Here is a 57671-nt window from a genome sequence, read left to right on the forward strand (position 1 = left end):
AGCGCCGCAGTGCGGAGAACCGCCATGCGTCATGATCCCGCCAGCGCCGCCATCGTCATCATGCTCCGCAGCCTGAAGCTGCACGGCATGGCGTCGTGCCGAAGGCACGCCTCCGGCGTGACCCGTCAGCGACCTCATCGAACAGGGTGCTCCGGCCTTCGACAGTGCCGTTCCGATGCTCTCCCAGCTCCTGAAGGCCGAGGTCGCCGAGCGCGAGGTGCGCTCCATCGCCTATCACATGAAGGCGGCCCGCTTCCCGGCCTGCAAGGACCTCTCCGGCTTCGACTTCGCCGCCAGCGAGGTCAACGAGGCCCTGGTTCGCCAGCTCCACCGCTGCGAGTTCCTCGACGGCGCCCACAACGTCGTCCTGATCGGCGGTCCGGGCACCGGCAAGACCCACATCGCCACCGCTCTCGGCATCCAGGCCGTCGCATCATCGCAAGCGGGTCCGCTTCTTCTCCACCGTGGAACTCGTCAACGCCCTCGAGCAGGAGAAGGCCAGGGGCAAGACCGGCCAGATCGCTGACGGCCTCATGCGCATGGACCTCGTGATCCTCGACGAACTCGGCTATCTGCCCTTCAGCGCCTCAGGCGGTGCGATGCTCTTCCATCTCCTGAGCAAGCTCTATGAGCACACCAGCGTCGCCATCACCACCAACCTCAGCTTCAGCGAGTGGGCCACCGTCTTCGGCGACGCCAAGATGACCACCGCGCTGCTCGACCGGCTCACCCATCGCTGCCACATCCTGGAGACTGGAAACGACAGCTTCCGCTTCAAGGCCAGCTCAGCTGCCGCGGGCCGCAAACGGAAGGAGCAAGCACATGCCTTGACCCCATCCTGATCCGCAGAACATAACCACCAGGCGGGTCAACTCTCGATGGAAAAACCGGGTCACTTCTCACTGGAAATCAACACGCTGACCATTCTCGCGGGCCAGACGGTCGCGACCATCTCGGTCGCCAACTTCTCCGACAACACCGACGACGACGACCGCAACTTCACGCTGGAACTGTCGGACCCGGTGAGCGGCGTCCTGGCGGGGGGCGAACCCGTGCTGACCGCCACCGGCGTGTTGCTGGACAACGACGGCGCCACCGAGGACCGGGCGCTGTTCGTGTCCGACCCGGTGATCCTGGAGGGCGACGGAACGAAGTTCGCGGTGTTCGAACTGCGCCTGTCCGAACCGGCGACCGGTGACCTTACCTTCGCCTACGCAACGGCGGACGGCACGGCCACGGCTGACGAGGATTATGTCGCCACCAGCGGCTCGGTCACCTTCGCGGCCGGTCAGACCGTCGCTTCCGTGACCGTCGAGATCATCGGGGATACCGTCTCGGAGGTGGCCGAGACATTCTCCCTGGTGGTGAACCCCACCGTTTCAATCGCCAACGGCGTTGCCGACTCCACCGGGTTGGCGACCCTTGTCGACGACGACACCACGACCGGCCTGCCGGTGATCTCCCTCGTCGCGGCGGAAGGGGACGAAGGGGAGGGCGTGGAGTTCCGGGTCGTGCTGTCCCAGCCTTCCCTGGCCGACGTCACGGTGTCCTGGCGCACGGTGCAGGACGGGTCGGGCCTCAGCGACGGGGACTATGACGGCGCCTTCGGCACGCTGACCATTCTCGCGGGCCAGACGGTCGCGACCATCTCGGTCGCCAACTTCTCCGACAACACCGACGACGACGACCGCAACTTCACGCTGGAGCTGTCGGACCCGGTGAACGGCGTCCTGGCGGGGGGCGAACTCGTGCTGACCGCCACCGGCGTGTTGCTGGACAACGACGGCGCCACAGAGGACCGGGCGCTGTTCGTGTCCGACCCGGTGATCCTGGAGGGCGACGGAACGAAGTTCGCGGTGTTCGAACTGCGCCTGTCCGAACCCTCCGCCACCGCGCTCACCATCGACTATGCCACCGCCGACGGCACTGCCACGGCAGGGGGGGACTATGTTTCCACCTCCGGATCGGTCGTCTTCGCGGCCGGACAGACGGTGGCGTCCGTGAGCGTCGAGATCGTGGGCGACACGATCTCCGAGGTGGCGGAGACCTTTTCGCTGATCGCCGCCCCGACGACCGGCATCGCGAATGGAGTCGCGGATGCAGGCGGCGTGGCAACCCTGATCGACGACGACACGGCCACAGGCCTGCCGGTGATTTCGCTCGTCGCGGCGGAAGGGGACGAGGGCGAAACCGTGGACTTCCTCGTCGTGCTCTCCGAGCCTTCGCTTGCCGACGTCTTCGTCGACTGGCGCACCGTCGCCGACGGTTCGGCCCTTCCGGGGACCGACTTCTCCTCGAACTCCGGAGTGCTCCAGATTCCCGCAGGCCAGACCGTGGCCACCATCTCGATCGCGAACTCCTCGGACAACACGGACAAGGACGACCGGAACTTCACGCTGGAGCTGTCCGACCCGGTCAACGCGGTTCTCGCCGGAGGCGAGAGCACGCTCACGGCCACCGGGGTCCTGCTCGACGACGATGGAGCGACCGAGGACCGGGGGCTCTTCGTCTCCGACCCCGTGATCTTCGAGCCCGATATCGGGTCGAAACTCGCGGTGTTCGAGGTGCGCCTCTCCGAACCCTCGGCGACGCCGATCACGCTGAATTATGCCACGGCGGACGGCACGGCGATCGCGGGAGAGGACTACGTCGCGGCCAGCGGTTCGATCACCTTCGCGCCGGCGCAGACCGTGGCCTCGGTCTCGGTCACGATCCTCGGCGACCAGTTCATCGAACCAGACGAGACCTTCACCCTCACCGTGACCCCGGCGATCGGGATCGCCAACGGCACCGCCGACAACACCGGCACCGCCGTACTGCTGAACGAGGACGACGGCACGATCCGCGGCACCGGCGGGCCCGACTCGCTGGAAGGTTCCGCGGGCGACGACACCATGTTCGGCTTCGGCGGCAACGACACGCTGGCGGGCAACGACGGGTCCGACCTGATCAACGGCGGCAACGGCGACGACCTGCTGCAGGCGGGTGACGGGGACGACACGATCAACGGCGACGGTGGCAACGACGCCATCTTCGGTGGCAGCGGGGCGAACCTGCTTGGCGGCGGTGCCGGCAACGACACCGCCTTCGGCTACGCGGGGAATGACACGCTGAACGGCAGCGACGGGTTCGACAGCCTGAATGGCGGCGGAGGCGCGGACGAACTGCGCGGCGGCGACCAGGCCGACACGCTGGACGGCAGCTTCGGCAATGATCTGGTGCTTGGTCAGAATGGCAACGATGTCCTGTTCGGCGGCGTCGGCAACGACACGTTGAACGGGGGCCTCGATGCCGACAGCATCGACGGCGGCACGGGCAACGACCTTCTCGAAGGCTTCAATGGCTCCGACACCCTCGTCGGCGGCGATGGTCGCGACACGCTGCTCGGCCAGCAGGGCAACGATTTCCTCTTCGGCGGGATCGGCAACGACTCTCTCGTCGGCGGCGGCAACAACGACAGCCTCAACGGCGGCAACGACGCCGACACGCTGGACGGCGGCAGCGGCTCCGACAGTCTCGACGGCGGCGACGGCGCGGACCTGGTGCTCGGGGCAGGGGGCAACGACACCCTGCTGGGCGGCGGCGGTGACGACCGCCTCGCCGGCTCGTTCGGATTCGATTTCCTGGACGGGGGCGGCGGCAACGACACCCTGGAAGGCGACGAACAGGCCGACACTCTGCTCGGCAACGTCGGCAACGACGTCCTGTCCGGCGGGGTCGGCAACGACAGCCTGGATGGCGGCGGCAACGACGACACGCTGTTCGGTGGCGACAACAACGACACCCTGCGCGGCGACTTCGGCAACGATGTCCTGAACGGCGGTGCGCAGCGCGATCTGCTCGACGGCGGCGGCAACAACGACAACCTCGTCGGCGGGGCCGGAAATGACACGCTGCTGGGGCGCAACGGCGACGACACGCTGCTTGGCGGGGGCGGAGACGACACGCTCACGGGCGGGTTCCAGACCGACACCTTCGTCTACGCGCGCAACTACGAACGCGACACCGTGACGGACTTCAGCGATGCCGACGACATCCTCAGTCTCAACGACAACCTCTGGGGCGGCGGTCTCACCGCGCAGCAGGTGGTCGACACCTATGCCAGCGTCTTGTTCGGCAACACGGTGTTCGACTTCGGTGGCGGCGACATCCTGACCGTCAACGGCGTGATCAACGAACAGATCCTGGTCGACAACATCGCGATCTTCTGATCCCGTCCCAGTCAGGATCGGCGCACCGCCCCGCAGAGCGATCTGCGGGGCGGTTTCGGGCGACCTGCCGGGTACCCGGGACCCGTCGCGCAGCAGTCCGCCGACGCCCCGGGCTGGAATGCGTTCCGATAGCCCTGCAGTTTCGCCGTGCTCTTTGCTGTCCGGCAGGTGCGGCTGACGGCGCCGGACGCGCGGGGACTGGTCTCCCCGAAAACGCGAACCCCGGCAGGTGCTGGACCGGCCGGGGCGGAGCTTGTCAGGGCGTTGGCCGCCGAGGGCGTCAGGCGACCGTGCGTTCGGCGCTCCGGTCATGGCCGAGGGCGGCGTCGCGCTTCTTCGCGGCGGCGGCGGCCGCGCGGGCAAGGAGGTGCACGTCGTTGGGGCCGACGACGAGGCGGTAGCCTGCATCGCGCAGGCCCGCCGAATCCCGGGCGCCCTCGATGGTGCCAAGGAGGAAGCCTGCGGCGCGGGCATCGGACTCGACCTTCTCGATCGCCTTCAGCACCTCGGGGGCCTCGAGCGCTTCGAGGTGGCCCATGGAGGCGGCAAGGTCGTTCGGGCCGACGAAGCCCATGTCGATTCCCTCGATCCCGGCGAAGGCGGCGACGTGGGGCAGGGCGTCGCGGTGCTCGATCTGGATTGCGATCATCACCTCCTCGTTCGCCTCCCTGGCGTAGGTGGTCCATTCGCCGAAGCCCGAGGCGCGCACGATGGGCGCCGCATAGCCGCGGCGGCCCATGGGGGCATAGCGGCAGGCCTGCGCCACGGCGCGGGCCTGTTCGACCGAGTTGATCATCGGCACGACGAGCGAGCGGGCGCCGCGGTCGAGCGCGCGCTTCAGCGTCGCCTCCTGCGCGTCGGGCACCCGCAGGATCGCGTCGCCGCCCGCGGCCTCGACGGCGCGGATCAGGTCGAGACCCTTCTCCAGCCCGGCGACCCCGTGCTCGCAATCGATCAGGACCACGTCCCAGCCCGAGCGCACGAGGATCTCGGCCACGTCGGGCGAGCCGAGTTCAAGCCAGGCCGCCGTCACCGTCTCGCCGGCGAGGATCCGTCTTTTCACGTTGTTCTTCATGGATTTGCATTCCTTGCAGTATCGTCGGTGCGGAACGCCCGCACCAGTTCGCGGCCGGAGCGCCACAGGAGGGCGGCCCAGACGATCAGCGTGATGGTCCCGAGCACCGCGGCAGGCGTGCGGCTGAAGAAGCCGGTCAGGTCGCCCTGGGCCTTCATCATCGAGACCATGAAATTGTCCTCCACCACTTCGCCCAGCACGACGCCAAGCACGGCGGGGGCGATCGGGATGTCGGCGCGGACCATGGCGAAGCCGAGCACGCCGAGGACCAGCGTGATCCAGAGCGAGGTGACGGAGCCGTCGATGGCGAAGGCGCCGACCATGGAGAGGAGCAGGACGCTCGGCATCAGGATCGCGCGGGGCACCCGCAGGATCCAGGAGGCGACCGCGACGGCCAGGCCGCCGGTGAAGAGCATGACGATATTGGCCAGCAGGAAGGCGCCGAACAGCGTCTGGATCAGCAGCCCGTCGGATTCGAAGATGTTCGGCCCCGGCGTCAGCCCCTTCATCAGCATGACGCCGATGGCGATGGCGGTGACGCTGTCGCCGGGGATGCCGAAGACCAGGGCCGGCGTCCAGGCGCCGGCCACGCCTGCGTTGTTCGCGGCGCCCGCGTTCACGATGCCCTCGTAATGGCCGGTGCCGAACTTCTCGGGCGTTTTCGAGACGCGGCGGGCGACGGCGTAGGCGATCCATGCGGCGATGTCCGCGCCCGCGCCGGGCAAGGCGCCGATCAGGGTGCCGCCGACGCTGGAGCGGCCGATGCCGCGCCAGTTGGCGCGCATGCGACGCGTGGCGTTGCGGATCGCGGTGCCGAGGGGTTCGATGACGAGCTTGCCGAGGGAGAGGTCGGGGCGCGTCCCCGCCTCGCGCAAGAGTTCGGAGATGGCGAAGAGGCCGATCATGGCGGGGATGAAGCTGATCCCGCCGTAGAGGTCCTGGAGCCCGAAGGTGAAGCGGGGATGGCCGACGGCGACGTCGATGCCCACGGTGGCGATGGCGAGGCCGATGAACAGGCTCGCGAAGTTCCGCGGCACCGAGGGCCCGCCGACGAGCACGGCGCAGCTGAGGCCGAGGGTAGCGAGCCAGAACGCCTCGTCCGAGGAGAAGTTGGAGGCGATGGCGGCCAGCAGCGGTGTCGCCGTGGCAAGGATCAGCACGCCCACCACCCCGCCGATGCAGGCGCTGAACAGAGAGACGAACAGGGTCGTGCGCGCCTCGCCGCCGCGGGCAAGGGCATAGCTGTCCTCGACATAGGCGGCGGAGGCGGGCGTGCCGGGCATCCTCAGCAGCGCGCCCGAGATGTCGCCCGCGAAGATGGCGGTGGTGGTGGTCGCCACGATGGCGGCCACGGCCTGCACCGGATCCATGAAATAGGTGAAGGGCACCAGCAGCGCGACGGCCATGGTCGCGGTCAGGCCGGGCATGGCGCCGACGAAGGAGCCGTAGAGCGTGGCGATCAGGATGGTCAGCAGGATCTGCGGGTCGAAGACCGCGGCAAGAAGGGCGGCTATGTCCATGGTGTCACCACGCGATCGGAAGGAGCAGGCCCCAGGGCAGCGGGACGCGCAGGACGTTGTAGAACAGCATGTGGACCAGCACCGTCGCGATCGGCGCGAAGACGATCGCGGTCAGCCAGGAGCCGCGGAAGATCAGGATGGCCCCGATCAGCACCAGGGTGCCCGCGATGTGGAAGCCGAGCCAGGGCAGGGCCAGGATGAAGGCCACGATCAGGGCGGCCAGCAGCAGGATCGGCAGGACCTCCAGCCGCTCCTTCAATGCCGCGCCGCGGCCTACGATCCCCTCCGTCGCGATCCCCGCGCCGGAGAGGAAGAGGCCCACGGCCACGATCTTGGGAAACAGACCGGGTCCGTAGGCCATGGCCGGGATGACGGGAAAGCCGAGGGCGGTGACGAACATCGCCACCCCCCCGACCATCAGGACGCCGCCGGTCAGAAGCTCTCTTCCGCCATCCATGACAGGCGCGCCTTACTGCGCGGCGAGGCCGACGGCCTTGATCACGGCGCCCAGGTCCTCGTCCGTCTTGGCGACGAAGGGCTCGATCTCGTCGCGCGGCATCTGGACCACGTCCGCACCGCGGTTCTTCTTGAACTCGGCCCATTCGTCGGAGGCGAAGATCTCTTCCATCGCCTTGGAGTAGGAACAGGCGATGTTTTCGTCCATGCCTGCCGGTCCGCCCGCGGTGATGAAGGCGGCGAGGGTCCAGCCGGAGTCGAGCGTTTCCGAGGTCAGCGGAACATCGGGAAGGGCCGAGTTGGCCGAGTCGTGCATGTAGGCGAGCGCGCGGACGTCGCCCGATTCGATCAGGCCCTTGCCTTCGGACAGCGCCGGAGTGGCGACGTCGACGCCGCCGGCGATCAGCTCCTGCAGGGCCGGGGCCGCGCCCTGGGACGGGATCCAGCGGATCGCGTCGGGGGGCAGGCCCTCGGCGTTCAGCATGCCGGCCAGCGCGAGGTGCCAGATGCCGCCGAGCGAGGTGCCGGAAGCGGTCAGGTCGCCCGGGTTCTCGCGCGCATGGTCGAGCAGGGACTGGAGATCCTGGAATTCGCTGTCGGCCTTCACGAGAACGCTGGCCGGGACGATGTCGACCATGCCGAGGAAGGTGACGTCCTTGTAGGTGATGTCGGTCAGTCCGATCCAGTGCATCGTGTCGATCTCGACCGTCACGGCGCCGATGGTGTAGCCGTCGGGATCGGCGTTGACGATGGCGCTGTGGCCGGTCACGCCGTTGCCGCCGGTGCGGTTCACGACGTTGAAGGGCGTGCCCCATTTCGCCTCGAGCATGGAGGCCAGCATGCGGGAGTTCGCATCGGTGCCGCCGCCCGCGCCCCAGGGCACGATGTAGGTCACGGCACGCTCGGGCTTCCAGTCGCAGGCGGCGTCCTGTGCCAGCGCGGCACCGGCCGACAGGGTGACGAGCGCGGTCGTGGCCGCGAGTTTGAGTGCAGATCGCATGAGGTTCCTCCCAGAACGAAGTTGTCTTCGGATTCGGGGATAAAGGGTCGAATGCTGTATGTCAATCGATTGACTAAACGCCTTCACCCGCTACACTTCCGCATCAGCCAATGGGTAGGGACATGAGCAGGCGGGCCAATCTGCGCGATATCGCCGACGCAGTGGGCGTCTCGGTCTCGGCCGTTTCGCTGGCGTTGCGGGGCGAGGCGCGGGTGTCGGAAGAGACGGCGGAGCGGATCCGCGCGGCGGCAAAGCGGCTTGGCTATGTGCCCAACCGTGCCGCCTCGGCCCTGCGCACGCAGCGCAGCGACATCGTCGCGGTGTGCCTGAACGACCTTTCGAACCCGATCTTCAACGAGTTCCTGACCCATATCGAGGACGAGTTGCAGCAGTCGGGACGGATGCCCTATCTCGGCGTCTCGCGCGAGGATCCCGAGCGGCAGGCCCGCTTCCTGGAGGCCGCGATCTCCCAGGGGGCCGGGGGGCTGCTGATCTGTCCCGCGCGCGGCACCACGCCCGAGGATCTGCGCGTGGTGCTTCCCACGACGGGCCGCGCGCCTTTTCCGACGGTCCTGTTTTCGCGCAGCCTCGAGGATGTGGCCTGCCCGCAGTTCGGCAACGACGATTTCGCGGCGGGGCAACTCATGGCCGAGCGGCTTCTGGCCGGGGCCCATGAAACGTATCACTGGCTTGGCGGAGGACACGACAGCAGCACGGCGCGGGCGCGGGAGGCGGGATTCCGCAACGTCATGGAGAGGGCCGGGCACGTCCCCGGCATCCATCACGGCCCGACCTCGCGGGCCTTCGGCCATGCCACGGCGGCGCGACTTCTGCGCGAGTCGTCCGGGCCGGTCGGCTTTGCCTGCTTCAGCGACCTGATCGCCTTCGGCGTGCTTGCCGCGGCAGCCCAGGCCGGCCTGCGGGCGGGCCGGGACCTGTCGGTCATCGGTTGCGACGACATGGAAGAGGCACGGTTCTCGGTCCCGCCTCTCACCTCGATCTGGATCGACAAGAGCGCGATCGGGCGGCTGGCCGCGCGCTCCGTCCTCGATCCGGAGGCGGAGGCGGTCACCCGGCGGATCGCCCCGCGTCTTGCGGACCGCGCGACGGTGCGCAGTCCGTCCGCGACACCATCCGCCGGATGAGGGGCGGTATCGGGCGACCTTCTCCCTCGGCGCGCGCGGGCTTCGTCAGGACCGCAGGGCGGGCGCAGGCGAGGACTTGAGACGGCGGCCGGCCCAGATCCCGGCAAGCATCGCGGGAATGAAGACCAGCGTGCCGGGCGCGGCGAGGGGCAGGGCGGTCCACGCCGGTCCGGGGCAGAAGCCGCCGAGGCCCCAGCCGATGCCGAACAGCGCCGCGCCCGCCAGAAGCGGCGTGTCGATGGCGCCGCGCCTGGGGATGTCGAAGTCGGGCAGCAGCACCGGCGCGGGGCGGCGCCAGGCCAGCCGGTAGCCGAGGAAGGTGGTGACCACGGCGCCGCCCATGACGAAGGCGAGGCTGGGATCCCAGGCGCCGAAGATGTCGAGGAAGTTCAGGACCTTCGCCGGGTTCGACATGCCCGACAGGATCAGGCCGAGGCCGAAGACGAGGCCCGCGAGGAAGCCGAGGATCGGGCGCATCAGGCGGCCCCCCCTGCAACGTGGCGCAGCACGAAGACGGTGAGCGCGGCGCAGGCCATGAAGGTCGCCACCGCCGCCAGCGAGCGGGGCGAGAGCCGCGCCAGCCCGCAGACCCCGTGGCCCGAGGTGCAGCCCGACCCGAGGGCGGTGCCGGTGCCGACGAGCAGCCCGGCGAGCGCCATCATCGGCAGGTTGCCGCTGACGGTCTGTGCCGGAAAGCTGCCGCTGGCCAGAAGCCACAGCAGCGGCGCGCCGATCAGCCCGGCGATGAACGCGATCCGCCAGTCGCGGTCGGCGGCGGTGACGGCGCCCTGGGTGATGCCGACGATGCCGGCGATGCGCCCGAAAAGGGCCATCACCATCACGGCGGACAGCCCGATCAGGATGCCGCCGCCGAGCGAGGCCCAGGGGGTGAAGTCGGTTGGGGTGACGGGAAGCATGGCTCTTGCCTTTCCTTCAGGATCAGACGGCGGCGGGGACGGGACGGGGCGGGCGGGCCGAGGAGGGCGCCAGCGCGGCGACCGCCTCGTGCTGCGACAGGAACACCTGCCCGGTGAGGGCGTCGAGGAAATGCGCCCGCTTCAGGCGGTCCATCACCGGGCCCTTCACCTCGGACAGGTGCAGCCGGGTGCCGCTTTCGGCCAGGCGGGTGTTGATCGCCTCGAGGGATTCGAGCGCGCTCATGTCGATCTCGTTCACCGCCGAGCATTGCAGGATGACGTGGCGCACGTCGGGATCGCCGGCGACGCGGTCCAGCACGTAGGTCTCGAGATACCGGGCGTTGGCGAAATACAGGCTTTCGTCGACCCGGAGGCTGACGATGCCCGGGTCGGTCTCGACGCTGTGGCGGTGGATGTTGCGGAAATGCTCGCTGCCCGGGATGCGGCCGACCTCGGCGATGTGGGGGCGCGAGGTGCGCAGGAGGTAGAGCAGGATCGACACGGCGACGCCGCTGGACACCCCCCGTTCGACCCCGAAGCCGAGGGTGACGAGGATCGTCGCGGCGACCGCGAGGAAATCGGCCTTCGAATAGGTCCAGGCGCGGCGCAGGATCGACAGGTCGACGAGGCTCAGCACCGCGACGATGATCGTCGCCGCGAGAGTCGCCTTGGGCAGGAAGTGGATCGCCGGGGTCAGCGCCAGCGCCGCGATGGCGAGGCCGAGCGCGGTGAAGGCCCCGGCCGCCGGGGTGCGCGCCCCGGCGTCGAAGTTCACGACCGACCGCGAGAAGCCGCCGGTGACGGGAAAGCCGCCGGTGAAGGCCGCGCCGAGGTTCGCTGCGCCGAGGCCGATCAGCTCCTGGTCCGGGCTGACCCTCTCGCGCTTCTTCGCGGCGAGGGTCTGGGCGACCGAGATCGATTCGACGAAGCCGATGACCGAGATCAGCAGCGCGGGGAGGAAGAGCTGCCCTAGAAGCGCGGGGGAGAGATCGGGGAAGGTCAGGGGCGGCAGGCTCTGCGGCACGTCGCCGACCACCGCGACGCCCCGCGCGTCGAGCCCGAGCACCCGGACCGCGAGCGTGGAGACCAGCACCGCCGCCACCGGCCCCGCCTTGGCCGCGATGTCGGCCGCGCGCGGGCCGAGGCCGAGGCGGCGCAGCAGCGGCTTCAGCCCGCGCCGCGTCCAGAACAGGAAGCCGGTGACCGAGACGCCGATGACCAGCGTGATCGGGTTGGTCTCGGGCAGGTGGGTGGCAAGGCCGTGCAGCATTTCGAACAGCGTGTCGCCGCCGCCGCGGATCCCGAGGATGTGGGGCAGCTGGCTGACCGCGATCAACAGGCCCGAGGCGGCGATGAACCCCGCGATCACCGGGTGCGACAGGAAGTTGGCGAGAAAGCCGAGCCTGAGCAGCCCGAGCGCCACGAGGATCGCGCCCGAGAGCGCGGCAAGGGTCAGCGCCGCCGCGGCATAGCCCGCGGTGCCTTGCTGCGCCACCTGCCCGAGCGCGGCGGCGGTCATCAGCGACACCACCGCAACGGGCCCGACCGCCAGCGCCCGGCTGGTGCCGAAGACGGCGTAGAGGATGATCGGCACGATCGAGGCATAGAGTCCCGCCTCGGGCGGCATCCCGGCGAGCAGGGCATAGGCCAGCGACTGCGGGATCAGCATGATCGTCACGATCACGGCGGCGATCGCGTCGTCGGAAAAAGCGGCCCGGTCATAGCTGCGGGCCCACTGGAGGATCGGGAGGTAGGTCTGGAGGCGGCGCATCTTCGGGGTGCTTCGTCAGGGGCGCGCAGGCCGGCCGGCTGCGCGCGGTGGGTCTTGGTGTGGATCCGTCCGCTTCGGGGTGGACCCCTCATGCGGGGCCGCTGGTCGTCAGAGGCCGTTCAGCGGCACCTTCAGCATCGGCCTGCCGTCCTTGTCGGTCGGCACCTCGCCCGCGCGCATGTTCACCTGCAGGGAGGGGATGATGAGCTTCGGCATGGACAGCGTCGCGTCGCGCTCGGTGCGGAACTTCACGAACTCCTCCCGCGTCCTGCCGCCGCCGACATGGATGTTGTGCGCCTTCTCCTCGCCCACCGTGGTCTCCCACCTGATGTCCCGGCCGTTTGGGCCGTAGTCGTGGCACATGAACAGGCGCATCTCGTCGGGCAGGGCCAGGATCTTCTGGATCGAGTCGTAAAGCGTGCCCGCGTCGCCGCCGGGGAAATCGGCCCGGGCCGAGCCGCCGTCGGGCATGAACAGCGTGTCGCCGACGAAGGCCGCGTCGCCGATGACGTGGACCATGCAGGCGGGCGTGTGGCCCGGGGTGAAGATCGCGAAGGCCTGCATCCCGCCGATCATGTAGGTGTCGCCGTCCTTGAACAACGCGTCGAACTGGCTGCCGTCGCGCTGGAACTCGGTGCCTTCGTTGAAGATCTTGCCGAAGGTCTCCTGCACCACCAGGATCTTGTCGCCGACACCGATCTTGCCGCCCAGCTTCTGCTGGATGTAGGGCGCGGCCGAGAGGTGATCGGCGTGGACGTGGGTCTCGATGATCCAGTCGAGCGTCAGGCCGCGCGACTCGACCTCGGCGATCAGCCGGTCGGCGTGGTCGTAGGTGATGCGGCCGGCGGCATAGTCGATGTCCATCACGCTGTCGATGATCGCGCAGTGGTTCGAGCCGGGATCCTTCACGATGTAGCTGATCGTGTTCGTCGCCTCGTCGAAGTGGCCCGAGACGTCGGGATGTACGCTCATGTCGATGGGATAGCTCATGGATGCTCCTCGTTCCTGCGGCGCTCCGCACGCCCTTTGCCTCCCCGCCGCACTGATCCCCGCGCCGCCCGGAGGCGGGACAGGGAACCGGCGGGACGACTCGTCCGGTTTACACATTCAATAATATGCATAAGTCGTCGCGATTTCCAGAGGCGTCTTCGATCCTGCGAGAAATCCTGCGCAACTCCGTGTAGTGTGGGCTTCCGCACTGCCCGGCGGCGCTGTCACAAAAGCATCGTGCGCCCGTCATCGCGGGGTGACATGGCCGTTACCTTGGCGGGGCAGGGTCCGCGGCGCAACCGCAGCCCGTTCCGGAGGATTTCCGATGCCACGCCTGACCTTCACCCGCCGCCAGACCCTTCTGGGCACCGCCGCCCTCGGCGCCTCCCTCGCCATGCCGTCCCTGTCGCGCGCGGCCGCGCGTCCCGTCATGGCCCACGGGGTGATGTCCGGCGACATGACCCGCGACGGCGCCGTGATCTGGGCCCGCGCCGACCGCGAGGCGAAGATGCTGGTCGAGTGGGCGACCACCGAAAGCATGGCCGACGCCCGCGCCGTCCCCGCGCTCGCCGTCGGCACGCCCACCGATTTCGCGGGCAAGCTGGCGCTGGAGGGGCTGCCTGCCGATCAGGACATCTTCTACCGCGTGACCATGGCGGATCTCGCCGACGGCACCCTGTCCGAGCCGCTGACCGGCCGCTTCCGCACCGCGCCGATGGCGCGCCGCGACGTCAGCTTCGTCTGGTCCGGCGACACCGCCGGGCAGGGCTGGGGCATCGACGAAAGCCGTGGCGGGATGACCACCTATGCGACGATGCTGAAGCACGCGCCCGACTTCTTCCTGCACTCGGGCGATACCGTCTATGCCGACGGGCCGATGAAGGAGGAGGTCGAGCTGGCCGATGGCACGATCTGGAAGAACGTCGTGACGCCCGCGAAGAGGAAGGTGGCCGAGACGCTGGACGAGTTCCGGGGCCAGCACCTTTACAACTGGTCCGACCGGAACGTGCAGGCGTTCAACGCCGCGGTGCCGATGATCGCCCAGTGGGACGACCACGAGGTGACGAACAACTGGTACCCGAACGAGGTGCTGGCCGCCGACGACCGCTATACCGTCAAGTCGATGCAGACCCTTTCCGCCCGCGCCGCGCGGGCGTTCCACGAGATGATGCCGACCCGCCAGACCCTGGCCGAGCCGATGCGGGTCTACCGCAAGGTCTCCTACGGCCCGCTGCTCGACATCTTCGTGATCGACCTTCGCACCTATCGCGGCGACAACACGGCCAACACCGAGGCCGAGGGGACGCCGTTCCTGGGACCCGAACAGCTGGCCTGGCTGAAGCGCGAGATGGTGAATTCGACCGCGCTGTGGAAGGTCATCGCCTCGGACATGCCGATCGGGATGATGGTCAAGGACGGCGACACGGCGATGGAGAACGGCTCGAACGGTGACGGGCCGGTGCTGGGGCGGGAGAGGGATATTGCGGCGGTGCTGTCGTTCGTCAGGGCGGCGGGGATCGCGAATACCGTTTGGCTGACGGCGGATGTGCATTATACCGCGGCGCATCACTATTCGCCCGAGCGGGCGCAGTTCCAGGATTTCGAGCCGTTCTGGGAGTTCGTTTCGGGGCCGCTGCACGCGGGGACCTTCGGGCCTTCGGAGTACGACAACACCTTCGGGCCGGAGGTGCGGTTCGCGAAGCATCCGGGCGAGGGGCAGGCGAACCTGCCGCCCTCGGACGGGATGCAGTTCTTCGGCAAGGTGGACATTTCCGGGGCGACCGGCGTGATGACCGTGCGACTGATGGACAGCGCCGACAGCGAGCTCTGGTCGGTGGAGCTGGAGCCGAAGGCGGCCTGACAAGGGTCTGAAAAGGCGGAAAAAAGCCGTGAGGCCCGCTCAGCGGCGGGCCTTTTCCGCGATGCCCGAGGTGCCTTCGCGGCGGGCGAGTTCGGCCTCGACATCGGCAAGGGTGACGCCGCGGGCGGCGAGCATGACGAGGAGGTGATAGAGGACGTCCGCGGCTTCGGAGGTGAGGCGGTCGCGGTCGCCCTTCACCGCTTCGATGATCGCCTCGACGGCCTCTTCCCCGAACTTCTCGGCGCATTTCTCGGGGCCTTTCGCGAAGAGTTTCGCGGTCCACGAGGTGTCGGGGTCGGCGTCCCTGCGGGACTCGATGGTGGCGGCGAGGCGGGCGAGGGCGGTCATAGGGCAAGGCCTCCGGAGCACGGGAAATCGGCGTATGATCGACGTATGACTCGCGTATGACTCCCGTCTGCACGGGGCGCAGACCGTTGAAGGGGTCCCGGACGGGTCACGAGAGCCTCATCGGGATGCCCGCGGCGGCCATGTGGGCCTTGGCTTCGCCGATGGTGAAGTCGCCGAAGTGGAAGATCGAGGCGGCGAGGACGGCGCTGGCGCCGCCTTCCGTAACCCCCGCGACGAGGTGGTCCAGCGTGCCGACGCCGCCCGAGGCGATGACCGGGATCGTCACGGCGTCGGAGATGGCGCGGGTCAGCGGGATGTTGAACCCGGCGCGGGTGCCGTCGCGGTCCATGGAGGTGAGCAGGATTTCCCCGGCCCCTTTCGCGGCGACGGTGCGGGCGAACGCCACCGCGTCGATGCCGGTAGGGCGGCGGCCGCCGTAGGTGAAGATCTCCCACCTGCCGTCGGCCACGGTCTTGGCGTCGATGGCGACGACGATGCATTGCGAGCCGAACCGTTCGGCCGCGCGGGCCACCACGTCGGGATCGGCGACGGCGGCGGAGTTGAACGACACCTTGTCGGCGCCGGCCAGCAGCAGCTTCCTGACATCCTCGGGGGTGCGCACGCCGCCGCCGACGGTCAGCGGCATGAAGCAGTGTTCGGCGGTGCGGGTGACGAGGTCGAACATGGTGTCGCGGTTGTCCTCGGTCGCCATGATGTCGAGGAAGCAGAGCTCGTCCGCCCCGGCCGCGTCGTAGGCGATGGCGGCCTCCACCGGGTCGCCCGCGTCGATCAGGTCGACGAAGTTCACGCCCTTGACGACGCGGCCCTCGGCGACGTCGAGGCAGGGGATGATGCGGGTTTTCAGCATGGCTTTCGCGTCCGTTCCGGTGCGCTGCCGTTCTAGGGGCAAAGCGGCGGCGAGGCCAGTGGGGAACATGCGGCGGGAAGGGACGTTGGGCCGGAACCGCAAACGGAGGATCCGATGACCCTGAAGACCCTGACCGCCGCCGCGCTTTCCCTTGCCCTTGCCGGACCGGCGCTGGCCGACATCAACCAACGGATGGCGAACGGCAGCGTGGCCGACGCGATGGCGCGCCTGAAGGACGCGGTGGAGGAGGCGGGGGCGACCGTCTTTGCCACCGTGGATCACGGCAAGGGCGCGACCGACGCCGGGATGGAGCTGGGAGAGAGCCAGCTGCTGATTTTCGGCAATCCCAAGCTCGGCACGCCGGTGATGCAGATGGACCCGCAGGCGGGGCTGTTCCTGCCGCTGAAGATCCTCGTCTACGCCGACCCCGACGGTCAGACCTGGGTGGCCTACGAGGACGTGAACGACACCTTCGACGGCCTCGGCGTGAGCCAGGACGCGGGCGCCATCGACACGATGGAAAACGTGCTGGAGAAGTTCAGCACCGCCGTGGCGGGCGGCACCTGAGCGCCTAGCCGAGGGCCTTCAGCGCCGTGGCGAGGTCGATGGCCCCGTCATAGAGCGCGCGGCCCGAGATGGCGCCGGCGATCACGCCGGTGTCGCGGAGCGCCGTGAGGTCGGCCATGGAGGAGACGCCGCCTGAGGCGATGACGGGGATCGTGACGGCGCGGGCCAGCGCCTCGGTCGCCTCGATGTTCGGCCCGGCCATGGCGCCGTCGCGGTCGATGTCGGTGTAGATGATCGCGGCGACGCCCGCGTCCTCGAAGCTTTTGGCCAGATCCGTCACCATCACGTCGGTCTCCGTCGCCCAGCCCTTGGTGGCGACGCGGCCCTTCCTTGCGTCGATCCCCACTGCGACCTTGCCCTGGAAGGCGCGGGCGGCTTCGCGGACGAGGTCGGGGTTTTCCACGGCGACGGTGCCGAGGATGACGCGGGCGAGGCCCTTGTCGAGCCAGGCCTCGATGGTGGCCATGTCGCGGATGCCGCCGCCGAGCTGGGCGGGGACGTTCACCGCCCCAAGGATCGCCTCGACCGCCGCGCCGTTCACGGGCGCCCCCGCGAAGGCGCCGTTGAGGTCGACGAGGTGCAGCCACTGGCAGCCCGCCTCCTGGAAGGCCAGCGCCTGGGCCGCCGGGTCGTCGCCGAAGACGGTGGCCTTGTCCATCTCGCCCTTCAGCAGGCGCACGCACTGGCCGTCCTTCAGGTCGATGGCGGGGTAGAGGATCATGGGGCTGCCTTTCCGTTTGTCGGGGGCCTTCTGCACCGGGGCGCGGCCAAGCTCAAGACGGCTGCGACGCCGCGTCATGGGCCGGGGCGACCCCACGTCAGGCTTTGCGCGGCGGCGGCGTGGCGCTTGGATGCGGGCAAGTTTCAAGGGAGGAGACCACATGAAACCGCTTCTTATCGCCGCCGCCTTCGCCGCCGTCGCGGGCATCGCCTCTGCTGATCCGGTCGAGGGCACATGGCAGACCCAGCCCGACGACGGCGCCGTGGCGCTGGTGAAGATCGTGCCTTGCGGGGCGAATTTCTGCGGCACGATCCAGCGCACCTTCAAGGACGGGAAGGAGTACAAGTCGCCGAATCTCGGCAAGCAGATCGTGCGGTCGATGACGCCGAAGGGGAACGGCAAGTACGAGGGGCAGGTCTGGCGGCCCTCCAACAACAAGGTCTATCTCGGGAAGATCTCGCTGTCGGGCAACACCATGGCACTGAAGGGCTGCGTGGCGGGCGGGCTGATCTGCAAGTCGCAGACCTGGACCCGGGTTCAGTAGGGTCGCAGGAACAAGTGTCTGCGGCATCGGGTTTGTCTCCTGGATAAATCAGGAGATAGAGATGCCGAGGATCACAAGCAGTGACGGAACCGGCCTACACGTCAAGGACTGGGGCAGCGGGCGGCCCGTGGTGCTGATCCACGGCTGGCCGCTGAACGCCGACAGCTGGGAGCACCAGGCGCTGAGCCTGGCCGAGGCCGGATTCCGCGTCGTGTCCTACGACCGGCGGGGGTTCGGGCGCTCGGACCAGCCGTTCAAGGGCTACGACTACGACACCATGGCCGACGACCTGGCCGCGGTGATCGGCGGGCTGGACCTGCGCGACGTGACACTCGCGGGCTTCTCCATGGGTGGCGGCGAGGTGGCGCGGTACATGTCGCGCCACGGCAGCAACCGCATCGCGAAGGCGGTGCTGGTGTCCTCCATCGCCCCCTTCATGGGGCAGAAGGACAACCCGGACGGCGTTCCCGACGAGGTGTTCGAGGGGATGAAGAAGGGGGTCAGGACGGACCGCGCGGGTTTCCTGAAGGAGTTCTTCAACGATTTCGTGGGGCAGGGCACGAAGGACGGCGGCACCAGCGAGGCGGCGCGGCACTGGATGTGGTCGATGGCGATGATGGCCAGCCCGAAGGCGACGCTGGACTGCATCGACGCCTTCGCGAAGACCGACCTGAGGGGCGACATGGCGGCCTTCGACGTGCCGACGCTGGTCGTCCACGGCACGGGCGACAAGATCGTGCCGTTCGAGATTTCCGGCAAGCGCGCGTCGGAGATGGTGAAGGGCGCCACGCTCAAGACCTACGAGGGCGGGCCCCACGCGGTCACGGCCACCCATGCCGGGCAGTTGAGCCACGATCTGGTCGCCTTCGCCAAGGGCTAGGGGGTCGGCTCAGGGACGCCAGCGCAGGAAGTTGGCGATCAGGCGCAGCCCCGCGGCCTGGCTCTTTTCCGGGTGGAACTGGGTGCCGACACGGTTCCCGCGGGCGACGACCGCGGTGACCTCGGTGCCGTAGTTGCAATGGGCGATCCGCTGGGCCGGGTCGCCCATTTCCATGTGGAAGGAGTGGACGAAATAGGCGTGCTCCCCCGTCGCGATGCCGTCGAGCACCGGGTGGGGGCGGTCGATGACGAGGTCGTTCCAGCCCATGTGCGGCACCTTCAGGCCGTGACCCGGGTCGATCGGCACCACCTCGCCGTCGATCCAGCCGAGGCCGGGCGTCTCGGCGTATTCGTATCCCTTCAGCGCCATCAGCTGCATCCCGACGCAGATGCCGAGGAACGGGCGGCCCCTGACCTCGACCGCCTCGATCAGCGCGGCGTGGAGCGCGGCGTGGTCCTGCATCAGCGCGGCCGAGCAGGCGGGGAAGGCGCCGTCGCCCGGCAGCACCACGCGGTCGGCGCGAGCCACGTCCTCGGGGCGGGACGAGACGATGACCTCGCCCGCGTCCACCTCGCGCGCCATTCGCTGGAACGCCTTCTCGGCCGAGTGGAGGTTGCCCGAGTCGTAGTCGATCAGGACCGTCAGCATGGTCAGAGCGCGCCCTTTGTCGAGGGCAGCTCGCCCGCCATCCGCGGATCGGGCTCCACCGCCTGCCGCAGCGCGCGGGCGCAGGCCTTGAAGGCGGCCTCGGCGATGTGGTGGCTGTTGAAGCCGTGGACGCGGTCCATGTGCAGGGTGATTCCGCCGTGGGTGGAAAGCGCCTGGAAGAACTCGCGCATAAGTTCGGTATCGAAGGTGCCGATCTTCGCCGTCGGAAAGTCGACGTTCCACACCAGGAAGGGCCGTCCCGAGAGATCCAGCGCGCAGGCCACCTGCGCGTCGTCCATGGCGAGCGCGAAGCTGCCATAGCGGCGGATACCCCGCTTGTCGCCAAGCGCCCTGGCCAGCGCCTGGCCGAGGGCGATGCCGCAATCCTCCACCGTGTGGTGGTCGTCGATGTGCAGATCGCCCTTTGCGTTCAGGGAGATGTCGATCAGCGAATGGCGGGCCAGCTGGTCGATCATGTGGTCGAAGAAGCCGACCCCGGTCGAGGACGAACAGGTGCCGGTGCCGTCGAGCCTCACCTCGGCGGTGATCTCGGTCTCCTTCGTGGTGCGGGTAATGCGGGCGTCGCGCATGGGGCCTCCGGTCGGAACGGTCGTCCGGTCTATAGGCGGAGGGACGTGCCAAGGAAAGGGCCGTCCCGATCCGCCCTTGCCAGTCGCGGCTGACCTGTGTTCCATAGCCCTGTGAAACTGCTGCACTTCTTGGCCGCAAGGCTGCTGCGGCGCGGCGTGGACGGAGGTGGGGGAGCGCCTACATGGACGCATAGCGGCAATGCCGATTGCGCAGAGGACAGCGCGGCCTGCTTCCCCTAAGGAAGCCGCGCGGGCAAGAACAAGTCGAAACGACGGGAGGAGACAATCATGGGACGTGTTGCACTGGTCACCGGAGGCAGCCGCGGCATCGGCGCCGCCATCTCTGTCGCGTTGAAGGACGCGGGATATTCCGTGGCCGCGAATTATGCCGGCAACGACGAGGCGGCGAAGAAGTTTTCCGACGAGACGGGGATCAAGACCTACAAGTGGTCGGTCGCCGATTACGAGGCCTGCAAGGCCGGCATCGCTGAGGTCGAGGCCGATCTCGGCCCGGTCGAGGTGCTGGTGAACAACGCCGGGATCACCCGCGACGCGATGTTCCACCGCATGACGCCCGAGCAGTGGCGCGAGGTGATCGACACCAACCTCTCGGGCGTCTTCAACATGACCCATCCGATCTGGCCCGGCATGCGCGAGCGCAAGTTCGGCCGGGTCATCACCATCAGCTCGATCAACGGCCAGAAGGGGCAGGCGGGACAGGCGAACTATTCCGCCGCCAAGGCCGGCGATCTGGGCTTCACCAAGGCGCTGGCCCAGGAAGGGGCGCGGGCGGGGATCACCGTCAACGCGATCTGCCCGGGCTACATCGCCACCGAGATGGTCAAGGCCATCGACGAGAAGGTGCTGAACGAGAAGATCATCCCGCTGATCCCCGTGGGACGCCTGGGCGAGCCGGAAGAGATCGCGCGCTGCGTGGTCTTCCTGGCCTCCGACGACGCGGGCTTCATCTCGGGCAGCACGATCAGCGCCAACGGGGCGCAGTTCGTCGTCTGACGGCGGGCGCTTGGGTTTTTCCTGCTGAAAGCTCTGCCGCCGGAGGCGCCCCGCAGGTGCCTCCGGCGCGACCCCGACATGGCGCGCCATTCCACAAGAGGAAGATGACACATGAAAGACGGCACTCCTGATATCGACCCGATCGAATCCCAGGAATGGCAGGAGGCGATCGAGGACGTGATCGCCCGCGACGGCGCCGACCGGGCGCATTTCCTTCTGGACAAGGCGGTGCAGCAGGCGCGGGCCGCCGGGGCGACCCTGCCGTTCTCGGCCACCACGCCCTACCAGAACACGATCCCCGCCGACGATCTGCTGGAGATCCCGGGCGACATGGAGATGGAACGGCGGATCCGCCGGATCAACCGCTGGAACGCCATGGCGACGGTGGTGCGGCGCAACAAGGAAAGCTCGGAATACGGCGGGCACATCGCGTCCTTCGCGTCCTCCGCCTGCATGTACGACATCGGCCTGAACCACTTCTGGCGGGCGAAGTCGGCGATGCACGGCGGCGACCTCGTGTTCTTCCAGGGCCACGTGGTGCCGGGCATCTACGCGCGCTCGTTCATGGAGGGCCGGTTCTCGGAAGAGCAGATGGCCAACTTCCGCTCGGAAGTCGGCGGCTCGGGGCTGTCGTCCTATCCGCACCCCTGGCTGATGCCGGATTACTGGCAGTTCCCGACCGTCTCCATGGGCCTCGGGCCCCTGATGGCGATCTACCAGGCGCGGTTCATGAAATACATGCACAACCGCGGCCTGATCGACGCGGCGGACCGCAAGGTCTGGGTGTTCCTCGGCGACGGCGAGATGGACGAGCCGGAGAGCCTCGGCGCCATCGCGCTGGCGGCGCGCGAGAAGCTCGACAACCTGATCTTCGTGGTCAACTGCAACCTCCAGCGGCTTGACGGGCCGGTGCGCGGCAACTCGAAGATCGTGCAGGAGCTGGAGGGCGAGTTCCGGGGCGCGGGCTGGGAAGTGCTGAAGGTGCTCTGGGGCCGCGGCTGGGACGAGCTGCTGGAGATGGACACCACGGGCCGTCTGCGCCAGCTGATGGACGAGACGGTGGACGGCGACTACCAGACCTTCAAGTCGAAGGACGGCGCCTATATCCGCAAGCACTTCTTCGGCAAGTACCCGGAAACCGCCGCGCTGGTCGAGGACTGGAGCGACGACGACATCTGGTCGCTGCGCCGGGGCGGTCACGATCCGCAGAAGGTCTATACCGCGTTCAAGCGGGCGACCGAGGTGAAGGGCCAGCCGACCTGCCTTCTGGTGAAGACCGTGAAGGGCTTCGGCATGGGCAAGGCTGGGGAGGGGCAGAACACCACCCACCAGCAGAAGAAGGTCAACGAGGAGCAGCTGCGCGCCATGCGCGACCGTTTCGAGATCCCGGTCTCGGACGAGGACCTGCCGAAGGCGCCGCTGATCAAGCTGAACAACGCGCAGAAGGCTTACCTGGCCGACAAGCGCAAGGCGCTGGGCGGAGAGTTTCCGAAGCGGTTCACCGGGGCGCCCAGCCTCGAGATCCCGCCGCTGGAGGCGTTCAAGCAGCAGCTCGAATCGACCGGCGACCGGGAGATTTCCACCACAATGGCGTTCGTGCGGATCCTGACGACGCTGCTGCGGGACAAGAAGATCGGCAAGAACATCGTGCCGATCGTGCCGGACGAGTCCCGCACCTTCGGGATGGAGGGGCTGTTCCGCTCGGTGGGGATCTATAACCCGCTCGGGCAGAACTATACCCCCGAGGACGCCGACCAGATGATGTTCTACAAGGAGAGCACGGACGGGCAGGTGCTTCAGGAGGGGATCAACGAGGCCGGCGCCATGGCCGACTGGATCGCGGCGGCGACCTCGTATTCCAACCACGGCGTGCCGATGATCCCGTTCTACATCTACTATTCGATGTTCGGCTTCCAGCGGATCGGCGACCTGGCCTGGGCCGCGGGGGACAGCCGTGCGCGGGGCTTCATGCTGGGCGGCACCGCCGGGCGGACGACGCTGAACGGGGAAGGCTTGCAGCACGAGGACGGGCATTCGCACATCCTCGCCTCGACCATCCCGAACTGCATCAGCTACGATCCGACCTTCAGCTATGAGGTGGCGGTGATCGTGCAGCACGGGATGCAGCGGATGTACGGCGACCAGGAGGACGTCTATTTCTACCTCACCCTGATGAACGAGAACTACAGGCACCCCGAGATGCCGATGGGCGCCGAGGAGGGGATCATCAAGGGGCTCTATGCCGTTTCGCGCGAGAAGAAGCCGGGGAAAAAGCACGTGAACCTCATGGGTTCCGGGACGATCCTCGTGCAGGCCATGAAGGCGGCGGCGATGCTGAAGGAGGACTTCGGCGTGACCTCGGACATCTGGTCGGCCACCAGCTTCAACGAGCTGGCCCGCAACGGGCAGGACTGCGCGCGCTGGAACCGGCTGAACCCGCTGTCCGAGCCGAAGGTGCCCTACATCACCGAGACGCTGAAGGGCGCGAAGGGGCCGATCGTGATCGCCACCGACTACATGAAGAACTACGGCGAGCAGGTGCGCGCCTTCGTCGAGCAGCCGATGACGATCCTCGGCACCGACGGGTTCGGGCGCTCGGACAGCCGGGTGAACCTGCGCCGCTTCTTCGAGGTGGACGCGAACCACATCGCCGCGGCGGCCATGACCGAGCTTTACAAGCTGAAGGCGGTGAGCCGCGAGGAGATGGAGAGCGCCTTGAAGAAATACGACATCGACGGCGACAAGCCGAACCCCCGCTTGGTGTAAGCCGAAGATCAGGAGAGAGACATGACCACAGACGTCAAAGTGCCCGACATCGGCGATTTCAAGGATGTGCCGGTCGTGACCGTGCTGGTCTCGGTGGGCGACACCGTGGCCAAGGAGGATCCGCTGATCGAGCTGGAGTCCGACAAGGCGACGATGGAGGTGCCGTCCTCCGCTGCCGGGAAGGTGAAGGAGATCAAGGTTTCCGAAGGCGACAAGGTGTCGGAAGGCGACCTGATCCTCGTGCTGGAAGGCGAGGGCGGCGGCGATGCCTCGGGCAATTCCTCCGGTGGCGAGACCAAGGAGGAAACGAAGCAGGAGGCGAAGGCCGAAAAGGCACCCGAAGCGCCGAAGCCCGCGCAGCCTGCCGCCGCCGAAGCGCCCGCCTCGGTCACGGACACCGGGTTCAGCAAGGCCCATGCCTCGCCCTCCGTCAGGGCCTTCGCGCGGAACCTCGGCGTCGATCTGGCGAAGATCAACGGATCGGGTCGGAAGGGCCGGATCCTGCGCGACGACGTGACGAACTTCTTCAAGTCCACCTCGGCCCCCGCGGCGGCGGCCGGCGGCGGCGCGGCGCAGGGCGGCATGGGCATTCCGCCGATCCCGGCGGTCGACTTCTCGAAGTTCGGCCCCGTCGAGAACGTCGAGATGAGCCGGATCAAGAAGATTTCCGGCCCCGCGCTGCACCGGTCCTGGCTGAACATCCCCCACGTCACCCATAACGAGGAAGCCGACATCACCGAGCTGGACCAGTACCGCAAGGAGCTGGACACCGAGGCGAAGCAGGACGGCTATCGCGTGACGCTGCTGTCGTTCATCGTGAAGGCCAGCGTTTCGGCCCTGAAGAAGCACTGGGAGTTCAACTCGTCGATCCACCCCGACGGCGACAAGCTGATCAGGAAGGACTTCTACAACATCGGCTTCGCCGCCGACACGCCGAACGGGCTGATGGTGCCGGTCATCAAGGACGCCGACCGCAAGGGGATCGTCGAGATCTCGAAGGAGTTGGGCGACCTGTCGGCGCAGGCGCGGGAAGGCAAGCTGAAGGGGCCCGACATGCAAGGCGCGACCTTCACCATCTCGTCGCTGGGCGGGATCGGGGGCACGTCCTTCACCCCGATCGTCAACGCGCCCGAGGTGGCGATCCTGGGCCTGACGCGCAGCAAGATGGCGCCGGTCTGGAACGGGTCGGAGTTCGTTCCGCGCAACATGCTGCCGATGTCGCTGAGCTATGACCACCGCGCGGTGGACGGGGCGCTGGCGGCGCGGTTCTGCGCGCACCTGAAATACCTGCTGGGCGATGCCCGGCGGCTGATGCTGTAAGGGGGCAACCATGGATATCAAGGTTCCCGACATAGGCGACTTCAAGGACGTGCCCGTCATCACCATCCTGGTGTCGGTGGGTGACGAGGTGAAGAAGGAAGACCCGCTGATCGAGCTGGAGTCCGACAAGGCGACGATGGAAGTGCCATCGCCCGCCGCCGGAAAGGTGAGCGAGATCAAGGTGAAGGAAGGCGACAAGGTCTCGGAGGGCACCGTGATCATGGTGTTCGAAGGGGCAGAAAGCGGCGATGCGCCGAAGAAGGACTCCTCCGGCGAGGCGGCGAAGGCCCAGTCCGGCGGCGGCGAGACCGGCGGCAGCGTCGGCGGCTACGGCGGGCGCGGGGCGGATGCCGAGGGCGCACCGAAGTCGGTGCAGCCGACCGGCAGCGCCTCCGGAAAGGGCGACATGCATGCCGAGGTGGTGGTGCTGGGCTCGGGCCCCGGCGGATACACCGCGGCGTTCCGCGCGGCGGACCTCGGCAAGTCGGTGATCCTGATCGAGCGGTACTCCTCGCTGGGCGGGGTCTGCCTGAACGTCGGCTGCATCCCGTCGAAGGCGCTGCTGCACGCGGCCAAGACCATCACCGAGGCCGAGGAGATGGGCGAGCACGGCATATCCTTCTCCAGGCCCAAGGTGGACCTCGACAAGCTGCGCGGCTGGAAGGACGGGGTCGTGAAGCAGCTCACAGGGGGCCTCGGCGGACTTGCCAAGGGGCGCAAGGTCAAGACCGTGCAGGGCTACGGCAAGTTCACGGGGCCGAACATGATCGCCGTCGAGACCGACGACGGGACCAGGACCGTCAGCTTCGACCAGTGCATCATCGCCGCGGGGTCCGAGCCGGTGAAGCTGCCGTTCATCCCGCACGACGACCCGCGCGTGGTGGATTCCACCGGGGCGCTGGAGCTTGCCGACATCCCGAAGCGGATGCTGGTGCTCGGCGGCGGGATCATCGGGCTGGAGATGGCGACGGTCTACGAGGCGCTGGGGTCGAAGATCACCATCGTCGAGCTGATGGACCAGATCATTCCCGGCTGCGACAAGGACATCGTGAAGCCGCTGCATAGCCGGATCTCGAAACGCTACGAGAAGATCCTGCTGAAGACCAAGGTCACGGCCATGGAGGCGGGCAAGAAGGGGCTGAAGGTCACCTTCGAGGACGAGAAGGGCGAGAGCTTCGAGGACACCTTCGACAAGGTGCTGGTCTCGGTCGGGCGCCGCCCGAACGGCAAGCTGATCGACGCCGAGAAGGCGGGGGTCGCCGTGGACGAGCGCGGCTTCATCGCCGTCGACGACCAGCAGCGCACCGGGCAGCCGCACATCTTCGCCATCGGCGACGTGGTGGGCCAGCCGATGCTGGCGCACAAGGCGGTGCACGAGGGCAAGGTCGCGGCCGAGGTCTGCGCGGGTCACAAGCGGCATTTCGATGCGCGGGTGATCCCCTCGGTCGCCTATACCGACCCCGAGGTCGCCTGGGCGGGCGTGACCGAGAACGAGGCCAAGGCGAAGGGGATCAAGTACGCCAAGGGCGTGTTCCCCTGGGCCGCTTCCGGGCGGTCGCTGTCGAACGGGCGGTCGGAGGGGATCACGAAGCTCCTGTTCAACCCCGACGACGACCGGGTGATCGGCGCCGCGATCGTGGGCACCAACGCGGGCGACCTGATCGCCGAGGTGGCACTGGCGATCGAGATGGGGGCGGATGCGGTGGACTTGGGCCACACGATCCACCCGCACCCGACGCTGTCGGAGACGGTGAACTTCGCCGCCGAGATGTTCGAGGGCACGATCACCGACCTGATGCCGCCGAAGAAGCGCGGCTGACCGCGGCGCCGTCCCGGCGGGGGCGGGGGACCTCCGGCCCCCCGCGTCCCCCCGGCCGCACCGCGGAAACTGCCGGTGCGACCTTCGGATGCCTTGCCGGGATGCGGCCGCGCAACATTTTTCCTCCCCAATCCGGTCCCGCGCCGTTACGCTGGCGCAGGATGCGTGCCTTGAGGGTGCGCGGGATGACCCCTAAACGCGGAGACACGACATGGCCGGCAAGAACCCCTTCGACATGAGCCAGTGGATGAACGCCTTCGACCCTGCGGAGATGGGCCGCATGTTCCAGCCGCAGAACATGTTCCAGATGTTCCAGCCCCAGCAGGCGAGCGCCTTCGACATGGAGGGCATCATCAAGGCCAACCAGCGCAATTTCGAGGCGCTGACCGAGGCGAACAAGTCCGCCGCCGCCGCTTACAAGGACATGCTGGACAAGCAGATGGAGGTGTTCGGCCAGATGACCATGGCCGTGCGCCAGCAGTACGAATGGGCCGAGGACGCCGCCGGCCCCGAGACGCTGAAGGCCAAGACCGCCGCGATGAACGAGGCGGTGGAAGAGGCCCTGGTGATGATGAAGAAGCTGGCCGACGCGACGCGCGAGGCGAACGAGCAGGCCTACAACGCGATGAAGGGGCAGATCGCCCAGTCGGTCGAGGAACTGAAGAAAAAGAAGTGATCCGCACTGCGCTTCCTGCGTAGGCACAGCGGTTTAGGAGGGATAGCTGAATGAAGATCGGATCGCCGAGTGAAGTGCTGCCGGGCGAGCGCCGGGTGGCAATGACCCCGGACAGCGCAAGGATGCTGGCCAAGCTGGGCCATTCCTGCGTGGTGCAGTCCGGGGCCGGCCTCGAGGCCGGGTTCACCGACGACGCCTACAGGGATGCGGACGTGGAGGTGGTGGCGGATGCCGTCGCGCTCTGGGCCGCCGCCGATGTCGTGGCCAAGGTGCGCCCGCCCACGGACGAGGAGGTGGGACGCCTGCGCGAGGGGCAGCTGCTGATCTCGTTCTTCTATCCCGGCGCCAACAAGGAGCTGCTGGAGAAGGCGAAGGACACCGGTGCCTCCGTCATCGCGATGGACATGGTGCCGCGGATCAGCCGCGCGCAGAAGATGGACGCGCTGTCGTCCATGGCCAACATCGCGGGCTACCGCGCGGTGATCGAGGCCGGCAACAACTTCGGCCGCTTCTTCACCGGGCAGGTGACGGCCGCGGGCAAGGTGCCGCCCGCGAAGGTGCTGGTGATCGGTGCGGGCGTCGCGGGCCTTGCCGCGATCGGCACGGCGACCTCGCTCGGCGCGATGACCTATGCCTTCGACGTGCGCCCCGAGGTCTCGGAGCAGATCGAGTCCATGGGGGCCGAGTTCGTGTTCCTCGACTTCGAGGAATCCTCGCAGGACAGTTCGGCCACCGGCGGCTATGCCGCGCCGTCCTCCCCCGAGTTCCGCGAGAAGCAGCTCGAGAAGTTCCGTGAGCTCGCGCCGGACATGGACATCGTGATCTGCACCGCGCTGATCCCGAACCGCGAAGCGCCCGAGCTCTGGACGCCCGACATGGTCGAGGCGATGAAGCCCGGCTCGGTCATCATCGACCTCGCGGCCGAGCGGGGGGGCAACTGCAAGCTGACGAAGGTGGACGAGCGGATCGTCACCGACAACGGCGTGACGATCATCGGCTACACAGATTTCCCGAGCCGGATGGCCGCCCAGTCCTCGACCCTCTACGCCACGAACATCCGCCACATGATGACGGACCTGACGCCCGACAAGGACGGCAGGATCAGGCACAACATGGAGGATGACGTGATCCGCGGGGCCACCGTGACCCACGCGGGCGAGATCACCTTCCCGCCGCCGCCGCCGAAGGTCGCCGCCATCGCCGCGGCGAAGCCGAAGCCGAAGGCGAAGGAGCAGACCCCGGAAGAGAAGCGCGCGGCCGAGGTCGCGGCCTTCAAGGCGCAGACGAAGAACCAGGTCACGCTGCTCGCCGTGGGCGGCGTGCTGCTGCTGGCGCTCGGGCTCGTCGCGCCCGCCAGCTTCATGCAGCACTTCATCGTCTTCGTGCTGTCGGTGTTCATCGGTTTCCAGGTGATCTGGGGCGTCGCCCATTCGCTGCACACGCCGCTGATGGCGGTGACCAACGCGATCTCCTCGATCATCGTGCTGGGCGCGCTGATGCAGATCGGCTCGGGATCGGTGCCGGTGGTGATCCTGTCGGCGCTCGCCGTCTTCATGACCGGAATCAACATCTTCGGCGGCTTCCTCGTGACACGGCGCATGCTCGCCATGTTCCAGAAATCGTAAGGCGGGGCAGGGACCATGGAATACGGATTCACCACGGCGGCCTATGTGGTCGCGGCCATCCTCTTCATCCTCAGCCTCGGCGGCCTCTCGGGGCAGGAAAGCGCCAAGCGCGCCGTCTGGTACGGCATCGTCGGCATGGCGCTGGCGGTGGCGGCGACGCTGATCGGCCCGGGCTCCGGCCTCTGGCTGCTTTCGGTCGTGCTGATCGCGGCGGGCGGGGTCATCGGCTACATGCTGGCGACCAAGGTGCAGATGACGCAGATGCCCGAGCTTGTCGCGGCGATGCACTCGCTCGTCGGCCTCGCGGCGGTCTTCGTCGGCTACAACGCCCATATCGAGCTGGGGCACGTCCTGGCGATGGACCCGGCCGAGCGCGCGGCGCTGACCGGCTTCGCCGAGCTGCTGGCCCACAAGACGCCGGTCGAACAGTCGATCCTCAGGGTCGAGCTGTTCCTCGGCATCTTCATCGGGGCCGTGACCTTCACCGGGTCGGTGATCGCCTACGGCAAGCTCGCGGGCCGCGTGAACACCTCGGCCAAGAAGCTGCCGGGCGGTCACATGCTGAACGCGGGGGCGGCGGTGCTCTCGGCGCTCTGCCTGATCTGGTACTTCAACACCGGCGGCCTGCTGCCGCTGTTCCTGATGACGCTCGCCGCGCTCTTCATCGGCTATCACCTGATCATGGGGATCGGCGGCGCGGACATGCCGGTGGTCGTGTCGATGCTGAACAGCTATTCCGGCTGGGCCGCGGCGGCGATCGGCTTCTCGCTCGGCAACGACCTGCTGATCGTGGTCGGCGCGCTGGTGGGCTCCTCGGGCGCGATCCTGTCCTACATCATGTGCAAGGCGATGAACCGGTCGTTCATCTCGGTGATCCTCGGCGGCTTCGGCGGCACCAGCGGCCCCGCGGCCGAGGTCGAGGGAGAGCAGGTGGCGATCGACGCCGACGGTGTCGCCTCGGCGCTGGACGAGGCGGACAGCGTCATCATCATCCCGGGCTACGGGATGGCGGTGGCCCAGGCGCAGCAGAACGTGGCCGAGCTGACCCGCCGCCTGCGCGCCAAGGGCAAGCAGGTGCGCTTCGCGATCCATCCGGTGGCGGGGCGTCTGCCGGGGCACATGAACGTGCTCCTGGCCGAGGCGAAGGTTCCCTACGACATCGTGCTGGAGATGGACGAGATCAACGAGGACTTCCCGGACACGGACGTGGCCATCGTCATCGGTTCGAACGACATCGTAAACCCGGCCGCCCAGGACGATCCGAACAGCCCCATCGCCGGGATGCCGGTGCTGGAGTGCTGGAAGGCGAAGCAGGTCTTCGTCTCCAAGCGCGGCCAGGGCACGGGGTACTCGGGGATCGAGAACCCGCTGTTCTTCAAGGAGAACACGCGCATGTTCTACGGCGACGCGAAGAAGTCGCTCGACGAACTGCTGACCAAGATCTCCTGATCTGTGCGCCCCGCCCCCCACCGGGGCGGGGCACTCCCCTGCTTCTTCTTTGTCATAAATACTCCGGGGGTTTTGCCGAAGCTTGCCTTCGGCAAGACGGCAGCGCCCCGGTCCCGCACTCTCAATCCGCGCGCCCCCTGCAGCGGTGCGTATGGTGTCACCCAGGCACCCCCTCCGGCTCTCTCGGCCCCGTGAAAAGCCCGCCGATCTTCTGCCGGGCGAGCCGCTCGACGATGACCAGCGACAGCACCAGCCCGGTCACCACCGCCGTGGCGATGCCGTACCACACGCCGGTCACGCCGAGGTCGAACACCCGGACGCAGAGCCAGACGAAGAGCGCCACGCCGATCCCCTGGCGGTAGACGCCGATCCAGACCGTCAGCCCCGGCCGCTTGAAGGCCTGGAGGATCGAATTGATGGAGAACAGCAGGACGTAGACCGGCAGGATGAAGCCGTCGACGTGGAGGTATCCCTTGCCGATCTCCACCAACTCGGGGTCGGCCGAGAACAGCCGCAGTGCGGGACCGGCGGCGAACCAGAGGATGCAGGAGGCCATCAGCATCAGCGCCACGCCCGCCGCGAAGCAGAACCGCACCGCCTCGCGCACCCGGTCGAAGTTCCGCGCGCCGTAGTTCTGCGAGACGATGGGCAGCAGGGCGTTGGTCAACCCGAAGGCGGGCAGCAGCAGCAGTTGCTCGATCCGGAGCGACACGCCATAGGCGGCGACGGCGGCGCCGCCGAAGCCCTTGAGGAAATACTGCACCACGAAGCCCGCGATCATCATCACGATCATGGCGAAGCTCGCGGGCAGGGCCTGGCCCGCAATCTCGGCGAAGCGGGCGGGGATGGGGCGGAACGTGCGCGGCCCCTGCATGGCGTCCGAGCGGAAGACGCGCCAGAGGATGAAGGCCATGACGCCCGACTGGCTGAGCAGGGTCGACAGCGCGATGCCGTTGAAGCCGATCCCTTCCCATGGGCCGAGGCCGAAGATGAACAGCGGGTTCAGGGCGAGGTTGGCGAAGAAGGCGGCGACGTTGGCGTATTGCATCGACTTCGTGTCGCCTTGGGCGGCAAGGATGCCGTTCGCCCCGTAGGAGACGAGGAAGGCGGGGATCGCGAAGATCAAAAGCCGGAGGTACTGCACCGCCGCGTCGCGGTAGGCGCCGGGTTCGGAGATCAGCCGGATCAGCAGCGGCGCGGCGAACCACGCGACCAAGATCCCGAGGGCCGAGACCAGTGCGGCGAAGGCGAGGCCCTGCGCGGCGATCTCGCCTTCCTCCCCGGACTCCTCGCCGAGCGCGTTGCCGACGAGGGCGCCCATGGCGGTGGAGAGGCCGAAGCCGAGGGCGATGAAGAGGAAGAACACCTGGAACGACAGGGCCAGGCCCGCCTGCGCGTCGGTCGAAAGCTTGCCCGCGTAATAGACGTCGACCACGTTGTAGAGGGTGGTGAAGACCATGCCGATGGCGGCGGGAATCGCCAGCGCCCGGAAGTGGCCGGGGATAGACCCGGTGCTGAGTTTCCGCCTGGCCATGTCGCCGTCCTTCGTTCCCTGCTCCGCTGCGTCCCGCAGCATGACACCCCGCCGTCCCGGCGGGACGTGCCGTCGATGGCCCGCTTCCGCTTGCCTTCCTCTACTACAGCCACCCCGCCCGGGCGATGGCCTTCCACCACCCTGGGGTCTGGACAGGGCGGCGGTCATCCTGTTTCCCTTGCGCCGCAAGACAAGCCCCGGAGACACGATGACCCTGCCCACCCGCACCTTCGCCCGCCTGCCCGGCAAGAGCCTGACCTTCACCGAGATCGGCTTCGGCACCGCCCCCCTCGGCAACCTCTACCGGGCGATTTCCGACGCCGAGGCCGACGCCGTGCTGGAGAAGGCCTGGGAGAGCGGTTTGCGCTATTACGACACCGCGCCGCTCTACGGCATGGGTCTGTCGGAGGTGCGGCTGAACCGGTTGCTGCGGGGCAAGCCGCGGGACGAATACGTGCTGTCGACCAAGGTCGGGCGGCTGCTGAAGCCTGCCACGCCCGAGACGCGGGACGGGGTGGGCAAGTGGTTCGAGGTGCCGGACCGGAAGGAGGTCTACGACTACACCTATGACGGGGTCATGCGCTCGGTCGAGTTCTCGCTGGAACGGCTGGGGGTGTCGCGGGTCGACATCCTCTATGCCCACGACCTCGACGTGTTCAACCACGGCAGCCGGGAGGTGCTTCAGGGCAAGCTCGACGAGCTGATGGCGGGGGGCTATCGCGCGCTGACGGAGCTCAGGGACCAGGGCGTGATCTCGGCCTTCGGGGCCGGTGTGAACGAATGGCAGAGCGCGCAGTGGATGGCCGAGCGGGGGGATTTCGACATCTTCCTGCTGGCGGGCCGCTACACGCTGCTGGAGCAGGAGGCGCTGGAGAGCTTCCTGCCGCTCTGCGACGCGCGGGGGATCGGGCTGGTGATCGGCGGCGCCTACAATTCCGGCATCCTCGCCACGGGGCCGAAGCCCGGTGCCTTCTACAACTACGATCCGGCGCCGCAGGAGATCCTGGACCGGGTCGGGCGGATCGAGGCGGTGTGCAGGGCGCACGGGGTGCGGCTGGTCGATGCCGCCTTCCGTTTCCCGCTGTGCCATCCGGCCGTCGTCTCGGTGATCCCGGGCGGGCAGGGGGTGGCCGAGATGGAGAGCAACCTTGCCGCGGCGAGGGCGGAGATCCCGGCGGCACTCTGGGCCGACCTGAAGGCCGAGGGGCTGATGCGGCAGGACGCGCCGGTGCCGGGGGCCTGACCGGCCGGAGCCGCCCGGTTTCACGACCGCCGCGGCGCCGGGCAGTCCGCCCGATCCTTCGGCAGTCCGCGCCCGCTGGCGCGGCGGGCTGCCGACGGGGATGCTGCACTGCGGCATCTTGTTGGCACCGGCGTGGGATTTGCGCCATGGCGCGCTAACCTTCTGTTCAAAGCGGTTGCAGAAGGGGGGAGACCTCGCTGATAAACCGCGTGAGTTACCGCTAACGGCCCGTCCCCACGGGGGCGCGCGAGGAAAGGATCTTCGATGCCCGCGAACCAGTTTGCCGAGTCCATCGCCCACCACCTGAAGTATTCCATGGGCAAGGATCCCGAACACGCGCAGATCGCCGACTGGCGCATCGCCTTGTCCCTGACCGTGCGCGACCACATCGTCGATCCCTGGTTCGCCTCGACCCGCGCCACCTATGCGGGCCATCACAAGCGCGTCTACTACCTGTCGATGGAATTCCTGATCGGCCGCCTGCTGGAGGATGCCATCGTCAACCTCGGCCTGATGGACCTCGCCGACGGGGCGCTGAAGCAGTTCGGGGTCAGCCTGGACGAGGCGCTGGCGGACGAGCCCGACGCGGCGCTCGGCAACGGGGGCCTCGGGCGGCTTGCGGCCTGCTTCCTCGAATCGCTGTCGACGCTGGGCGTACCGGCCTACGGCTACGGCATCCGCTACGAACACGGGCTGTTCAAGCAGAGCTTCGTGGACGGCCGCCAGAAGGAGGCGCCGGAGGACTGGCTGCAGCAGGACCACGTCTGGGAGTTCGAGCGCACCGAGTCGGCCTATACCATCGGCTTCGGCGGCACGGTGGCGACGAAGGGCAAGTCGGCGGTCTGGACCCCCGACGAGGCGGTGATCGCGCAGGCCCACGACACGCCGATCATCGGCTGGGCGGGCCGCTGGGCGAACACGCTCCGTCTCTGGGAGTCGCGGTCCACGAAACTGTTCGACCTCGACCGCTTCAACGCCGGGGATTACGCCGGCGCGGCCGAGCCCGAGGCCTGGGCGCGCACCATCTCGCGCGTGCTCTATCCCGACGACACCACGGACGAGGGCAAGCGGCTGCGCCTGAAGCAGGAGTTCTTCTTCACCGCCGCCTCGCTGCGCGACATCATCCGCCGCTACGACTACGAGTTCGACGACATCTCGAAGCTCTCGGACAAGGTGGCGATCCAGCTGAACGACACCCACCCGGCCATCGCGGGCCCCGAGCTGGTGCGGATCCTGCACGACGAGAAGGGGCTGGCCTTCGACGACGCCATGGCCTGCGCGCAGAAGTGCCTGAACTACACCAACCACACCCTGCTGCCCGAGGCGCTGGAGCGCTGGAGCGTGGAGCTGATGAGCGACCTGCTGCCGCGGCACATGCAGATCATCGAGCAGATCGACGACGCGCACCACAAGGCCTATCCGAAGCGTACCGTGACCCTGCACGACGAGCACCAGGTGAAGATGGGGGAACTCGCCTTCGTCATGGCGAACCGGGTCAACGGCGTCTCGGCGCTGCACACGGGGCTGATGAAGGAGACGGTGTTCAAGGACCTGAACGCGCTGCATCCGAACCGGATCGTCAACCAGACCAACGGCGTGACGCCGCGCCGCTGGCTCTTGTCGGCCAACCCGCGGCTGTCGCGGCTGATCTCGGACACGATCGGCACCGCCTGGGTGGACGACCTGGAGCAGCTCGGCCGTCTGGAGGCGCAGGCGGACGACGCTGGCTTCATGGAGCGCTACACTGCGGCGAAGCGGGACAACAAGGCCGAGCTTGCGGACTGGTACAAGGCGACCCACGGCGTCGCGCTGGACCCCGAGGCGATGTTCGACGTGCAGATCAAGCGGATCCACGAATACAAGCGCCAGCACCTGAACATCCTCGAGGCCATCGCGCTGTGGCTCGAGATCAAGGGCAACCCGAACGCCGACTGGACGCCGCGGGTGAAGATCTTCGGCGGCAAGGCGGCGCCGGGGTATGTCTTCGCCAAGGAGATCATCTATCTCATCAACTCGGTGGCCGCGGTGGTGAACGCCGATCCGGTGACGTCGAAGGTCCTGAAGGTCGTGTATCCGGAGAACTACAACGTGACCCTGGCCGAGCGGCTGATCCCCGCCGCCGACCTGTCCGAGCAGATCTCGACCGCGGGCAAGGAGGCCTCGGGCACCGGCAACATGAAGTTCGCGCTGAACGGCGCGCCGACGGTCGGAACGCTCGACGGCGCGAACGTCGAGATCCGCGACCTGGTAGGGGCGGAGAACTTCTTCCTGTTCGGCATGACCGCGGACGAAGTCGTGGCGCGGCGCGAGGTGACCGATCACGCGGCGAAGGCGATCGAGGCTGATCCGCGGCTGAAGCGGGCGCTGGACGAGATCGCGAAAGGCACCTTCAGCGGCGGCGACAGGGACCGCTTCAAGAGCATCGTCGCCAACCTTTCGGGCGCCGACTACTTCCTCGTCGCCTCGGATTTCAGCGATTACTGGCGGGCGCAGCGCGAGGCCGATTCGGCCTTTGCGGATCGCGGGGCCTGGGCGAAGATGGCGCTGATGAACACGGCCCGGTCCGGCTGGTTCTCGTCCGACCGCACGATCCGGGGCTACATGGCGGATATCTGGGGGGCGAAGTCGGTCACGGCGGACCTTTAACGCGGCCCGGGGGTTCCGTTCCTGTCCAACACGGTTGTGAACACGTCGAAATGACCTAGGCTATAGACCATGAAGACACCGAAAACACCCGCCAAGAGCCCCGCCCGGGCATCCTCCAAGGCCAAGGCCGCGGAGGGTGCAGACCCGAAACCCGCGAAGCCCGCCAAGGCGAAGGCCGCGCCCGCCGCGAAGACTGCCGCGAAGACCGAGGCGAAGCCCGCAAAACCCGCAAAGGCCCCCGCGGCGCCTAAGGCGGCGAAGGAGAAGGCCGCACCGAAGCGCAAGGCGGCCGCCGCCCCTGCCGAGGCCGCGCCGGCGATCCCGATGGACGTCGCGCAGGCGCTGCACGACGGGCGGCACGGCGATCCGTTCTCGATCCTCGGGCCGCACCTCAAGGGCGACAGCGCGGTGCTGACGGCGGTGGACCACGGCGCGGCGACGCTTGCGGCGGTGGTCGACGGCGAGGCGCATCCGCTGACCCGCGTTTCGGACGGTCTTGGCGTCTTTTCCGGCCGCATCCCGGCCGGAGCGCCCTACGTCCTGCGGGGCGGCGACGGGAACGGCAACGACTGGGAATATCAGGACGCCTACCGCTTCGGCCCCGTCATCGGCGAGATGGACGAATACCTGCTGGGCGAGGGCACGCACCAGCGGATCTGGAAGGTGCTGGGCGCCCACGTGATGACCCACGAGGGCGTCGACGGCACCCATTTCGCCGTCTGGGCCCCGAACGCGCAGCGCGTCTCGGTCGTCGGCGGCTTCAACCACTGGGACGGGCGGCGCCATGTCATGCGCAAGCGCGGCGCCACCGGCGTGTGGGAGATCTTCGTGCCGGGCGTCGGCGACAAGGAGGTCTACAAGTACGAGATCATCGGGCCCCACGGCGACCTCCAGCCGCTGAAGGCCGACCCGGTCGGCTTTGGCTCGCAGCATCCGCCCGAGAATGCCAGCATGGTGCGCGATATCCGCGGTTTCGGCTGGCAGGACCAGGAGTGGATGGGCCATCGCGAGGGCAACAACGCCCGCACCGCGCCGATCGCCGTCTACGAGGTGCATCTGGGATCGTGGAAGCGCCACCCGGAAGAGGGCAACCGCCCGCTGTCGTACATCGAGGCGGCGGAGCAGCTGGTGGATTACGTCGCCGACATGGGCTTCACCCATATCGAGCTGATGCCGGTCAGCGAATACCCCTTCGACGGTTCCTGGGGCTATCAGCCCGTCGGCCTGTTCGCACCCACCGTCCGCCACGGCCCGCCGCACGAATTCCGCAACCTCGTGGAGGCGGCGCACCGCAAGGGGATGGGCGTCATCCTCGACTGGGTGCCGGGGCATTTCCCGACCGATGCGCACGGCCTCGGGAAGTTCGACGGCACGCACCTGTACGAGCACGCGGATCCGCGCGAGGGGTTCCACCAGGACTGGAACACGCTGATCTACAACTACGGCCGGATCGAGGTGAAGAACTTCCTCGTGTCCAACGCCCTCTACTGGCTGGAGGAATACCACGTCGACGGGCTGCGCGTTGATGCCGTGGCCTCAATGCTCTACCGCGACTATTCGCGGGCCCACGACCAGTGGATCCCGAACAAGGACGGCGGACGCGAGAACTACGAGGCGATCGCGATGCTGAGGGACACCAACAGCATCGTCTACGGCCAGCAGCCGGGCATCATGACGGTGGCCGAGGAAAGCACCTCGTTCCCCGGCGTGTCGCAGCCGGTCGATTCCGGCGGGCTCGGCTTCGGCTACAAGTGGAACATGGGCTGGATGAACGACACGCTCCGCTACATGGAGCAGGATCCGATCCACCGGCAGTACCATCACCACCAGATGACCTTCGGCATCCACTATGCGTTCAGCGAGAACTTCATCCTGCCGATCAGCCACGACGAGGTGGTGCACGGCAAGGGGTCGATGCTGGACAAGATGCCGGGCGACCGCTGGCAGAAGTTCGCGAACCTTCGCGCCTATTACGGGTTCATGTGGGGGCATCCGGGCAAGAAGCTCCTGTTCATGGGACAGGAGTTCGCCCAGCCGGGCGAGTGGCGCCATCAGGAGCAGCTGTCCTGGGGCGTGCTGGAGGATCCCGCACACAGGGGGATCCAGAACCTGATCCGCGATCTGAACGGCCTCTACCGCGGCTATCCGGCGCTGCACGTGAAGGACTGCGATCCCGCCGGCTTCCAGTGGATCGAGCTGAACGACAACCAGCAGTCGATCCTGTCCTGGATCCGCCGCGGCAGCGAGCACGACGCCGAGATCGCGGTGGTCTGCAACTTCACTCCCGTCGAGCGGCAGGGATACCGGATGGGCCTGCCCTCCACCGGGCGCTGGCGCGAGGTGCTGAACACCGATGCCGAGGTCTATGGCGGCTCGGGCAAGGGCAACATGGGCGGGGTCGAGGCCACGGACACGGCCTGGCAGGGACAGCCCGCCTCGGCCGAGGTGCTGCTGCCGGGCCTGTCGACGCTGATCTTCGTCAAGGACGGCTGAGCCTCCGGGCGCCGCAACATCCTGCACCGGGCGGAACAAACCGCCCGGGCCAAGAATAGAACAGGAACGGGAACAGTCTGGGAGGACCGACGATGTCAACACCGAACGCAAGGCTTTCGACCCGCACCATGGCCTTCGTCCTGGCCGGCGGCCGGGGCAGCCGCCTGAAGGAGCTGACCGACAACCGCGCCAAGCCCGCGGTCTATTTCGGCGGCAAGACTCGCATCGTCGACTTCGCGCTGTCGAACGCGCTGAACTCGGGCATCCGCAAGATGGCCATCGCCACGCAGTACAAGGCGCATTCGCTGATCCGCCACTGCCAGCGCGGCTGGTCCTTCTTCCGCGCCGAGCGGAACGAGTTCCTCGACATCCTGCCGGCCTCGCAGCGGGTGGACGAGAACAAGTGGTACGTCGGCACCGCCGATGCCGTGACGCAGAACATCGACATCGTCGACAGCTACGGCGTCGACTACGTCCTGATCCTGGCGGGCGACCACATCTACAAGATGGATTACGAGGTGATGATCCAGCAGCACGTCGACACCGATGCCGACGTGACCATCGGCTGCCTCACGGTGCCGCGCGAGGAGGCGTCGGCCTTCGGGGTCATGGCGATCGACGAAAGCGACCGGATCACCAGCTTCCTGGAAAAGCCGAAGGATCCGCCGGGCACGCCGGACGATCCGAACGTGACGCTGGCCTCGATGGGCATCTACGTCTTCAAGTGGTCGTTCCTGCGCGACCTGCTGATCCGCGACGCCGAGGACAGCAACTCGAGCCACGATTTCGGCGGCGACATCATCCCGGACATCGTGAAGAACGGCAAGGCGATGGCCCACCGGTTCGAGAATTCCTGCGTGCGCCATGCCGACGAGGCGCCTGCCTACTGGCGGGACGTGGGCACCATCGACGCCTTCTGGAAGGCCAACATCGACCTGACCGATTTCACCCCCGACCTCGACCTCTGGCACAAGGAATGGCCGATCTGGACCTATGCCGAGTCGGTGCCGCCGGCGAAGTTCATCCACGACGAGGCCGACCGGCGCGGCATCGCCATCTCCTCGCTCGTCGCGGGGGGCTGCATCATCTCGGGGACCGAGATCCGCCAGTCGCTGCTGTTCACCCAGGTGCACACCAACTCCTACGCCACGCTCGAGCGGACGGTGGTGCTGCCCTACGTCAACATCGGGCGGAAGGCGCAGCTGAAGAACGTGGTGATCGACCGGGGGGTCGAGATCCCCGAGGGCCTGCGTGCCGGGTTCGACCGCGAGGAGGACCTGGCGAACGGCTTCCGCGTCACCGACAGCGGGATCGTCCTGATCACCCAGGCGATGCTGGATGCGAGGGCCGCGAAGGCATGATCCGGGTGCTTTCGGTCGCCTCGGAATGTGCGCCCCTGGTGAAGACCGGGGGCCTTGCCGACGTGGTCGGCGCGCTGCCCCATGCGCTGAGGAAGCAGGATGTCGAGGTGCGCACCGTGCTGCCCGGCTATCCTGCGATCCTGGCGGCGGTCGACTGGGTCGACGACGTGATGCACGAGGACGACCTGTTCGGCGGCCGGGTCGAGGTGTTCCATGCCCGCGCCGCCGGGCTGGAGCTTCTGGTGGTCAAGGCCGACCACCTGTTCGGGCGCGACGGTGCGATCTACCTCAACTCGGAAGGCGCGGACTGGAGCGACAACGCCGAACGCTTCGCCTGCCTGTCCTGGATGGCCGCGCGGCTGGCGGTCGAGCCGCACGGCGGCTGGCAGGCGGATATCGTCCATTGCCACGACTGGCAGGCGGGGCTGGTGCCGCTCTACCTGCGGACGCTTCCGGGGGGCGGGCGGGTGCGCACGCTCATCACCATCCACAACATCGCCTTCCAAGGGCTCGCCCCGGTCGAGAAGCTGGAGCGGCTCAGGATCCCCGGCTGGGCCTTCACGCCGGACGGCGCGGAGTACTGGGGCAAGATCTCGCCTTTGAAGGCGGGTCTGGTCTATGCCGACCGGCTGTCCACGGTCAGCCCGACCTATGCGCTCGAGCTGATGACACCGGCCTTCGGCATGGGGCTCGACGGGGTGATCCGCGAGCGGGCGGCGGACCTCTGCGGCATCCTGAACGGCATCGACCTCGACGTCTGGAGCCCCGAGCACGACGGAAGCATCGAGCGCTACGGCGCGCCCGAGGGCAAGGCGGCGAACAAGGCGGCCCTGCGCGATCTCTTCGGCCTGCCCGAGGGCGGGGGGCCGCTTGCCGTCGTGATCTCGCGCCTGAGCGAGCAGAAGGGGCTCGACCTGCTGATCGAGGCGCTGCCGTCCTTCCTCGACGCGGGGGGTCAGCTGGCGCTGCTCGGCAGCGGCGACCGCGCGCTCGAGACGCGGTTCCGCGACCTCGCCGAAACGCACGCCCAAGTCGGCGTCCACATCGGCTACAACGAGGCGCTGTCGCACCGGATGATGGCCGGGGCCGACGCCATCCTCGTGCCCTCCCGGTTCGAGCCCTGCGGGCTGACCCAGCTTTACGGTCTGCGCTACGGCACCGTTCCGGTGGTGGCGCTGACCGGCGGCCTGGCCGACACCGTGATCCACGCCAACGACGCGGCGCTGAAGCGGGGTGTGGCCACCGGCCTCCAGTTCGCCCCGGTGACGGCCGAGGCGCTGAAGGGCGCGCTGGCGCGCCTGGTCGAGCTTCATGCGCAGCCCGAGGTCTGGCGGACCCTCCAGACCAACGCCATGTCCCATCCCGTCGGCTGGGAATCCTCGGCGGCCACCTATGCCGCCCTCTACCAGGACATGATGGCCCCCGCATGAGCCACCCCTTCGTGATGAGCGCCGGACGCGCCGCCCCCCTAGGCGCGACCTTCGACGGCGACGGCGTGAACTTCGCCGTCTTCTCGGAACATGCGCGGCGCATGGTGCTGTGCCTGTTCTCCGACGACGGCAAGCACGAGATCGCCCAGATCGACCTGCCCGAGCGCGACGGCGACGTCTGGCACGGCTATGTCTCGGGGATGAGGCCCGGGCAGAAATACGGCTTTCGCGCGCACGGTCCCTATCGCCCGGCGGAAGGGCACCGGTTCAACCCCCACAAGCTGCTGATCGACCCCTATGCCAAGCGGCTGACGGGCCATCCCGAATGGCACGACGCGCTGATGGGCTATACCGTCGGCGCGCCGCAGGGCGACCTCAGCTTCGACAAGCGCGACAGCGCGCCCTACATGCCGCGCTCGGTGGTCGAGGATCCGGCATTCTCCTGGGGGCGCGACCAGGCGCCCGAGCACGCGGTGGCGGACTCGGTCATCTACGAGGCCCACGTGAAGGGGCTGACGGCGCTGCATCCGGGCGTGCCCTATCCGGGGACGTTCATCGGCATGGCGTCGGACCCGATGCTGGACTACCTGACCGACCTCGGGATCACGGCGATCGAGCTGCTGCCCGCCCAGGCCTTCCTGAACGACCGCTTCCTGGTCGAGAAGAAGCTGACGAACTACTGGGGCTACCAGACCCTCGGCTTCTTCGCGCCCGAGCCGCGATACCTGCATCGCGGCCAGATCGCCGAGTTCCAGCAGATGGTCGCGCGGTTCCATTCGGCCGGGATCGAGGTGCTGATGGACGTCGTCTACAACCACACCTGCGAGGGCAACGAGCAGGGGCCGACGCTGGCGTTCCGCGGGCTCGACAACGCCAGTTACTACCGCCTGGCCGACAACCCGCGCCACTACGTGAACGACACCGGCACCGGCAACACGGTGAACGTCGATCATCCGATGGTGTTGCGGATGGTGATGGATTCCCTGCGCTACTGGGTCGAGGTGATGCACGTCGACGGCTTCCGCTTCGACCTCTGCACCACGCTGGGGCGCACCGACCTCGGCTTCGACCGCGGCGCGGCCTTCTTCGACGCCATCCGCCAGGACCCGGTGCTGACCAAGGTGAAGCTGATCGCCGAGCCCTGGGACATCGGGTACGGCGGTTATCAACTGGGTGCCTTCCCGCCGCCGTTCATGGAGTGGAACGACAAGTACCGCGACACCGTGCGCCGGTTCTGGCGCCACGATCCCGGCATGGCGCCGGGGCTGGCAGACCGGATCACCGGCTCGGCCCTCCAGTTCGACCATTCGGGGCGGCCCGCCACCTCGTCGGTCAACCTGCTGACGGCGCACGACGGCTTCACGCTGGAGGACGTGGTGTCCTACAGCAAGAAGCACAACGAGGCCAACGGCGAGAACGGCAACGACGGCCACGGCGAGAACTTCTCGGACAACATGGGGGTCGAGGGGCCGACGCAGAAGCAGGCGATCGCCGCCGCGCGCCTGAGGCGCAAGCGCAACATGATGGCGACGCTGTTCCTGTCGCAGGGCACGCCGATGCTGCTGGCGGGCGACGAGTTCGGCAACTCGCAAAGCGGCAACAACAACGCCTATTGCCAGGACAACGCGGTCAGCTGGATCGACTGGGACACGGCGGATGCCGAGTTCCATGCCTTCACGAAACGGATGATCCGGTTCCGCAAGGACCACCCGATCCTGCGCCAGAAGCTGTTCCTGCACGCCCGCGAACGCGCCATCGACGGCATGGAGGACCTGTTCTGGGGTCGCACCGACGGCACGCCCATGACCTCGGCCGACTGGGAGGATCCCACGCTCGCCTGCGTCTGCTGCGAGCTGCGCACCGCCTCCGGCACGCCGGGCTATGGCGCGACCGAGACGGCGATCTTCGCGGTGTTCAACGCGGGCGAGCCCTGCGAGGTGGCCATTCCCGACGCGCCCGAGGGGCTGGCCTGGGTCTGGGAGATCGACACGTCGCGCCCTGACGACCCGGTGCGCCCCGCCGCGGGAACAATGACCGTCGCTGCGGATTCCGTCTCGGTACTGGTGATGGAACCGGTCAGCGAGGAGATGGCGTGATGAACGACGCGACAGGGCCAAGGGACAGTCTGGGCGCGCTGGCCGATGCCGCGGGAATCGTGCCCCGCTTCAAGGACCAGACCGGCAAGGCGCACGAGACCGGCGACGCGACGCGGGCCGCGCTGCTGTCGGCCATGGGCTTCGACGTCTCGGGCGAGGCGAACGTCGCCGAGGCGCTGCGCGCGATCGCCGACCGCGCCGCGCAGCGCGCGCTGCCGGACTGGCTGGTGGTCGAGGCCGATGCGCCGGGACCGGAGGTGCCGGGCGCCTGGAGCCTGACCTTCGAGACCGGGGAGACGCGGGAAGGGCGCGGGACACTGCCGTCCCTGCCGCTCGGCATTCACCGGCTGGAAGTGGAGGACCACCCGACCTGGCTGCTGTCGGCGCCGCCGACGCTGCCCGCGCCGCCGCGCACCTGGGGGATCACCCTGCCGATCTACGGCCTCAGGACCGCCACGCAGGGCGGCGTCGGCAGCTATGGCGACCTTGCCGAGGCGATGAGGGGCCTCGGTCGGGCCGGGGCGGGGTTCGTCGGGATCAACCCGATCCACGCCGGCTTCCCCGAGGACGCCCGCGCCTTCAGCCCCTATGCGCCCTCCAGCCGACGGCGGTTCTCGACCCTGCACATCGAGACCGAAACGGACTGGCCGGGGGGGGAGGAACTGATCGACTATGCCGACGTCTCGGCCCGCCAGCGCCACGCCCTGCGCGCGATGTTCGAGGCGGCGGAACAGACCGACGCCTTTCGCGGCTGGCGCCAGCGCGAGGGGCAGGAGCTGGAACGCTTCGCCCTGCACCAGGCCCTGTCCGAGGTGCACGGGCCCTATTGGACCCACTGGCCCGAGGCGCTGCGCGACCCGCTCTCGCCCGAGGTTCACGCCTTCGCCGAGGCGCACCGCGACGCGGTGACGTTCCACGCCTGGCTCCAGTGGACGGCCGAGCGGCAGCTCGGACAGGTGCGGCAGGCGTCGGATGCGATGGCGCTGGGCCTCTACCTCGACCTCGCCGTGGGCACCCATCCCGAGGGGGCGGAGACCTGGGGCGATCCCGACCTCTTCGCGCGCGGCGTATCGCTGGGCGCGCCGCCCGATGCGTTTTCCAAGGCCGGACAACGCTGGAACCTCGCGCCGATGCGTCCCCTGCACCTGGAACGGACGGGCTTCCGCGCCTTGGCCGAGATCCTGCGCGCGCAGCTGCGCTTTTCGCGGGTGCTCAGGATCGACCATATCCTGGGGTTCGAGCGCGCCTTCTGGGTGCCCGAGGATCCGAAGGTGCCCGGCGCCTATGTCACCATGCCGAAGGCCGCGCTGCTGGCCGTGGCGCGGATCGAGGCGGCGCGCGTCGGCGCGGTGATCGTGGGCGAGGACCTGGGCAACATCCCCGACAACCTGCAACGCGATCTCGCGGCCTCGGGCATTCTCGGCTGCCGCGTGGTGATGTTCGAGCAGGACTGGGATGCCGACGCGGCTACCTTCCTGCCGATCGAAAGCTATTCCGACCGGGCGCTGACCTCGTTCGCCACCCACGACCTGCCGACCTTCCTCGGCTGGCGGGCCGGGCGCGACATCGAGTGGCGGCGCGAGACCGGGGCCATCGACGAGGCCGGGGAGGCTGAGGCGAAGCGGGAGCGACAGGCCGAGGTCGCCGCGCTCGACCAGATCATGGGGGGCGGCGATGTCGAGACGCTGAACCGCTTCCTCGCCGCCGCGCCGTCGCCGCTGGTGGCGCTCCAGGCCGAGGATCTGCTGGGCCGGATCGAACAGCCCAATCTGCCGGGAACGGTGTATGATCATCCCAACTGGCGGCGCCGCCTCGGCGTCGGCGTTGCGGAACTGGCGGAAGACGAAGGCGTGCGACGCGCCGCAGAAACGATGAAGACCGCAGGAAGGTGAGGACTGCCATGACAGCCAAGAGCATCCAGACGAAGCCCATCGAAGGCCAGAAGCCCGGCACCAGCGGCCTGCGCAAGAAGACCAAGACCTTCATGGAGCCGCATTACCTCGAGAACTTCATCCAGGCGATCTGGGAGTCGATCGGCGGGGTGAAGGGCAAGACGCTGGTCCTGGGGGGCGACGGGCGGTACTTCAACGACCGCGCGGCGCAGGTGATCCTGAGGATGGCGGCGGCCAGCGGGGCGAAGAAGGTGATCGTCGGCCAGAACGCGCTGATGTCGACGCCCGCCGCGTCGAACCTGATCCGCCAGAAGAAGACGGACGGCGGGATCATCATGTCGGCGTCGCACAACCCCGGCGGCCCGGACGAGGATTTCGGCGTCAAGTTCAACATGCCGAACGGCGGTCCCGCGCCCGAGGAGGTGACGAACCGCATGGTCAAGGCCACCCAGTCGATCAAGGATTACCTGATCCTCGAGGCGCAGGACGTGGACCTTTCGAAGAGGGGCGCGACCAAGCTGGGCGACATGGAGATCGACGTGGTCGATCCGGTGAAGGACTATGCCCAGCTGATGGAGCAGCTCTTCGACTTCAGGGCGATCAAGGGCCTGTTCGAGAAGGGCTTCACCATGCGCTTCGACGCCATGCACGCGGTGACGGGGCCCTATGCCAAGGCGATCCTGGAAGGCAGGCTGGGTGCGCCCGCGGGGACCGTGGTGAATGCCGAGCCGAAGCCCGATTTCGGCGGCGGCCATCCGGACCCGAACCCGATCTGGGCGAAGGAGCTGATGGACCTGATGATGGGCGAGGAGGCGCCGGATTTCGGTGCCGCCTCGGACGGCGACGGCGACCGGAACATGATCCTCGGGCGGGGATGCTATGTCGGCCCGTCGGATTCGCTCGCCGTGCTGGCGGCGAACGCGACCCTCGCCCCGGCCTATCGCGAGGGCCTGAAGGGCGTGGCGCGGTCGATGCCGACCTCCCGCGCGCTGGACCGCGTCGCGGCGAAACGCGGGCTCGACTGCTACGAGACGCCGACGGGGTGGAAGTTCTTCGGCAACCTGCTGGACGACGGCCGCATCACGCTCTGCGGCGAGGAATCCGCCGGGACCGGCAGCGACCACGTGCGCGAGAAGGACGGGCTCTGGGCGGTGCTCCTGTGGCTGAACATCCTCGCCAAGACCGGCAAGTCGGTGCAGGAGATCATGGACGCCCACTGGGCCGAGTTCGGGCGCAACTTCTATTCCCGCCACGATTACGAGGCGGTGGACGCGAAGAAGGCGAACGAGATGATGGACGCCCTGCGCGCCAGGCTTCCCGACCTGCCGGGCACGATCATCCACGGCCGCACCGTCGAGGCGGCGAACGAGTTCGCCTATGACGATCCGGTGGACGGCTCGCGCAGCGAAGGCCAGGGCCTGCGCGTGATGTTCGAGGACGGCGGGCGCATCGTCTACCGGCTGTCGGGGACCGGCACGGTGGGCGCTACACTCCGCGTTTACATCGAGGATGTATCGGACGATCCGGAAAGCTTCGGGGACGATCCGCAGGACGCGCTGGCCGACATGATCGCCATCGCCGACGAGCTTGCGGGCATCGAGGAGCATACCGGACGGGACGAACCGGACGTGCGCACCTAGGCGACGCCGGAAGACAGGGACCGGCGCGGGGGACGCGCCGGCAGGGGACAGCGATGAACGACCTTCGGAACCTGGAGCGCTACTGGGCCTTCGCGGGCACGCTTCTTCTCACACTTCTCTGCCTCGCGCTGCTGGCGCTGACGTCCTGGGCCTGGATCGGCGTCGCCGTCTTCGCCGGGCTGTCGCTGGTGGGGCTCTACGACGTTACCCAGACCTCGCACTCGATCCTCCGGAACTACCCGGTGCTCGGCCACATGCGCTTCCTGCTGGAGGGGATCCGGCCCGAGATCCGGCAGTATTTCCTGGAGAACGACCAGGACGAGGAGCCGTTCAGCCGCGAGGACCGCTCGATCGTCTACCAGCGCGCGAAGAACCAGGAATCCGCGCGCCCCTTCGGCACGCGGCGCGACGTCTATGCCAACGGCTATACCTGGCTGACCCATTCGATCAATCCGACCCATCCCGACACGCTCGACTTCCGGGTGCGGGTCGGCGGGCCGGACTGCAGGCGGCCCTACGACATCTCGCTCTACAACATCTCGGCCATGTCCTTCGGCTCGCTCTCGGGCAACGCGATCCGGGCGCTGAACCGGGGGGCGAAGATGGGCGGCTTTGCCCATGACACCGGCGAGGGCTCGATTTCCGTCCACCACCGCGAGGAGGGGGGCGACCTGATCTGGGAGATCGGCTCGGGCTATTTCGGCTGCCGCAACGACGACGGGACCTTCAGCGCCGAGAAGTTCGCCGAGCGGGCGGCGAGCGACCAGGTGAAGATGATCGAGATCAAGCTTTCTCAGGGCGCCAAGCCCGGCCATGGCGGGATGCTGCCCGGCGCCAAGGTGACGGAGGAGATCGCCGAGGCGCGGGGCGTGCCGGTCGGCAGGGACTGCATCTCGCCCGCCGGACATTCGGCCTTCCGCACGCCGGTGGAGCTGTGCCGGTTCATCGGCAGGCTGCGCGAGCTCTCGGACGGCAAGCCGGTGGGCTTCAAGCTCTGCATCGGCCACCGGAGGGAGTTCATGTGCATCGTGAAGGCGATGCTGGAGACGGGGATCGCGCCCGACTTCATCGTGGTCGACGGCAAGGAGGGCGGCACCGGCGCGGCGCCGCTGGAGTTCGCGAACCACATCGGGATGCCCCTGACCGAAGGGCTGAGCTTCGTGCACAACACCCTGCGCGGGGCGGGGCTGCGCAATCAGATCCGCATCGGCGCGGCGGGCAAGCTGATCCACGCCTTCGACATCGCCCGCGCCTTCGCCCTTGGCGCCGACTGGGCGAACTCGGCGCGCGGCTTCATGTTCTCCATCGGCTGCATCCAGGCGCAGGCCTGCCACACCAACCACTGCCCCGTGGGCGTGGCGACGCAGGACCCCCTGCGCGCCCGGGCGCTGGTGGTCGGCGACAAGGCGCAGCGGGTCGCCAACTTCCACCTCAACACGATGAAGGCCCTGGGCGAGATCGCGGGGGCGGCGGGGCTGAAGGATCCGCGGGGCTTCCTGCCGAACCACTTCCTGCACCGCGATTCCAACGGCGAGATGGTGCCGGGCAACGAGGTGTACCCCTACCTGCCCATCGGCTTCCTCGTCGATGGACAACCCGACGCTTTCGGCTATCTCGACCGCTGGAAGCGCGCGCGGGCCGACAGCTTCACACCCCCCGACCTGCCGGATTCCGACAGCAAGCACCTGATGTAAGGACACGTCCCATGCACACCACCGAAAGCCGCACCGTCGTCGTCAAGGAGTTCGGCGGCCCCGAGAAGCTGACGATCGAGACCCGCCCGGTCGGCGATCCCGGCCCCGGCGAGGTGCGCCTGCGCCATGCGGCCTGCGGTCTGAACTACATCGACGTCTACCAGCGCACGGGGCTTTACAAGCAGCCGCTGCCGGCCGCCCTCGGCATGGAGGCCGCGGGCACGGTCGAGGCGGTGGGCGAGGGCGTGACCCACGTGAAGGAGGGGATGCGCGTCGCCTATGCCGCCAACCCCTCGGGCGCCTATTGCGAGGCGCGGGTGATGCCCGCGGCGCAGGTCTGCCCGCTGCCCGACGCGATCTCCTTCGAGGAGGGCGCGGCGATGATGCTGAAGGGCATGACGGTGAACTACCTGTTCCACCGCACCACGCCGCTGAAGAAGGGCGACACCGTGCTGTTCCACGCGGCCGCGGGCGGCGTCGGCCTGATCGCCTGCCAGTGGGCGAAGAGCGAGGGGATCACGCTGATCGGCACCGCCGGATCGGACGAGAAGTGCCGGCTGGCGCTGGAGCATGGCGCGAGCCACTGCATCAACTACCGCGACGCGGACTTCGTCGCGAAGGTGAAGGAGCTGACGGACGGCAAGGGCGTGGACGTGGTGATGGACGCGGTCGGCAAGGACACGTTCGAGGGCTCGCTGAACTGTCTCCGGCCGCTCGGCATGATGATCTCCTTCGGCAACGCCTCGGGCCCCGTGCCGCCGTTCGAACTGGCGACGCTCGGCGCCAAGGGCTCGCTCAAGATCACCCGCCCGACGCTCTTCACCCACATCGCCGACCACGCGACCAGCCAGGAGATGGCGCGGGAACTGGGCGAGAAGGTGACGTCGGGCGCGGTCAAGATCCGCATCGACCAGCGCTTCCCGCTGGACGAGGTGGCCGAGGCGCACCGGGCGCTGGAAGGGCGCAAGACCACCGGCGCGACCATTCTGACGGTCTGAGCCGATGGCCGCGCGGCGCCTCTGGCCCCAGAGCGTCGCGCTGGCCCTTCTGTGGCTGCTGGCGCTCGGCTTCGTCCTCTACGCGGCCGGGTTCGGCTGGCGCGGGCTGACACGGGATCTTTCGGGGCAGACCTATCTCTACACGCATGGCGGATGGGCGGCGAACCTGGCCGTCTTCGGGCACATGCTGGCGGGGGCGGCGATCACCTGCCTCGCGCCGCTTCAGGTGTCGGCCGCGCTGCGCCGGCGGTTCCCGGCCCTGCATCGGGGCATGGGCCGCGTGCTGGTCGCGGGCGGCATGCTCGCCGGGCTGGGCGGTCTGGCCTACATCGCGCTCCGCGGCACGATCGGCGGGCCGTGGATGGACTTCGGCTTCGCGCTTTACGGTGTCTGCATGGTGGTCGCGGCGGTGCAGGCCTTCCGCTTCGCGCGGCGGCGCGACATCGCGCGCCACCGCCGCTGGGCGCTCAGGCTGTTCGTGCTGGCCATGGCGTCCTGGCTGTTCCGCGTGCACTATGGCCTGTGGTTCCTCGCGACCGGCGGCCTCGGGTCCACCGAAGGGCTGACGGGACCCTTCGACCGGGTGCAGGTGCTGGCCTTCTTCGTGCCCTACCTCGTGCTGCTGGAACTCTGGCTCAGGCGGCATCCGGAGCCCGGCGCCGCCTGAAGGATCAGACGAAGGTGTTCGCATATTCCTCGCGCAGGATGTTCTTCTGCACCTTGCCCATGGTATTTCTCGGCAGCTCGTCGATCACGCGGATGTCGCGGGGCTGCTTGAAGCGGGCGAGGTCGCGGCCCAGAACCTCGCGGATCGCGTCGAGGTCGGGCGTCTGGCCCGGGGCGGGGACCAGCACCGCCAGCACCGTCTCGCCGAAGTCGGGGTGGGGGACGCCGATCACCGCGGACTCCAGCACGCCGGGCTGGTCGTCGAGCAGCACCTCGATCTCCTTCGGGTAGATGTTGTAGCCGCCCGAGATGATCAGGTCCTTGTTGCGCCCGACGATGTGGACATAGCCGTCCGCGTCGATCTGCCCGAGGTCGCCGGTGATGAAGAAGCCGTCGGCGCGCAGCTCTTCCTTCGTCTTCTCCGGCATCTGCCAGTAGCCCTGGAACACGTTGTCGCCGCGCACCTCGATCTGGCCGATCTCGCCCTGGTCGAGCGTGTCGCCGGTGGCGGGATCGGTGATCTTCAGCTCGACGCCCGGCAGCGGGAAGCCGACGGTGCCCGCGCGGCGTTCGCGGTCGTAGGGGTTCGAGGTGTTCATGTTCGTCTCGGTCATGCCGTAGCGTTCGAGGATCGCGTGGCCCGTGCGCTCGGAGAAGCGGACATGCGTCTCGGCCAGCAGGGGCGCCGAGCCCGAGGTGAAGAGGCGCATGTTTGACGTCAGCTCGCGGGTGAAGCGGGGATCGTCGAGGAGCCGGGTGTAGAAGGTCGGCACGCCCATCATCGTCGTCGCCTCGGGCATCCGCGCGATCATGGTGTCGAGGTCGAACTTCGGCAGGAAGATCATCGAGGCGCCGCAGAGCAGGGTCAGGTTGCCCGCCACGAACAGCCCGTGGGTGTGGAAGATCGGCAGGGCGTGGAGCAGGACGTCGCCCTTCTCCCACTTCCAGACCTCGCGCAGGGCCTCGGCGTTCGAGAGCAGGTTCTTCTGGCTCAGCATCGCGCCTTTCGAGCGGCCCGTGGTGCCGGAGGTGTAGAGGAAGGCGGCCAGATCGTCCTCGCCCCGCGCGGCGGTGTCGAAGGTGTCGGGCTTCCCCTCGGCCGCGTCGGCGAAGCTGCCGGTGCCGTCGGCGTTCAGCGTCTTCAGCGTGGCGTTGCACTCGGCGGCGACGGGGGCGAGGGCGGCTTCCTTCGCGCCGTCGCAGAGCACCAGCTTCGCGCCGCTGTTGTCGATGAAATAGCTGAGCTCGGCGCCGGTGTAGCCGGTGTTCAGCGGCAGGAACACGCAGCCCGCCTGCACGCAGGCGGCATAGACGGCGAGCGCCTCGGGCGATTTCTCGACCTGCGCCGCGACCCGGTCGCCAGGGGCAAGGCCGAGGTCCGTCAGCGCATGGGCGAAGCGCGCGGCCTGCGACAGGAAGGCGGCGTAGGTACGGGTGCTGCCGTCGGGCAGGTGCAGGAACGGGTCTTCGGAACCGGCGTGCTGGCCGAACAGGGCGTCGTAGAGGGGGTTGGTCATGTCTTCTGTCTTTCTGGCAGTGCCTCCGCGCGGCCCTGCTGGCTGAGGCGTGTCACCTCGGAGGAGGCTGCGATCTCGCGTGCCGTGGCGAAGCGTTCGTGGTTCTTCGAGATGCGGTTCAGGTCATAGGCGTAGTTGACCATCGCCCCCCCCGATTGTGCAAGGCCCCGGGGCGAGGTGTCGGCGCCCTCGTGGACCATGTGGACCGAGGCGCCGTTGCCGAGGTGGAAGCGCGCCACGGGGTCCAGCGGCTGGCCGTCGCCGCGCTTGGCCTCCAGCAGGTAGCGCGCGGCGAGGGGGCGCAGGGCGCCGGTCGGGGCCGGGATGCCCTCGGCGTCGAGCCACTTCATCAGACCCGGGATGGGCGAGAGGGTGACGAAGGTCTTCAGGCCCGGCAGCTCCGCCGAAAGGTCGGCGACGACCTGCTTGATGAGCGAGTTGCCGAAGGAGATGCCGGCCAGGCCCGCCTGGCAGTTCGAGATCGAGTAGAACACGGCGGTGTCCGCCTCGGCCGCCTTCAGCGGCGCGCGGTCCTCGGCCAGCACCGCCTGGATCGAGCCGGGGACGCCGCGGGTCAGCGCCACCTCGACGAAGATCAGCGGCTCGTCCGGGACGGCCGGGTGGAAGAAGGCGAAGCAGCGCCGGTCGGCGGGGTGCAGGCGGCGGCGCAGGTCGTCCCAGCTGTCGATGGCGTGCACCGCCTCGTAGGCGACGATCTTGTCCAGAAGCGACGCCGGGCTGTCCCAGTTGACCGAGCGCAGGACCAGGAAGCCGCGGTTGAACCAGGAGGAGAAGAGGTGCCGGAAATCGCCGTCGAGCGGCCCGAGTTCCGGGTGCGCCTTCAGGAGCGCCAGCAGGTCGGCGCGCATGGCGACGAGGCGGGCGGTGGCGCCGGGCAGGGCGTTCAGGCGGCGGATCAGCTCTTGGCGCGGCGGCTCGGCCGCTTCCATGAAGGCGCGGTAGGTGTCGCGGTCGGGATTGGCGGTGTAGGCGTCGAGTGTGTCGCGGACGCGGGCCGGGTCGAGGTCGAGGTCCTGGTCGAGGTGCAGGAAGAAGGCCAGCTTCTCGGCCCCGTCCATCTTCGCGTAGCGTTCGAGGATCTCCTGGGCATAGGCCATACCCGACACCTCGCCGCTGCTCGACAAAAGGCCGCGCGTCAGGTCGGGCAGGTTGCCCTTCTGGATCCGCGCCAGGCTTTCGCCCGCGCCGCGTTCGAACAGGGTGGAGAGGAGATCGCCGAGAACGCTCATAGGCCTTGTCCCATCACTGCCGAGGGCAGCCAGGTGGCGATGCCCGGAAAGATGCAGAGGATCACGATCGCCAGCACCATGCACAGGACGTAGGGCATGGAGCCCCAGAGGATCGTCTTCAGCTTGATGTCGGGCGCGATGCCGTTGATGACGTAGAGGTTCAGCCCGACCGGCGGCGTGATCAAGCCGATTTCGAGGTTGATCGTGAGGATCACCGCGAACCAGATCGGATCGAACCCCGATGCCGTGATGATGGGCATGAGGATCGGCGCCGCCATCAGGATCACCGCCACGGGGGGCAGGAAGAAGCCCGCGACCAGCAGGAAGACGTTGATGATCGCCATCAGCACCCAGCGGTTCACCTCGAGGTCGGCGATCCAGGCGGCGACCGATTGGGTGATGAAGAGCGAGGACAGCATGTAGGAGAAGACCCCGGCGGCGGCGATGATGAAGAGGATCATCACCGACTCCTTCGTGCTGTCGCGCAGCACGGTCCAGAGGGCCTTCGGGCTCCAGAGCTTGTAGATCGCCACGGCGACGAGCAGGCAGAGGAGGGCGCCGATGGCCGCGGTTTCCGACGGCGTCGCGATGCCGCCGTACATGGCGTAGAGCACGCCGAGGATGATGACGAGGAAGGGCAGGACGCGGGGCAGGATCTCGACCTTCTGCTTCCACGAATAGGGGGTGTAGGCCAGCACCTTCCCGTCGCCCGACCGCCAGGTGGCGAAGATCGACCAGGCCATGAACAGCGCGACCAGCAGCAGGCCGGGCATCACGCCGGCCAGGAACAGGCGGCCGATGCTGGTCTCGGTGGCGATGCCGTAGACGATCATCGTGACCGATGGCGGGATCAGGATGCCGAGCGTGCCTCCGGCCGCGATCGAGCCCGAGGCGACGCCGTCGGGATAGCCGCGCTTCCTCATCTCGGGGATGCCCATCTTGCCGATGGCCGCGCAGGTGGCGGGGGACGATCCCGACATCGCGGCGAACAGCGCGCAGGCCCCGAGGTTCGAGATGACGAGGCCGCCGGGGACGCGGGTGAGCCAGCGTTCCAGCGCCTCGTAGAGGTCCGCCCCCGCCCGGGTCGAGGCGATGGAGGCGCCCATGATGATGAACATGGGGATCGACAGCAGGGTGAAGTTGTTCAGGTCCGCGAACAGGATCTCGGGCATCAGTTGCAGGGACCGCGCGCCGTCGAAGACCAGCAGGAAGCCGGCGGAGACGATCAGCAGGCCGATGGCGACGGAGACGCCGGAGAACAGGACGATCACGGTGGCGAGGGCGACGAGGCCGCCGAGCAGAAGGGGATCCATCAGGTGGCGTCCAGTCCGAAGGGGGTGTCGTGGCGCAGGACCAGCGCGACGAGGTCGGCGATCAGTTGCAGGAGCAGCAGGGCAAGGCCCACGGGCAGCGCGAGGTACGGCTTCCAGAGCGCGACGCCCCATACGGTGTCGGACTTCCAGCCGCGCACATAGGCGAAGTGCCAGAACTCCCAGGCGTACCAGAGCATCACCGCGACGATCGCGATGCCCGCCGCCATGGTGAGGAAGGCGAGCGCCCGGCGCGCACCCATGGGCAGGGCCATCGGCACGAGGTCGACGTTCACGTGGCCCCTCAGGTGCTGGACGTAAGGCAGGCCGATCAGCGTGGCGGCGATCATCAGGTAGACCACGGCCTCGGTCTGCCAGATGGTCGAGCCGTTCAGCACGAAGCGGATGAAGATCATCTGGCAGGTGATCGCGACGGCGGCGACGATCATCGCCGCCGCGATCCATCCCGAGACGGTGGAAATCCCCGCGACGGCCCGCAGGAACGGGTTGCCGCCGGTGCGGGCGTGGTGGGTGCCGGGGGTCTGTCCCGCCATGTCAGGTCCTTTCATGGGGCGGGGCGGCCCTGAAGCCGCCCCTGCGGGATCACTCGACGGCAAGCGCCATGTCGAGAAGCTTCTGGCCGTCCGGCGTGCTGGCGACGAAGTCCTTGTACGAGGTCTCCTTCGCGATGGCCTGCCACTCCTTGAAGGTCTCCTCGGTCATCTCGTCGATCTGGACGCCGGCGTTCTTGAACACCTCGCGGCTGTCGCCGTCCTCCTTCTTGGCTTCCTCCAGGTAGAAGGCCTGCGCCTTCTCCGAGGCGGCCATCAGCGCGTCCTTCTGCTCCTGCGTCAGGCCCTCGAAGGTGGTCTTGTTCATCAAGAGGGGCTGGTACATGAACCACAGCGCATAATCGCCCGGCGGCGTGTAGCAGGCGACCTGCTCGTAGATGCGGTAGCTGACGAAGGACGAGGACGAGGTGTTGGCGGCGTCCAGGACCCCGGTCTGCATCGCGTTGTAGATCTCGGACGAGGCCATGGAGGCGATGGAGGCGCCGGCGCCGGCCAGCATCTGCTCGAACGCCTTGCCGGCCGCGCGGGTCTGCTTGCCCTTCAGCTGCTCCGGGGTGGTCGCGCAGCCGTCCTTGCCCGCGAAGCCGCCCGCGAGATAGCCGTGGACAAGCACCATCACGTCGTCCTCGGCCATGATCTTCTCCAACTCGTCCATGAACGGCGAGGAGGTCAGGCGCGCGGCGTGGTCGTGGTTCTTCACGAGGCCGGGCATCAGCGTCAGGTTGTAGGCGGGCTGCTGGCCGCCGGCATAGGAGAGCGGCAGCACCGTCATGTCGAGCTGGCCGCGCGACAGCGGCGTGTACTGCTCGCGCGCCTTGAACAGCGACTGGTTGCCGAAGATCTTGATGTCGAGGTCGACATCGGCCGCCGCCACCTCGTCGGCGACCATCTGCGCGACCTTGTGGCGCACGTCGTTGTCGGACCACTGGTGCGACAGGCGCAGCTCGGTGGCGTGGGCCGCGGAGGCCACGGCAATCGCCGCCACCGTGCTCAGGAATGCAAGTTTCATCGGATCCTCCCAGATACGTTTGTGCCGCGCCTGTGGGCCGCGGGCGTATGCGGAGGCTAGAGGTTCTGCATCCGCTGTCAAGAATCTTGTATGCAAGGTGAACCCGATTGCATTTTGCCCGGTTTCACCTTACCCAGATTTCATGGAGAACCGACGCGCCGACACCATCGCCCGGGCCCTCGAGGAGATGATCCTCAGCGGGGAGTTTGCCGAGGGCGCGCGGCTGGACGAGATCCGCCTGGCCGAGCGGTTCGGCGTCTCGCGCACGCCGGTCCGCGAGGCATTCCAGCGGCTTGCCCTGACCGGCCTGATCGAGCAGATCCCGCGGCGCGGCGTCTTCATCCGCCAGCCGGGCGCAGTGGAGCTGATGGAGATGTTCGAGGTGATGGCCGAGCTCGAGGCGCTGTCGGGCCGCCTTGCCGCGGTGCGGATCTCGGACGGCGCGCTTGCGCAGCTCGCCGAGGCGAACGGCAATTGCCGGCGGGCGGTGGAGGCGGGGGACGCCAACGCCTATTACGACGAGAACGAGCGGTTTCACCACATCATCTATGCCGAGGCCGGCAGCGCCTTCCTGAAGGGCGAGGTCGAGCGGCTGCACCGCCGCCTGAAGCCCTATCGCCGCTTGCAGCTGCGCCTGCGCGGCCGTCTGGCGCAGTCCATGGCCGAGCACGAGGAGATCGTCGCGGCCCTGTCGGCGGGCGATGCGGCGCGGGCGGCGAAGGTCCTGCGCGCCCATGTCGCGATCCAAGGCGAGAAGTTCCACCACCTGCTGGCCAGCCTGAAGCCCGCCGCCGAGTAGGTCAGCCGCAGCTGGCCATGGCCTTCGCCACCTCGTCGAGCAGCGCGGGATAGAGGCCGGGGCCGGGCTCCAGCGCGGTGCCGAGGGGGTCGATCACCGCGACCTTCGCGCCGCTGCCCTCGAACACCGTGGCGACGAGGCCCGCGTTGAACTGCGGCTCGGCGAAGGCGCAGACGATCTTATTCTCCTGCACCAGCGCCCGCAGCGCGGCGATGCGCGCGGGTCCGGGCGCGGTGGCGTCGCTGAGGGCGATGGCCCCGGCGGCGGGAATGTCGAAGCGGGCCTCGAAATACTGGAAGGCGTCGTGGAAGACGATATGGGGGCCCGGAGCGGCATCGGCGATGTCGTCGGCGATGTCCTCTTCCTGCTCGGAAAGTCTCGCCTGCGCGGTTTCGGCATTTGCGAAGTAGGCGGCGGCGTTGTCGGGGTCGATCTCGGCCAGCGTCTCGGCGATGGTCGAGAGCCACGCCTTCGCGTTCTCGGGATCGAGCCAGGCATGGGGATCGGTCGCGCCGTGCGCGTGGCCGTGGCCGTCGTCGTCGCCGTGATCGCCCTCAACGGAATGCGCTTCGCCGTGGTCCTCGTGCTCCTCTGCGTCCCCGAGCTGCGCCTCGACGCGGGTCGGCAGGACCGTCGTGCCGGGACTGTCGATCAGTTCGAGGTTCAGCGCGTCGCCCGCGAGCGAGGCGATGCTGTCGGCCAGCGACGGCGTCAGTTCGGGCCCGATCCAGATCACCACG

General features: G+C 68.2%; 45 protein-coding genes and 1 pseudogene (1 of these 46 running past the window's edge). 26 read left to right on the plus strand and 20 right to left on the minus strand.

Annotated elements, in window-relative coordinates; translation table 11 throughout:
- Nucleotides 1-24: 24 nt before the first annotated feature.
- Together istB and A7B20_RS02540 are read left to right on the plus strand one after the other, a co-directional pair.
- Nucleotides 25-842, plus strand: a pseudogene (gene istB, locus A7B20_RS02535) (IS21-like element helper ATPase IstB).
- Nucleotides 843-878: 36 nt separating this feature from the next.
- Entirely contained in the window at nt 879-4211 is a 3333-nt protein-coding gene (locus A7B20_RS02540) for a Calx-beta domain-containing protein (RefSeq protein WP_102106984.1), read from the plus strand.
- Nucleotides 4212-4491: 280 nt separating this feature from the next.
- Here A7B20_RS02540 and A7B20_RS02545 read toward each other — a convergent pair whose 3' ends face one another.
- Genes A7B20_RS02545 through A7B20_RS02560 form a run of 4 tightly spaced genes read right to left on the minus strand, consistent with a single transcriptional unit; the run spans nt 4492 to nt 8262 of the window.
- A complete protein-coding gene (locus A7B20_RS02545) occupies nt 4492-5286 on the minus strand; it encodes an HpcH/HpaI aldolase family protein (RefSeq protein ID WP_102106985.1) in 795 nt (264 codons plus the stop codon).
- Complete coding sequence (locus tag A7B20_RS02550; RefSeq protein WP_102106986.1) at nt 5283-6806, minus strand: tripartite tricarboxylate transporter permease; 1524 nt, start codon at nt 6804-6806, stop codon at nt 5283-5285. Before A7B20_RS02550 ends, A7B20_RS02545 begins: the two co-directional genes overlap by 4 nt.
- 4 nt (nt 6807-6810) lie before the next feature.
- On the minus strand, nt 6811-7263 hold the full coding sequence (locus A7B20_RS02555) for a tripartite tricarboxylate transporter TctB family protein (protein WP_102106987.1): 453 nt from the start codon (nt 7261-7263) through the stop codon (nt 6811-6813).
- 12 nt (nt 7264-7275) lie between these two features.
- The gene (locus tag A7B20_RS02560) at nt 7276-8262 is read right to left on the minus strand and encodes a tripartite tricarboxylate transporter substrate binding protein (protein ID WP_102106988.1); all 987 of its coding nucleotides are present in this window, start codon (nt 8260-8262) and stop codon (nt 7276-7278) included.
- 122 nt (nt 8263-8384) lie between these two features.
- Between A7B20_RS02560 and A7B20_RS02565 the strand changes: the two genes are divergently transcribed.
- Nucleotides 8385-9407 carry a LacI family DNA-binding transcriptional regulator gene (locus tag A7B20_RS02565; protein WP_172960948.1) on the plus strand — a complete coding sequence of 341 codons (1023 nt, stop codon included), beginning with the start codon at nt 8385-8387 and terminating at the stop codon, nt 9405-9407.
- A gap of 45 nt (nt 9408-9452) precedes the next feature.
- Here the strand turns inward: A7B20_RS02565 and A7B20_RS02570 are convergent, their stop codons facing one another.
- From A7B20_RS02570 to A7B20_RS02585, 4 genes are all read right to left on the minus strand, one after another.
- The gene (locus A7B20_RS02570; RefSeq protein ID WP_102106990.1) at nt 9453-9884 is read right to left on the minus strand and encodes a DUF6691 family protein; all 432 of its coding nucleotides are present in this window, start codon (nt 9882-9884) and stop codon (nt 9453-9455) included.
- Entirely contained in the window at nt 9884-10324 is a 441-nt protein-coding gene (locus A7B20_RS02575) for a YeeE/YedE family protein (RefSeq protein ID WP_102106991.1), read from the minus strand. Before A7B20_RS02575 ends, A7B20_RS02570 begins: the two co-directional genes overlap by 1 nt.
- Before the next feature lie 22 nt (nt 10325-10346).
- Nucleotides 10347-12095 (minus strand): SulP family inorganic anion transporter, encoded by a 1749-nt coding sequence (locus tag A7B20_RS02580; RefSeq protein WP_102106992.1) that lies wholly within the window; start codon nt 12093-12095, stop codon nt 10347-10349.
- Nucleotides 12096-12203: 108 nt separating this feature from the next.
- The gene (locus A7B20_RS02585; protein WP_102106993.1) at nt 12204-13085 is read right to left on the minus strand and encodes an MBL fold metallo-hydrolase; all 882 of its coding nucleotides are present in this window, start codon (nt 13083-13085) and stop codon (nt 12204-12206) included.
- A 325-nt stretch (nt 13086-13410) separates the two neighbouring features.
- Between A7B20_RS02585 and A7B20_RS02590 the strand changes: the two genes are divergently transcribed.
- The gene (locus A7B20_RS02590; protein WP_102106994.1) at nt 13411-14946 is read left to right on the plus strand and encodes an alkaline phosphatase D family protein; all 1536 of its coding nucleotides are present in this window, start codon (nt 13411-13413) and stop codon (nt 14944-14946) included.
- Between the two features lie 39 nt (nt 14947-14985).
- Here the strand turns inward: A7B20_RS02590 and A7B20_RS02595 are convergent, their stop codons facing one another.
- Nucleotides 14986-15294 (minus strand): phosphoribosyl-ATP diphosphatase, encoded by a 309-nt coding sequence (locus tag A7B20_RS02595; RefSeq protein ID WP_102106995.1) that lies wholly within the window; start codon nt 15292-15294, stop codon nt 14986-14988.
- 106 nt (nt 15295-15400) lie between these two features.
- Nucleotides 15401-16162, minus strand: a complete 762-nt coding sequence (gene hisF, locus A7B20_RS02600) for an imidazole glycerol phosphate synthase subunit HisF (RefSeq protein ID WP_102106996.1) — start codon at nt 16160-16162, stop codon at nt 15401-15403.
- 114 nt (nt 16163-16276) lie between these two features.
- Here hisF and A7B20_RS02605 point away from each other — a divergent pair, with 114 nt between their 5' ends.
- Nucleotides 16277-16729 carry a DUF302 domain-containing protein gene (locus A7B20_RS02605; RefSeq protein ID WP_172960949.1) on the plus strand — a complete coding sequence of 151 codons (453 nt, stop codon included), beginning with the start codon at nt 16277-16279 and terminating at the stop codon, nt 16727-16729.
- A 4-nt stretch (nt 16730-16733) separates the two neighbouring features.
- Here A7B20_RS02605 and hisA read toward each other — a convergent pair whose 3' ends face one another.
- Nucleotides 16734-17450 carry a 1-(5-phosphoribosyl)-5-[(5-phosphoribosylamino)methylideneamino]imidazole-4-carboxamide isomerase gene (gene hisA, locus A7B20_RS02610; protein WP_102106997.1) on the minus strand — a complete coding sequence of 239 codons (717 nt, stop codon included), beginning with the start codon at nt 17448-17450 and terminating at the stop codon, nt 16734-16736.
- A 160-nt stretch (nt 17451-17610) separates the two neighbouring features.
- On the opposite strand from hisA, the gene A7B20_RS02615 reads away from it, so the two are divergent.
- Together A7B20_RS02615 and A7B20_RS02620 are read left to right on the plus strand one after the other, a co-directional pair.
- Complete coding sequence (locus tag A7B20_RS02615; RefSeq protein WP_102106998.1) at nt 17611-17994, plus strand: DUF2147 domain-containing protein; 384 nt, start codon at nt 17611-17613, stop codon at nt 17992-17994.
- A 61-nt stretch (nt 17995-18055) separates the two neighbouring features.
- On the plus strand, nt 18056-18874 hold the full coding sequence (locus A7B20_RS02620; RefSeq protein WP_102106999.1) for an alpha/beta fold hydrolase: 819 nt from the start codon (nt 18056-18058) through the stop codon (nt 18872-18874).
- 9 nt (nt 18875-18883) lie between these two features.
- On the opposite strand, the gene hisH is transcribed toward A7B20_RS02620, so the two are convergent.
- On the minus strand, nt 18884-19522 hold the full coding sequence (gene hisH, locus A7B20_RS02625) for an imidazole glycerol phosphate synthase subunit HisH (protein ID WP_102107000.1): 639 nt from the start codon (nt 19520-19522) through the stop codon (nt 18884-18886).
- A gap of 2 nt (nt 19523-19524) precedes the next feature.
- Nucleotides 19525-20112 carry an imidazoleglycerol-phosphate dehydratase HisB gene (gene hisB, locus A7B20_RS02630; RefSeq protein WP_102107001.1) on the minus strand — a complete coding sequence of 196 codons (588 nt, stop codon included), beginning with the start codon at nt 20110-20112 and terminating at the stop codon, nt 19525-19527.
- A gap of 288 nt (nt 20113-20400) precedes the next feature.
- Here hisB and phbB point away from each other — a divergent pair, with 288 nt between their 5' ends.
- From phbB to A7B20_RS02665, 7 genes are all read left to right on the plus strand, one after another.
- Nucleotides 20401-21126 carry an acetoacetyl-CoA reductase gene (phbB, locus tag A7B20_RS02635; protein ID WP_102107002.1) on the plus strand — a complete coding sequence of 242 codons (726 nt, stop codon included), beginning with the start codon at nt 20401-20403 and terminating at the stop codon, nt 21124-21126.
- A 111-nt stretch (nt 21127-21237) separates the two neighbouring features.
- The gene (aceE, locus tag A7B20_RS02640; RefSeq protein WP_102107003.1) at nt 21238-23892 is read left to right on the plus strand and encodes a pyruvate dehydrogenase (acetyl-transferring), homodimeric type; all 2655 of its coding nucleotides are present in this window, start codon (nt 21238-21240) and stop codon (nt 23890-23892) included.
- A 21-nt stretch (nt 23893-23913) separates the two neighbouring features.
- Nucleotides 23914-25212 (plus strand): dihydrolipoyllysine-residue acetyltransferase, encoded by a 1299-nt coding sequence (aceF, locus tag A7B20_RS02645; protein WP_102107004.1) that lies wholly within the window; start codon nt 23914-23916, stop codon nt 25210-25212.
- Between the two features lie 10 nt (nt 25213-25222).
- Entirely contained in the window at nt 25223-27031 is a 1809-nt protein-coding gene (lpdA, locus tag A7B20_RS02650; protein WP_102107005.1) for a dihydrolipoyl dehydrogenase, read from the plus strand.
- A gap of 211 nt (nt 27032-27242) precedes the next feature.
- Entirely contained in the window at nt 27243-27707 is a 465-nt protein-coding gene (locus tag A7B20_RS02655) for a phasin family protein (RefSeq protein ID WP_102107006.1), read from the plus strand.
- Between the two features lie 50 nt (nt 27708-27757).
- Nucleotides 27758-29332, plus strand: coding sequence for a Re/Si-specific NAD(P)(+) transhydrogenase subunit alpha (locus A7B20_RS02660; protein ID WP_102107007.1), 1575 nt, complete (start codon nt 27758-27760; stop codon nt 29330-29332).
- Nucleotides 29333-29347: 15 nt separating this feature from the next.
- Complete coding sequence (locus A7B20_RS02665; protein WP_102107008.1) at nt 29348-30781, plus strand: NAD(P)(+) transhydrogenase (Re/Si-specific) subunit beta; 1434 nt, start codon at nt 29348-29350, stop codon at nt 30779-30781.
- Between the two features lie 157 nt (nt 30782-30938).
- Here the strand turns inward: A7B20_RS02665 and A7B20_RS02670 are convergent, their stop codons facing one another.
- Nucleotides 30939-32315: an MATE family efflux transporter gene (locus A7B20_RS02670; protein ID WP_102107009.1), complete on the minus strand. Its 1377-nt coding sequence runs from the start codon at nt 32313-32315 to the stop codon at nt 30939-30941.
- A 208-nt stretch (nt 32316-32523) separates the two neighbouring features.
- On the opposite strand from A7B20_RS02670, the gene A7B20_RS02675 reads away from it, so the two are divergent.
- From A7B20_RS02675 to A7B20_RS02730, 11 genes are all read left to right on the plus strand, one after another.
- Complete coding sequence (locus A7B20_RS02675; protein WP_102107010.1) at nt 32524-33558, plus strand: aldo/keto reductase; 1035 nt, start codon at nt 32524-32526, stop codon at nt 33556-33558.
- 264 nt (nt 33559-33822) lie between these two features.
- Entirely contained in the window at nt 33823-36204 is a 2382-nt protein-coding gene (locus A7B20_RS02680; RefSeq protein ID WP_102107011.1) for a glycogen/starch/alpha-glucan phosphorylase, read from the plus strand.
- A 324-nt stretch (nt 36205-36528) separates the two neighbouring features.
- Nucleotides 36529-38697 carry a 1,4-alpha-glucan branching protein GlgB gene (gene glgB, locus A7B20_RS02690; RefSeq protein ID WP_102107101.1) on the plus strand — a complete coding sequence of 723 codons (2169 nt, stop codon included), beginning with the start codon at nt 36529-36531 and terminating at the stop codon, nt 38695-38697.
- 92 nt (nt 38698-38789) lie between these two features.
- Nucleotides 38790-40058 (plus strand): glucose-1-phosphate adenylyltransferase, encoded by a 1269-nt coding sequence (glgC, locus tag A7B20_RS02695; protein ID WP_102107012.1) that lies wholly within the window; start codon nt 38790-38792, stop codon nt 40056-40058.
- Nucleotides 40055-41488 carry a glycogen synthase GlgA gene (glgA, locus tag A7B20_RS02700; protein ID WP_102107013.1) on the plus strand — a complete coding sequence of 478 codons (1434 nt, stop codon included), beginning with the start codon at nt 40055-40057 and terminating at the stop codon, nt 41486-41488. The genes glgC and glgA overlap by 4 nt, the downstream gene beginning before the upstream one ends.
- Nucleotides 41485-43584 (plus strand): glycogen debranching protein GlgX, encoded by a 2100-nt coding sequence (gene glgX / locus A7B20_RS02705; RefSeq protein ID WP_102107014.1) that lies wholly within the window; start codon nt 41485-41487, stop codon nt 43582-43584. The genes glgA and glgX overlap by 4 nt, the downstream gene beginning before the upstream one ends.
- A complete protein-coding gene (malQ, locus tag A7B20_RS02710) occupies nt 43584-45476 on the plus strand; it encodes a 4-alpha-glucanotransferase (protein ID WP_102107015.1) in 1893 nt (630 codons plus the stop codon). Before glgX ends, malQ begins: the two co-directional genes overlap by 1 nt.
- 8 nt (nt 45477-45484) lie before the next feature.
- Nucleotides 45485-47116: an alpha-D-glucose phosphate-specific phosphoglucomutase gene (locus A7B20_RS02715; RefSeq protein ID WP_102107016.1), complete on the plus strand. Its 1632-nt coding sequence runs from the start codon at nt 45485-45487 to the stop codon at nt 47114-47116.
- Nucleotides 47117-47169: 53 nt separating this feature from the next.
- On the plus strand, nt 47170-48810 hold the full coding sequence (locus A7B20_RS02720; protein ID WP_102107017.1) for an FMN-binding glutamate synthase family protein: 1641 nt from the start codon (nt 47170-47172) through the stop codon (nt 48808-48810).
- Nucleotides 48811-48821: 11 nt separating this feature from the next.
- The gene (locus A7B20_RS02725; protein ID WP_102107018.1) at nt 48822-49808 is read left to right on the plus strand and encodes a quinone oxidoreductase family protein; all 987 of its coding nucleotides are present in this window, start codon (nt 48822-48824) and stop codon (nt 49806-49808) included.
- A 4-nt stretch (nt 49809-49812) separates the two neighbouring features.
- Nucleotides 49813-50475 carry a DUF2306 domain-containing protein gene (locus A7B20_RS02730; RefSeq protein ID WP_102107019.1) on the plus strand — a complete coding sequence of 221 codons (663 nt, stop codon included), beginning with the start codon at nt 49813-49815 and terminating at the stop codon, nt 50473-50475.
- A 4-nt stretch (nt 50476-50479) separates the two neighbouring features.
- Here the strand turns inward: A7B20_RS02730 and A7B20_RS02735 are convergent, their stop codons facing one another.
- The 5 genes from A7B20_RS02735 to dctP are packed head-to-tail and all read right to left on the minus strand — an operon-like array spanning nt 50480 to nt 56132.
- Nucleotides 50480-51991 (minus strand): malonate--CoA ligase, encoded by a 1512-nt coding sequence (locus tag A7B20_RS02735; protein ID WP_102107020.1) that lies wholly within the window; start codon nt 51989-51991, stop codon nt 50480-50482.
- Nucleotides 51988-53241 (minus strand): malonyl-CoA decarboxylase, encoded by a 1254-nt coding sequence (locus A7B20_RS02740; protein WP_102107021.1) that lies wholly within the window; start codon nt 53239-53241, stop codon nt 51988-51990. Before A7B20_RS02740 ends, A7B20_RS02735 begins: the two co-directional genes overlap by 4 nt.
- Nucleotides 53238-54554 carry a TRAP transporter large permease gene (locus tag A7B20_RS02745; RefSeq protein ID WP_102107022.1) on the minus strand — a complete coding sequence of 439 codons (1317 nt, stop codon included), beginning with the start codon at nt 54552-54554 and terminating at the stop codon, nt 53238-53240. Before A7B20_RS02745 ends, A7B20_RS02740 begins: the two co-directional genes overlap by 4 nt.
- Nucleotides 54554-55105: a TRAP transporter small permease gene (locus tag A7B20_RS02750; RefSeq protein ID WP_102107023.1), complete on the minus strand. Its 552-nt coding sequence runs from the start codon at nt 55103-55105 to the stop codon at nt 54554-54556. The genes A7B20_RS02745 and A7B20_RS02750 overlap by 1 nt, the downstream gene beginning before the upstream one ends.
- 49 nt (nt 55106-55154) lie before the next feature.
- The gene (gene dctP, locus A7B20_RS02755; protein ID WP_102107024.1) at nt 55155-56132 is read right to left on the minus strand and encodes a TRAP transporter substrate-binding protein DctP; all 978 of its coding nucleotides are present in this window, start codon (nt 56130-56132) and stop codon (nt 55155-55157) included.
- Nucleotides 56133-56274: 142 nt separating this feature from the next.
- On the opposite strand from dctP, the gene A7B20_RS02760 reads away from it, so the two are divergent.
- Nucleotides 56275-56931 carry a GntR family transcriptional regulator gene (locus tag A7B20_RS02760; RefSeq protein WP_102107025.1) on the plus strand — a complete coding sequence of 219 codons (657 nt, stop codon included), beginning with the start codon at nt 56275-56277 and terminating at the stop codon, nt 56929-56931.
- A gap of 1 nt (nt 56932) precedes the next feature.
- On the opposite strand, the gene A7B20_RS02765 is transcribed toward A7B20_RS02760, so the two are convergent.
- A protein-coding gene (locus A7B20_RS02765) for a zinc ABC transporter substrate-binding protein (protein WP_245866491.1) crosses the window boundary here: on the minus strand, nt 56933-57671 show its 3' portion. Its footprint extends 218 nt past the window's final position; the window shows 739 of its 957 coding nt (coding positions 219-957); its start codon lies off the right edge, out of view — the gene reads right to left on this strand; the stop codon is at nt 56933-56935.

The sequence above is a fragment of the Oceaniglobus roseus genome (assembly GCF_002869745.1).
In the GTDB taxonomy this organism is placed as follows: domain Bacteria; phylum Pseudomonadota; class Alphaproteobacteria; order Rhodobacterales; family Rhodobacteraceae; genus Oceaniglobus; species Oceaniglobus roseus.

Coding starts and splice junctions, on each gene's coding strand:
- glgX (WP_102107014.1), top strand. CDS start 41,485: ATGAGCCACCCCTTCGTGATGAGCGCCGGACGCGCCGCCCCCCTAGGC.
- glgB (WP_102107101.1), top strand. CDS start 36,529: ATGGACGTCGCGCAGGCGCTGCACGACGGGCGGCACGGCGATCCGTTC.
- A7B20_RS02555 (WP_102106987.1), bottom strand. CDS start 7,263: ATGGATGGCGGAAGAGAGCTTCTGACCGGCGGCGTCCTGATGGTCGGG.
- A7B20_RS02660 (WP_102107007.1), top strand. CDS start 27,758: ATGAAGATCGGATCGCCGAGTGAAGTGCTGCCGGGCGAGCGCCGGGTG.
- A7B20_RS02740 (WP_102107021.1), bottom strand. CDS start 53,241: ATGAGCGTTCTCGGCGATCTCCTCTCCACCCTGTTCGAACGCGGCGCG.
- A7B20_RS02655 (WP_102107006.1), top strand. CDS start 27,243: ATGGCCGGCAAGAACCCCTTCGACATGAGCCAGTGGATGAACGCCTTC.
- A7B20_RS02760 (WP_102107025.1), top strand. CDS start 56,275: ATGGAGAACCGACGCGCCGACACCATCGCCCGGGCCCTCGAGGAGATG.
- A7B20_RS02620 (WP_102106999.1), top strand. CDS start 18,056: ATGCCGAGGATCACAAGCAGTGACGGAACCGGCCTACACGTCAAGGAC.
- lpdA (WP_102107005.1), top strand. CDS start 25,223: ATGGATATCAAGGTTCCCGACATAGGCGACTTCAAGGACGTGCCCGTC.
- A7B20_RS02590 (WP_102106994.1), top strand. CDS start 13,411: ATGCCACGCCTGACCTTCACCCGCCGCCAGACCCTTCTGGGCACCGCC.
- A7B20_RS02585 (WP_102106993.1), bottom strand. CDS start 13,085: ATGAGCTATCCCATCGACATGAGCGTACATCCCGACGTCTCGGGCCAC.
- phbB (WP_102107002.1), top strand. CDS start 20,401: ATGGGACGTGTTGCACTGGTCACCGGAGGCAGCCGCGGCATCGGCGCC.
- hisA (WP_102106997.1), bottom strand. CDS start 17,450: ATGATCCTCTACCCCGCCATCGACCTGAAGGACGGCCAGTGCGTGCGC.
- hisH (WP_102107000.1), bottom strand. CDS start 19,522: ATGCTGACGGTCCTGATCGACTACGACTCGGGCAACCTCCACTCGGCC.
- A7B20_RS02605 (WP_172960949.1), top strand. CDS start 16,277: ATGACCCTGAAGACCCTGACCGCCGCCGCGCTTTCCCTTGCCCTTGCC.
- A7B20_RS02540 (WP_102106984.1), top strand. CDS start 879: ATGGAAAAACCGGGTCACTTCTCACTGGAAATCAACACGCTGACCATT.
- A7B20_RS02715 (WP_102107016.1), top strand. CDS start 45,485: ATGACAGCCAAGAGCATCCAGACGAAGCCCATCGAAGGCCAGAAGCCC.
- A7B20_RS02570 (WP_102106990.1), bottom strand. CDS start 9,884: ATGCGCCCGATCCTCGGCTTCCTCGCGGGCCTCGTCTTCGGCCTCGGC.
- aceF (WP_102107004.1), top strand. CDS start 23,914: ATGACCACAGACGTCAAAGTGCCCGACATCGGCGATTTCAAGGATGTG.
- A7B20_RS02720 (WP_102107017.1), top strand. CDS start 47,170: ATGAACGACCTTCGGAACCTGGAGCGCTACTGGGCCTTCGCGGGCACG.
- glgA (WP_102107013.1), top strand. CDS start 40,055: ATGATCCGGGTGCTTTCGGTCGCCTCGGAATGTGCGCCCCTGGTGAAG.
- malQ (WP_102107015.1), top strand. CDS start 43,584: ATGAACGACGCGACAGGGCCAAGGGACAGTCTGGGCGCGCTGGCCGAT.
- A7B20_RS02675 (WP_102107010.1), top strand. CDS start 32,524: ATGACCCTGCCCACCCGCACCTTCGCCCGCCTGCCCGGCAAGAGCCTG.
- A7B20_RS02735 (WP_102107020.1), bottom strand. CDS start 51,991: ATGACCAACCCCCTCTACGACGCCCTGTTCGGCCAGCACGCCGGTTCC.
- glgC (WP_102107012.1), top strand. CDS start 38,790: ATGTCAACACCGAACGCAAGGCTTTCGACCCGCACCATGGCCTTCGTC.
- A7B20_RS02745 (WP_102107022.1), bottom strand. CDS start 54,554: ATGGATCCCCTTCTGCTCGGCGGCCTCGTCGCCCTCGCCACCGTGATC.
- hisB (WP_102107001.1), bottom strand. CDS start 20,112: ATGCGCGACGCCCGCATTACCCGCACCACGAAGGAGACCGAGATCACC.
- A7B20_RS02730 (WP_102107019.1), top strand. CDS start 49,813: ATGGCCGCGCGGCGCCTCTGGCCCCAGAGCGTCGCGCTGGCCCTTCTG.
- A7B20_RS02560 (WP_102106988.1), bottom strand. CDS start 8,262: ATGCGATCTGCACTCAAACTCGCGGCCACGACCGCGCTCGTCACCCTG.
- aceE (WP_102107003.1), top strand. CDS start 21,238: ATGAAAGACGGCACTCCTGATATCGACCCGATCGAATCCCAGGAATGG.
- A7B20_RS02595 (WP_102106995.1), bottom strand. CDS start 15,294: ATGACCGCCCTCGCCCGCCTCGCCGCCACCATCGAGTCCCGCAGGGAC.
- A7B20_RS02670 (WP_102107009.1), bottom strand. CDS start 32,315: ATGGCCAGGCGGAAACTCAGCACCGGGTCTATCCCCGGCCACTTCCGG.
- dctP (WP_102107024.1), bottom strand. CDS start 56,132: ATGAAACTTGCATTCCTGAGCACGGTGGCGGCGATTGCCGTGGCCTCC.
- A7B20_RS02575 (WP_102106991.1), bottom strand. CDS start 10,324: ATGCTTCCCGTCACCCCAACCGACTTCACCCCCTGGGCCTCGCTCGGC.
- A7B20_RS02550 (WP_102106986.1), bottom strand. CDS start 6,806: ATGGACATAGCCGCCCTTCTTGCCGCGGTCTTCGACCCGCAGATCCTG.
- A7B20_RS02580 (WP_102106992.1), bottom strand. CDS start 12,095: ATGCGCCGCCTCCAGACCTACCTCCCGATCCTCCAGTGGGCCCGCAGC.
- A7B20_RS02725 (WP_102107018.1), top strand. CDS start 48,822: ATGCACACCACCGAAAGCCGCACCGTCGTCGTCAAGGAGTTCGGCGGC.
- A7B20_RS02545 (WP_102106985.1), bottom strand. CDS start 5,286: ATGAAGAACAACGTGAAAAGACGGATCCTCGCCGGCGAGACGGTGACG.
- A7B20_RS02665 (WP_102107008.1), top strand. CDS start 29,348: ATGGAATACGGATTCACCACGGCGGCCTATGTGGTCGCGGCCATCCTC.
- A7B20_RS02565 (WP_172960948.1), top strand. CDS start 8,385: ATGAGCAGGCGGGCCAATCTGCGCGATATCGCCGACGCAGTGGGCGTC.
- A7B20_RS02680 (WP_102107011.1), top strand. CDS start 33,823: ATGCCCGCGAACCAGTTTGCCGAGTCCATCGCCCACCACCTGAAGTAT.
- A7B20_RS02615 (WP_102106998.1), top strand. CDS start 17,611: ATGAAACCGCTTCTTATCGCCGCCGCCTTCGCCGCCGTCGCGGGCATC.
- hisF (WP_102106996.1), bottom strand. CDS start 16,162: ATGCTGAAAACCCGCATCATCCCCTGCCTCGACGTCGCCGAGGGCCGC.
- A7B20_RS02750 (WP_102107023.1), bottom strand. CDS start 55,105: ATGGCGGGACAGACCCCCGGCACCCACCACGCCCGCACCGGCGGCAAC.